At 45.3% G+C, this 57671-nt stretch carries 57 protein-coding genes (2 of these 57 only partly in view); 40 read left to right on the top strand and 17 right to left on the bottom strand.

The window, feature by feature from the left end; genetic code table 11:
• The 8 genes from MHI52_RS18710 to MHI52_RS18675 all read left to right on the top strand — a co-directional run.
• On the top strand, positions 1 to 1517 hold the 3' end of the coding sequence (locus tag MHI52_RS18710) for a glycosyl hydrolase 53 family protein (protein WP_405157448.1). Its footprint begins 2863 nt before the window's first position; the window shows 1517 of its 4380 coding nt (coding positions 2864-4380); the start codon falls outside the window, past its left edge; it ends in the stop codon at positions 1515 to 1517.
• 266 nt (positions 1518 to 1783) lie between these two features.
• Positions 1784 to 2827 carry an SPFH domain-containing protein gene (locus tag MHI52_RS18705; RefSeq protein ID WP_100527281.1) on the top strand — a complete coding sequence of 348 codons (1044 nt, stop codon included), beginning with the start codon at positions 1784 to 1786 and terminating at the stop codon, positions 2825 to 2827.
• 71 nt (positions 2828 to 2898) lie between these two features.
• Positions 2899 to 3873: a sugar kinase gene (locus MHI52_RS18700; protein ID WP_340984809.1), complete on the top strand. Its 975-nt coding sequence runs from the start codon at positions 2899 to 2901 to the stop codon at positions 3871 to 3873.
• An 83-nt stretch (positions 3874 to 3956) separates the two neighbouring features.
• On the top strand, positions 3957 to 4670 hold the full coding sequence (locus tag MHI52_RS18695; protein ID WP_340982222.1) for a response regulator transcription factor: 714 nt from the start codon (positions 3957 to 3959) through the stop codon (positions 4668 to 4670).
• Positions 4667 to 5665: a sensor histidine kinase gene (locus tag MHI52_RS18690; RefSeq protein WP_340982223.1), complete on the top strand. Its 999-nt coding sequence runs from the start codon at positions 4667 to 4669 to the stop codon at positions 5663 to 5665. Before MHI52_RS18695 ends, MHI52_RS18690 begins: the two co-directional genes overlap by 4 nt.
• Positions 5666 to 5853: 188 nt before the next feature.
• The gene (locus tag MHI52_RS18685; protein WP_036613332.1) at positions 5854 to 6624 is read left to right on the top strand and encodes an ABC transporter ATP-binding protein; all 771 of its coding nucleotides are present in this window, start codon (positions 5854 to 5856) and stop codon (positions 6622 to 6624) included.
• Positions 6599 to 8557 carry an ABC transporter permease gene (locus MHI52_RS18680; RefSeq protein ID WP_405157447.1) on the top strand — a complete coding sequence of 653 codons (1959 nt, stop codon included), beginning with the start codon at positions 6599 to 6601 and terminating at the stop codon, positions 8555 to 8557. The genes MHI52_RS18685 and MHI52_RS18680 overlap by 26 nt, the downstream gene beginning before the upstream one ends.
• Positions 8558 to 8698: 141 nt before the next feature.
• Positions 8699 to 9043 (top strand): cupin domain-containing protein, encoded by a 345-nt coding sequence (locus MHI52_RS18675; RefSeq protein ID WP_345774787.1) that lies wholly within the window; start codon positions 8699 to 8701, stop codon positions 9041 to 9043.
• A gap of 228 nt (positions 9044 to 9271) precedes the next feature.
• On the opposite strand, the gene MHI52_RS18670 is transcribed toward MHI52_RS18675, so the two are convergent.
• Genes MHI52_RS18670 through MHI52_RS18650 form a run of 5 tightly spaced genes read right to left on the bottom strand, consistent with a single transcriptional unit; the run spans position 9272 to position 12066 of the window.
• The gene (locus MHI52_RS18670) at positions 9272 to 9571 is read right to left on the bottom strand and encodes a metal-sulfur cluster assembly factor (protein ID WP_282322146.1); all 300 of its coding nucleotides are present in this window, start codon (positions 9569 to 9571) and stop codon (positions 9272 to 9274) included.
• A gap of 31 nt (positions 9572 to 9602) precedes the next feature.
• Entirely contained in the window at positions 9603 to 10835 is a 1233-nt protein-coding gene (locus MHI52_RS18665) for a hypothetical protein (RefSeq protein WP_282320961.1), read from the bottom strand.
• A 13-nt stretch (positions 10836 to 10848) separates the two neighbouring features.
• Positions 10849 to 11454: a DUF2249 domain-containing protein gene (locus tag MHI52_RS18660; RefSeq protein WP_282320962.1), complete on the bottom strand. Its 606-nt coding sequence runs from the start codon at positions 11452 to 11454 to the stop codon at positions 10849 to 10851.
• Positions 11441 to 11815 carry a hypothetical protein gene (locus tag MHI52_RS18655; RefSeq protein ID WP_282320963.1) on the bottom strand — a complete coding sequence of 125 codons (375 nt, stop codon included), beginning with the start codon at positions 11813 to 11815 and terminating at the stop codon, positions 11441 to 11443. The genes MHI52_RS18660 and MHI52_RS18655 overlap by 14 nt, the downstream gene beginning before the upstream one ends.
• Positions 11816 to 11832: 17 nt before the next feature.
• The gene (locus MHI52_RS18650; protein ID WP_036613358.1) at positions 11833 to 12066 is read right to left on the bottom strand and encodes a DUF2249 domain-containing protein; all 234 of its coding nucleotides are present in this window, start codon (positions 12064 to 12066) and stop codon (positions 11833 to 11835) included.
• Positions 12067 to 12386: 320 nt separating this feature from the next.
• Here MHI52_RS18650 and moaA point away from each other — a divergent pair, with 320 nt between their 5' ends.
• The 6 genes from moaA to MHI52_RS18620 are packed head-to-tail and all read left to right on the top strand — an operon-like array spanning position 12387 to position 21568.
• Positions 12387 to 13388, top strand: coding sequence for a GTP 3',8-cyclase MoaA (gene moaA / locus MHI52_RS18645; RefSeq protein ID WP_282320964.1), 1002 nt, complete (start codon positions 12387 to 12389; stop codon positions 13386 to 13388).
• 57 nt (positions 13389 to 13445) lie between these two features.
• Positions 13446 to 17198: a nitrate reductase subunit alpha gene (locus tag MHI52_RS18640; protein WP_282320965.1), complete on the top strand. Its 3753-nt coding sequence runs from the start codon at positions 13446 to 13448 to the stop codon at positions 17196 to 17198.
• A complete protein-coding gene (gene narH / locus MHI52_RS18635) occupies positions 17188 to 18657 on the top strand; it encodes a nitrate reductase subunit beta (RefSeq protein ID WP_253501249.1) in 1470 nt (489 codons plus the stop codon). The genes MHI52_RS18640 and narH overlap by 11 nt, the downstream gene beginning before the upstream one ends.
• Positions 18642 to 19334, top strand: a complete 693-nt coding sequence (gene narJ, locus MHI52_RS18630; RefSeq protein WP_282320966.1) for a nitrate reductase molybdenum cofactor assembly chaperone — start codon at positions 18642 to 18644, stop codon at positions 19332 to 19334. The genes narH and narJ overlap by 16 nt, the downstream gene beginning before the upstream one ends.
• On the top strand, positions 19331 to 20056 hold the full coding sequence (gene narI / locus MHI52_RS18625; RefSeq protein ID WP_310336437.1) for a respiratory nitrate reductase subunit gamma: 726 nt from the start codon (positions 19331 to 19333) through the stop codon (positions 20054 to 20056). Before narJ ends, narI begins: the two co-directional genes overlap by 4 nt.
• The gene (locus MHI52_RS18620) at positions 20057 to 21568 is read left to right on the top strand and encodes a nitrate/nitrite transporter (RefSeq protein WP_253501243.1); all 1512 of its coding nucleotides are present in this window, start codon (positions 20057 to 20059) and stop codon (positions 21566 to 21568) included.
• Between the two features lie 125 nt (positions 21569 to 21693).
• On the opposite strand, the gene MHI52_RS18615 is transcribed toward MHI52_RS18620, so the two are convergent.
• Entirely contained in the window at positions 21694 to 22395 is a 702-nt protein-coding gene (locus MHI52_RS18615) for a Crp/Fnr family transcriptional regulator (protein WP_253501240.1), read from the bottom strand.
• A gap of 71 nt (positions 22396 to 22466) precedes the next feature.
• On the opposite strand from MHI52_RS18615, the gene MHI52_RS18610 reads away from it, so the two are divergent.
• Both MHI52_RS18610 and MHI52_RS18605 read left to right on the top strand, forming a co-directional pair.
• A complete protein-coding gene (locus MHI52_RS18610; protein ID WP_340982226.1) occupies positions 22467 to 23195 on the top strand; it encodes a YwiC-like family protein in 729 nt (242 codons plus the stop codon).
• Positions 23196 to 23333: 138 nt separating this feature from the next.
• Positions 23334 to 24056, top strand: a complete 723-nt coding sequence (locus MHI52_RS18605; protein WP_253501237.1) for a ZIP family metal transporter — start codon at positions 23334 to 23336, stop codon at positions 24054 to 24056.
• Positions 24057 to 24232: 176 nt separating this feature from the next.
• Here MHI52_RS18605 and MHI52_RS18600 read toward each other — a convergent pair whose 3' ends face one another.
• The 3 genes from MHI52_RS18600 to MHI52_RS18590 all read right to left on the bottom strand — a co-directional run bounded on the left by MHI52_RS18600 (position 24233) and on the right by MHI52_RS18590 (position 26587).
• Positions 24233 to 24658 carry a YlbF family regulator gene (locus tag MHI52_RS18600; RefSeq protein ID WP_405157446.1) on the bottom strand — a complete coding sequence of 142 codons (426 nt, stop codon included), beginning with the start codon at positions 24656 to 24658 and terminating at the stop codon, positions 24233 to 24235.
• Positions 24659 to 24848: 190 nt separating this feature from the next.
• The gene (locus MHI52_RS18595; RefSeq protein ID WP_253501231.1) at positions 24849 to 25535 is read right to left on the bottom strand and encodes a Crp/Fnr family transcriptional regulator; all 687 of its coding nucleotides are present in this window, start codon (positions 25533 to 25535) and stop codon (positions 24849 to 24851) included.
• Positions 25536 to 25591: 56 nt separating this feature from the next.
• Positions 25592 to 26587 carry a multicopper oxidase domain-containing protein gene (locus MHI52_RS18590; RefSeq protein ID WP_405157445.1) on the bottom strand — a complete coding sequence of 332 codons (996 nt, stop codon included), beginning with the start codon at positions 26585 to 26587 and terminating at the stop codon, positions 25592 to 25594.
• Positions 26588 to 26866: 279 nt separating this feature from the next.
• On the opposite strand from MHI52_RS18590, the gene MHI52_RS18585 reads away from it, so the two are divergent.
• Genes MHI52_RS18585 through MHI52_RS18555 form a run of 7 tightly spaced genes read left to right on the top strand, consistent with a single transcriptional unit; the run spans position 26867 to position 31913 of the window.
• Entirely contained in the window at positions 26867 to 27475 is a 609-nt protein-coding gene (locus tag MHI52_RS18585; RefSeq protein ID WP_282320967.1) for a hypothetical protein, read from the top strand.
• 45 nt (positions 27476 to 27520) lie between these two features.
• The gene (locus tag MHI52_RS18580; RefSeq protein WP_036672890.1) at positions 27521 to 28171 is read left to right on the top strand and encodes a hypothetical protein; all 651 of its coding nucleotides are present in this window, start codon (positions 27521 to 27523) and stop codon (positions 28169 to 28171) included.
• Positions 28168 to 28728, top strand: coding sequence for a hypothetical protein (locus MHI52_RS18575; protein ID WP_405157444.1), 561 nt, complete (start codon positions 28168 to 28170; stop codon positions 28726 to 28728). The genes MHI52_RS18580 and MHI52_RS18575 overlap by 4 nt, the downstream gene beginning before the upstream one ends.
• A gap of 45 nt (positions 28729 to 28773) precedes the next feature.
• On the top strand, positions 28774 to 29508 hold the full coding sequence (locus MHI52_RS18570; RefSeq protein WP_339283143.1) for an SMI1/KNR4 family protein: 735 nt from the start codon (positions 28774 to 28776) through the stop codon (positions 29506 to 29508).
• A 21-nt stretch (positions 29509 to 29529) separates the two neighbouring features.
• Entirely contained in the window at positions 29530 to 30831 is a 1302-nt protein-coding gene (locus MHI52_RS18565) for a hypothetical protein (protein WP_340982228.1), read from the top strand.
• A 32-nt stretch (positions 30832 to 30863) separates the two neighbouring features.
• Positions 30864 to 31286 (top strand): hypothetical protein, encoded by a 423-nt coding sequence (locus tag MHI52_RS18560; RefSeq protein WP_340982229.1) that lies wholly within the window; start codon positions 30864 to 30866, stop codon positions 31284 to 31286.
• A gap of 21 nt (positions 31287 to 31307) precedes the next feature.
• Entirely contained in the window at positions 31308 to 31913 is a 606-nt protein-coding gene (locus MHI52_RS18555; protein ID WP_340982230.1) for an SMI1/KNR4 family protein, read from the top strand.
• Between the two features lie 91 nt (positions 31914 to 32004).
• Here MHI52_RS18555 and MHI52_RS18550 read toward each other — a convergent pair whose 3' ends face one another.
• Complete coding sequence (locus tag MHI52_RS18550; protein ID WP_405157443.1) at positions 32005 to 32322, bottom strand: hypothetical protein; 318 nt, start codon at positions 32320 to 32322, stop codon at positions 32005 to 32007.
• Positions 32323 to 32409: 87 nt separating this feature from the next.
• On the opposite strand from MHI52_RS18550, the gene MHI52_RS18545 reads away from it, so the two are divergent.
• The gene (locus tag MHI52_RS18545) at positions 32410 to 33480 is read left to right on the top strand and encodes a leucine-rich repeat domain-containing protein (protein ID WP_340982231.1); all 1071 of its coding nucleotides are present in this window, start codon (positions 32410 to 32412) and stop codon (positions 33478 to 33480) included.
• Between the two features lie 168 nt (positions 33481 to 33648).
• On the top strand, positions 33649 to 34431 hold the full coding sequence (locus tag MHI52_RS18540; RefSeq protein ID WP_405157442.1) for a cupin domain-containing protein: 783 nt from the start codon (positions 33649 to 33651) through the stop codon (positions 34429 to 34431).
• A 695-nt stretch (positions 34432 to 35126) separates the two neighbouring features.
• On the opposite strand, the gene MHI52_RS18535 is transcribed toward MHI52_RS18540, so the two are convergent.
• Entirely contained in the window at positions 35127 to 36173 is a 1047-nt protein-coding gene (locus tag MHI52_RS18535; protein WP_405157441.1) for a Rieske 2Fe-2S domain-containing protein, read from the bottom strand.
• Positions 36174 to 36582: 409 nt separating this feature from the next.
• On the opposite strand from MHI52_RS18535, the gene MHI52_RS18530 reads away from it, so the two are divergent.
• Together MHI52_RS18530 and MHI52_RS18525 are read left to right on the top strand one after the other, a co-directional pair.
• Positions 36583 to 37029 (top strand): carboxymuconolactone decarboxylase family protein, encoded by a 447-nt coding sequence (locus MHI52_RS18530; protein WP_036613386.1) that lies wholly within the window; start codon positions 36583 to 36585, stop codon positions 37027 to 37029.
• A 32-nt stretch (positions 37030 to 37061) separates the two neighbouring features.
• Complete coding sequence (locus tag MHI52_RS18525; protein ID WP_340982234.1) at positions 37062 to 37997, top strand: sigma-70 family RNA polymerase sigma factor; 936 nt, start codon at positions 37062 to 37064, stop codon at positions 37995 to 37997.
• Positions 37998 to 38096: 99 nt separating this feature from the next.
• Here the strand turns inward: MHI52_RS18525 and MHI52_RS18520 are convergent, their stop codons facing one another.
• A complete protein-coding gene (locus tag MHI52_RS18520) occupies positions 38097 to 39050 on the bottom strand; it encodes a hypothetical protein (RefSeq protein WP_340982235.1) in 954 nt (317 codons plus the stop codon).
• A 240-nt stretch (positions 39051 to 39290) separates the two neighbouring features.
• Positions 39291 to 39932 carry a spore coat protein gene (locus MHI52_RS18515; protein WP_405159401.1) on the bottom strand — a complete coding sequence of 214 codons (642 nt, stop codon included), beginning with the start codon at positions 39930 to 39932 and terminating at the stop codon, positions 39291 to 39293.
• Between the two features lie 359 nt (positions 39933 to 40291).
• Here MHI52_RS18515 and MHI52_RS18510 point away from each other — a divergent pair, with 359 nt between their 5' ends.
• Together MHI52_RS18510 and MHI52_RS18505 are read left to right on the top strand one after the other, a co-directional pair.
• Positions 40292 to 40828: a hypothetical protein gene (locus MHI52_RS18510; RefSeq protein WP_076250069.1), complete on the top strand. Its 537-nt coding sequence runs from the start codon at positions 40292 to 40294 to the stop codon at positions 40826 to 40828.
• A 29-nt stretch (positions 40829 to 40857) separates the two neighbouring features.
• On the top strand, positions 40858 to 41586 hold the full coding sequence (locus MHI52_RS18505) for a DUF1361 domain-containing protein (RefSeq protein ID WP_315372723.1): 729 nt from the start codon (positions 40858 to 40860) through the stop codon (positions 41584 to 41586).
• Positions 41587 to 41728: 142 nt separating this feature from the next.
• Here the strand turns inward: MHI52_RS18505 and MHI52_RS18500 are convergent, their stop codons facing one another.
• Positions 41729 to 42667: an alpha/beta hydrolase gene (locus MHI52_RS18500; protein ID WP_315372724.1), complete on the bottom strand. Its 939-nt coding sequence runs from the start codon at positions 42665 to 42667 to the stop codon at positions 41729 to 41731.
• Positions 42668 to 42851: 184 nt separating this feature from the next.
• Between MHI52_RS18500 and MHI52_RS18495 the strand changes: the two genes are divergently transcribed.
• Both MHI52_RS18495 and MHI52_RS18490 read left to right on the top strand, forming a co-directional pair.
• A complete protein-coding gene (locus MHI52_RS18495) occupies positions 42852 to 43445 on the top strand; it encodes a TetR/AcrR family transcriptional regulator (protein WP_340982236.1) in 594 nt (197 codons plus the stop codon).
• Positions 43446 to 43588: 143 nt separating this feature from the next.
• Positions 43589 to 44611, top strand: coding sequence for a serine hydrolase (locus MHI52_RS18490; protein WP_340984811.1), 1023 nt, complete (start codon positions 43589 to 43591; stop codon positions 44609 to 44611).
• 84 nt (positions 44612 to 44695) lie between these two features.
• Here the strand turns inward: MHI52_RS18490 and MHI52_RS18485 are convergent, their stop codons facing one another.
• The gene (locus MHI52_RS18485) at positions 44696 to 45676 is read right to left on the bottom strand and encodes a serine hydrolase domain-containing protein (RefSeq protein WP_405157440.1); all 981 of its coding nucleotides are present in this window, start codon (positions 45674 to 45676) and stop codon (positions 44696 to 44698) included.
• A gap of 253 nt (positions 45677 to 45929) precedes the next feature.
• Between MHI52_RS18485 and MHI52_RS18480 the strand changes: the two genes are divergently transcribed.
• The 5 genes from MHI52_RS18480 to MHI52_RS18460 all read left to right on the top strand — a co-directional run bounded on the left by MHI52_RS18480 (position 45930) and on the right by MHI52_RS18460 (position 50987).
• Entirely contained in the window at positions 45930 to 46199 is a 270-nt protein-coding gene (locus tag MHI52_RS18480; protein ID WP_405157439.1) for a DUF6809 family protein, read from the top strand.
• Between the two features lie 195 nt (positions 46200 to 46394).
• A complete protein-coding gene (locus tag MHI52_RS18475; protein WP_405157438.1) occupies positions 46395 to 47702 on the top strand; it encodes an SPFH domain-containing protein in 1308 nt (435 codons plus the stop codon).
• Positions 47703 to 47755: 53 nt separating this feature from the next.
• The gene (locus tag MHI52_RS18470; RefSeq protein ID WP_405157437.1) at positions 47756 to 48445 is read left to right on the top strand and encodes a hypothetical protein; all 690 of its coding nucleotides are present in this window, start codon (positions 47756 to 47758) and stop codon (positions 48443 to 48445) included.
• Between the two features lie 18 nt (positions 48446 to 48463).
• Positions 48464 to 48844, top strand: coding sequence for a hypothetical protein (locus MHI52_RS18465; RefSeq protein WP_405157436.1), 381 nt, complete (start codon positions 48464 to 48466; stop codon positions 48842 to 48844).
• A gap of 790 nt (positions 48845 to 49634) precedes the next feature.
• Positions 49635 to 50987 carry a glucoamylase family protein gene (locus MHI52_RS18460; RefSeq protein ID WP_405157435.1) on the top strand — a complete coding sequence of 451 codons (1353 nt, stop codon included), beginning with the start codon at positions 49635 to 49637 and terminating at the stop codon, positions 50985 to 50987.
• A gap of 184 nt (positions 50988 to 51171) precedes the next feature.
• On the opposite strand, the gene MHI52_RS18455 is transcribed toward MHI52_RS18460, so the two are convergent.
• A complete protein-coding gene (locus MHI52_RS18455) occupies positions 51172 to 51810 on the bottom strand; it encodes a TetR/AcrR family transcriptional regulator (protein WP_405157434.1) in 639 nt (212 codons plus the stop codon).
• Between the two features lie 125 nt (positions 51811 to 51935).
• Here MHI52_RS18455 and MHI52_RS18450 point away from each other — a divergent pair, with 125 nt between their 5' ends.
• Complete coding sequence (locus tag MHI52_RS18450; protein ID WP_405157433.1) at positions 51936 to 53498, top strand: FAD-dependent monooxygenase; 1563 nt, start codon at positions 51936 to 51938, stop codon at positions 53496 to 53498.
• A gap of 120 nt (positions 53499 to 53618) precedes the next feature.
• Here the strand turns inward: MHI52_RS18450 and MHI52_RS18445 are convergent, their stop codons facing one another.
• Positions 53619 to 55157 (bottom strand): hypothetical protein, encoded by a 1539-nt coding sequence (locus MHI52_RS18445; RefSeq protein WP_405157432.1) that lies wholly within the window; start codon positions 55155 to 55157, stop codon positions 53619 to 53621.
• 155 nt (positions 55158 to 55312) lie between these two features.
• Here MHI52_RS18445 and MHI52_RS18440 point away from each other — a divergent pair, with 155 nt between their 5' ends.
• The 3 genes from MHI52_RS18440 to MHI52_RS18430 form a co-directional block, all read left to right on the top strand.
• Complete coding sequence (locus MHI52_RS18440; protein ID WP_405157431.1) at positions 55313 to 56125, top strand: helix-turn-helix transcriptional regulator; 813 nt, start codon at positions 55313 to 55315, stop codon at positions 56123 to 56125.
• A 135-nt stretch (positions 56126 to 56260) separates the two neighbouring features.
• The gene (locus tag MHI52_RS18435) at positions 56261 to 57217 is read left to right on the top strand and encodes an aldo/keto reductase (RefSeq protein WP_405157430.1); all 957 of its coding nucleotides are present in this window, start codon (positions 56261 to 56263) and stop codon (positions 57215 to 57217) included.
• A 138-nt stretch (positions 57218 to 57355) separates the two neighbouring features.
• On the top strand, positions 57356 to 57671 hold the 5' portion of the coding sequence (locus MHI52_RS18430; RefSeq protein ID WP_036613444.1) for a cupin domain-containing protein. It continues 281 nt past the right edge of the window; only the first 316 of its 597 coding nucleotides appear in the window; its start codon is at positions 57356 to 57358; its stop codon lies beyond the right edge, outside the window.

The raw sequence follows: 57671 nt of genomic DNA, 5'->3' as shown, positions 1-57671 counted from the left end.
ACGGTACGTTCCCAGCGGACAAATCTGCACTGCAAACTACTGTAGATACCGCTGAGAAATTAAAACAAACCGAATACACGACATCAAGCTGGAATGTGTTCAGTAAGGCACTTTCTGAAGCGAAGGCATTCATTCTGGATGTTGAATCTTCAACGCAAGATGTAAGCAATGCGGATCGTGCGTTACAAGATGCTGTGAGTAAGCTTGTACGTCAAGATGTAACACCTGGCCCTGGCCAGCCATCACAACCAAGTGTACCATCATCACAACCTTCCAACCCGGGAACAGCTCCTTCAACGGGGAATCCGGCTGTAACACCACCGGTTGAACCTGGTGATCCGCCAGTTAAGGGTCTAATAACGGTAAAAGGAACAGCAACCGGGAATGACAAGTATTCGATTCGTCCAGATGTATCTCAATTAACCCAGGCACTGCAATCCATGGATGCAGGAAATCGTACGTTGAAACTGCTTGCAGATGTACCCGACACAGCCAAGACAGTCACATTCCAGTTGGCTGCAAGTCAACTGGCGGCATGGATTCGTTCCGAGGAAGTGAAATCCCTGGATGTAGTTGTAGGACAGACTACCGTTCGTGTTCCTCTGAGATCACTCCCGCTAACCATTGCGGAGACTGAGGGAACGTTCGACATCGTAGTGGCAAAAGGATCGACAGATACATTGTCCACATCTCAAAAAGCAGCGATCAGTAATCATGCGATTGTTGATGTGAATCTGTTAATGAACAATAAGCCATTGCAATGGACAAACAGAGCAGTTGAAGTTGCTCTATCCAATGTGGAGCAACCTAAGAAGAGTGATGTAGTTATGATTGTACATTCCATATCTCCAAGTGGAGAAATGAAACCTGTTACGTATTCCAAGTACGATGATAAGACCAAAACGATGGCGTTCAAACCACTGGAATCCGGCAGTTATGTCATTGAAGAAGTTGAAGTGCCATTACATGATTTGCAAAATCACAATTGGGCAATCCGAGAGGTACAGAACCTCTACGGTAAAGGGATTATTTCGGGGATGAGCGCAACTCGTTTTGCCCCGCAAGGTGAACTGACCAGAGCACAATTTTTGCAAATGATTATTAAAGGTATTGGTGATGCACGCCAGCCGGATCCATCTATTTCAACACCAACGGATGTGAAGGAAGGGCAGTGGTATACCGATTCAGTACGACTTGGAATGGAAATGGAAATAATTCAAGGCCGAGCAGATGGAAGCTTTGGAGCGAATGAACGCATTTCACGAGAAGAAATGGCCGTTATGCTGAACAGAGCACTGAAGGTTGTGCAGCGTGAGGGTGCGACCAATTCTGTACAAGGAAATATGGTGTTTGTAGACAACGCCGAGATCGCAGCATACGCCAAAGAAGCTGTAGCCTCAATGCAACAACTTGGGCTGCTAAATGGCATGCCTGATGGCACGTTTGCTCCGAAAGAAACAGCGAACCGTGCACAGGGAGCTGTTGCAGTCGCCAGACTGATGGAACAACTGTATTAGAGGTAGTTCAAAACGTCCGTTTTTATTATGAAGGATGATGCTTGGTGGCATTATCAACACTCATGAATAGAAAATAACAAAGCAGGTAAAGAGATCGGATCATATGATTCGGTCTCTTTATTTTTTGTGAAAAGAGATTATAACGGACCCGCTTTCTCTAAATAGGCATATAAACAATTTGTTAATGTCGTATTGACAATATCGAATTCATTTGTTATCATTTCGATAATATCAAAACGACAATATTAAGAAATGGGGAATGAGCTATGTTTGGATTCCGATTTGCGAAATTTCAACCCAGTGAATATGTCATGAAGGTGAAAAATGGTGAGGTACAGCGTCAAGGTGTAGGATTGTCTTTCTATTATTATGAGCCGACCACATCGGTAGTGGTTCTACCCGTATCCTCGGTGGATGTACCGTTCATGTTTGAAGAGATTACGGCGGATTATCAGACGGTTACTGTGCAGGGGCAATTAAGTTATCGCATTGTGGATTATTTGAAAATAACCCAGAGCCTGAATTACACGTACAATTTGCGCAAAAATCGGTATATCTCCGACGACCCCGGCAAGCTGGATCAACGGGTGATCACCACAGCGAAAGTACTAACCAAGAAACATCTGGAGCAAATGCCGCTGAAAGAAGCTATTCAATCCAGTGAACGGCTGGCAAGCAGCATGAAACGCGAGGTTGTACAAAGTGAAGAGTTGGAGAAATTGGGCGTTGAGTTGATGAGTCTATCGATTCTGGCCATTCTGCCTAATAAAGAGACGATGCGTGCATTGGAAGCACAGGCGCGGGAAGAGATTTTGCGTCAGGCAGATGAAGCGCTCTATGTACGTCGGAATGCATCGATTGAACAGGAAAGACGAGTGAAAGAGAACGAACTGAACACCGAAATTGCCGTAGAGACGAAGAAACAGCAAATTCGTGAGACCCAATTGCAGACAGAACGCTCGGTGAAACAGAAACAAAACGAGATGGAGCAGGAGCAGCTTCAGTTTAATACAGCGATGGAGGAACGTAAGCAGCAACTGATTGAGTTAACTATTGCTAATCACAATGCCGAGGCAGACGCCAAAGCGTATGAGATTGCTGCCGTGATGAACTCATTGCAAAATGTACAGCCCAATGTACTACAAGCAATGGCGAATATGGGCATGAATTCTGATAAGCTGATCGCACTCGCGTTCCAGGAACTGGCTGAAAATGCAGGCAAGATTGGGCAACTAAATATCTCGCCGGATCTGTTACAGGGATTAATGTCTCCTGCGCCAGGCAGAGATCAGGGAGGTCGAGCGAGATGAGATTAGGAAGAAGAGAGCAAGCAGAGCAGGCAGGGAAATCAGTACGTCAGCAGGCCACGGCAGATGATCGGATGAGTGAACACAAGCTGATTCTGGTGAAACGCCGGACCCGACTGGAAGAGTTGGTGGTTCGATATAACACGGTGCAGCAAGCTCAGTTCTATATTGAACGTCTGGGCGCAGACTTCAGTGATTATATGGAGGAAGACCGTCGTTATCGGCTATCTGTGCAGCAGGCCCAGCAGCAACTGGGTCAATTGGGACGGGTTCAGACGATTGATCGGGAACATGTGCCCAATTTTATCTTTGGAGATCAGGATATCGTGGTCGTGGTTGGACAGGATGGGCTTGTAGCCAACACCCTCAAATACGTAACCGAGCAGCCGCTCATCGGTGTGAATCCGGACCCGATGCGTTGGGATGGCGTGTTATTACCTTTTACCGTGAAGGATCTGAGCTTCATTGTTCCTGATGTCATTCGAAAGCAACGAACCTTGAAAGAAGTCACTCTCGCCAAAGTGGAACTCAATGATGGACAGTATCTATATGGTGTGAATGATCTGTTCATTGGTCGGAAGACACATGTATCGGCTCGTTATGAAGTGCGTTTGGGTACATCCGCAGAACAACAATCTTCCAGTGGCATCATTGTATCCACAGGCATGGGATCGACAGGCTGGTTCAAAAGTGTGCTGGCGGGAGCCACCGGCATTGTTGGATCGGCTGCATGGCAGAACATGAATTCCGAAGCGGAGGTCGCTACAGCATCCGCATCCATTCATGGAAGCAGGCAAGAGCTGAATCATTTTAACTGGGATGCGCCTTATTTATATTTTTCAGTACGTGAACCGTTCCCGAGCCGGACGACAGCGGCCAATCTCGTGTTTGGACAGATTCATTCAAAGCAGCCATTGCACATTGTATCCCAGATGCCGGAGGACGGTGTTATTTTCAGCGATGGGGTCGAGCAGGATTTTCTTGAGTTTAATTCAGGGGTAGAAGCCATCATTGGTTTGGCAGAGAAGAGGGGACGTCTCGTGGTCTAAACCTTTATTTTCAAGCCGTTTCCGACTAGAATGGGTAACTAGATGTGATACACTGACGTCAGGAAACGGAAAGAGGGTTAACGATGCAGTCGATATTGTTGGTTGAAGATGATGCCAAGTTAGCAGGATTACTGGCGGCTTATCTGACCCGAAATGGATTCCAGGTACAGGTCACAGATGATTTTCGTCATGTACTGGATGAATTTGTGGAAGTGAAGCCGGACCTTGTGCTGATGGATGTGAATTTGCCTCAATATGATGGATACTACTGGTGCAGGCAGATACGCACACATTCCATATGTCCCATTTTATTCATATCGGCTCGTGATAGTGGTATGGATCAGATTATGGCGTTGGAACATGGAGCGGATGATTATATTACAAAACCTTTTCAATATGAAGTTGTTCTTGCCAAAGTCCGTAGTCAGCTGCGCAGAGCCTATGGTTCTTACGCTGCTGTTCAACAGGAAGTGAAGGTGAAGAACGGTCCCATGATCCTTTATCCTGAGCGATTTGTATTGAAATATGATGAGCGTTCTACCGAGCTGACACAGAAGGAAGCGATACTGGTGGAAGCGCTGATGGCGAAGGCAGGGCGAGTTATCAGCCGAGAAAAATTGTTAGAACAGATGTGGGAAGATCAGCATTTTATTGATGATAATACGTTGAATGTCTATATTACACGTGTTCGCCGGAAGTTGAAGGAGCTGGGTGCAGAAGAGATTTTGGAGACGGTTCGCGGAGCGGGTTATCGTGTGTTGGATCTGGATTCATCCTCACAGGGGAAAGGGAAATGAGACTGTTCCTGAAAGACCACCAGATGTTAGTTGGATTTTATGTGTTACAGATGCTGCTGGTTCCGTGTGTGTACTGGCTCTCTGGTGAGGGCCGTCCGATGAAGATTGTTCTCTATGGCATGCTGATCAGTACTGTTGTGCTGTTGGTCTATCTGATCATACGTTACTTCCAGCTGCGAGCGTATTATCGTCTGCTTGAACAACCACGAAAACTGGTAAACGGACCTTTCCAAACGCTTGGAAATTCGGTCGTGGCGGAAGCCATCCAGCAATTGTTACATGAACTGGAGCGTAATCGGCAGAACGAGATGGGGCTGTTACGTACTAGCAAGGAACAGCAGGTGGTATTCATGAATCGCTGGGTTCATCAGATGAAGACCCCGTTGTCCATTATCCAACTGACCTTGGAAGATGTGGACGATGAGACGGCTGGCAGTATTCAGGATGAGCTGGATAAGCTACGCAAAGGACTTGAAATGGTCTTGCATTCATCAAGGCTTGAACAGTTCGAAGGGGATTTTCGTGTGGAGCTGTTGTCTTTGCAAGATGTGCTTCGAAGTAGCATTGCAGAGAACCGACGTTTGTTTATTCGCAGAGGCATTACGCCGGATATCCGTATGGAGGGCGACCTCCAGATATATAGTGACTCCAAGTGGCTGCGGTTCATGTTCACCCAGATTTTGACCAATGCCGTGAACTATTCTGATAGCAAATCAGGCAAAAAAGTGATCATTACAGGCTATAAGCAGGAAGAGCGTACAATCCTGGACATTCAGGATGAGGGAATCGGCATCTCGTCCGAAGATATTCATCGCGTGTTTAATCCCTATTTTACAGGCGAACGGGGCAGACAATACCACGAATCTACGGGAATGGGATTATATCTGGTCCGTGAGATCAGTGCCCGCCTGGATAATCGTGTCGAGTTGTTTTCGGAGCCGAATGAGGGAACGTTGGTTAGATTCAGCTGGATTCATTCGAAATATCCGAAGTGAAAAGTGCTTTGCCCATGGGCGAGGTGCTTTTTTAATGGACAGAAGTGTCATAGAGAAGGCAGGGGAACAGAACCTTAAACGCATTGTAAGGGAAGTTTAAGGTAATTCGATAGCACCGTTACGGGAGGTCAGTTAGGATAAGAATAGAATTAACGTATAAAGAATGACGGATTAGGAGGGAATTACGCATGGAAATGTTACAGGTATCAGGACTGAACAAAGTATATCAGGGCAAAGTGCAGACTCAAGCCCTTAGTGATATTCATCTGACAATCAAACAAGGTGAATTTGTGGGTATTATGGGCCCGTCGGGCAGTGGAAAAACTACATTGTTAAACATGGTCTCCACCATTGATGAACCCAGCTCAGGCAAGGTGCTGATTAATGGCATGAACCCGTTTGATATGAAAAAGAAAGAACTTGCCATGTTCCGGCGTCGGGAACTCGGATTTGTCTTTCAGGATTTCAATCTGTTGGACACGCTGACTGTTGCTGAGAATATTGTACTTCCATTGACACTGGACAAGGTCAAACTGAAGGAGATGGAGAGCAGACTACATCGCATTACAGCGAAGCTCGGGATTGATCATATTCTGGATAAACGAGTCTACGAAATTTCGGGTGGACAGCGACAACGAACAGCCATTGCGAGATCCATGATCAATATGCCTTCGATTGTTTTGGCGGATGAACCCACCGGTGCCCTGGATTCTACGTCATCCCAAGCGGTCATGGAGTCACTTGAACAGATGAACCAGCAGGAGAAAACAACTATTATGTTGGTCACACATGACCCGCTTGCGGCAAGTTATTGCAACCGCATCGTGTTCATTAAGGACGGAAAGCTGGCAGCCGAGGTACACCGTGGAGATAATCGACAGACGTTTTTCCAGCGGATCATTGATACTTTATCCTTCTGGGGAGGGAATTCACATGAGCTTTCCTCAGTTCGCGTTTAACAATATTCGCCGGAATGGGCGAGCGTATATTGCTTTTTTTTTAAGTAGTGTATTTATGGTCATGATATTCTTCGCTTATGCGGTATTTATCTATCATCCATATGTGACAGAGTTGCCAATGGGTGACACAACCGCTACGGGGATGCAGATCGCTTCGATTATCGTATATGTGTTTGCATTTTTCTTTGTTATGTATTCCATCAGTGCTTTTCTCAAATCACGGAACAAAGAGTTTGGCATTCTGACCATACTTGGTGCCGAGCCCAGGCAGATTCGGAGATTGGTCATTCTGGAAAACATGTTGATCGGCTCCCTGTCCATTATTGCCGGTATCGGCGGAGGTATGTTGTTGTCCAAGCTGTTCCTGATGTTAACCACTCGTTTTATCGGGATGGATGATCTGCCCTTTTATTTTCCCGTGAAAGCGATTCTGATTACGATTGGAGCCTTTCTGTTATTATTTTTCTGCATTTCACTCTTCACATTGTTTTTTATCGGAAATAAACGGACGTTAGAACTTCTAACGGGAACCAACAAACCTAAAAAAGAGCCCAAAGCTTCATGGTTCTTCTCACTTCTGGGTTTTGCATTACTTACAGTAGGTTTTGTGGTACTCCGTAACGGGTTAAATGGCGGAACAATCATGCTTGCAGCAATAACAGGGATAGCCGGGACGTATTTTTTCTATTCACAACTTTCCGTGCTCATCATCCGTTTATTGAAGCGTAATCGTAAAACCGTATGGCATGGTACACGTCTGTTGTGGATCTCAGAGATGAGCTATAAAATGAAGGATAATGCCCGCATGCTCTTTATGGTGACCGTGGTGATTGCGATTGCTTCAATGAGTGCGGTTGTAATTTTGTCACTGGATCAAGAGAACCGGGAGCAGTTTACAAACAACGATTTTCCAGTCAAATACAATGTGTACACTCCTTCGGATCAAATGGATATGAGCTATATTGATTCGACACTTGAAGCAGCAGGCTTGAGTTATCAGCAAGTGTATCTGGAGTACTTCTGGTCTGATGCGGATCAGAGTGCTGTCTCGGTTATGCCGCTCAGTCATTACAACCGATTCAATGCGATCCAAGGAAAAAAGACGTTCCAATTGGATTCAGCATCAGCATTGTTCGTAGATTCACGTAATGAGAAGGATCAGGATCAGATCGATCGAAACAGGTTTCGCAATTATGCGGAAGGAGAAACCTTGACTCTGAATCTGGAGGATGGCTCATTGCAAGCAAGAGTTACAGCTACGGATGTAGAGCCACGTTTCGCAACCTTGATCTATTCTACAGGTGTAGTCGTTCTCCCAGATGAGAAGTTTGAAGAGATCACACAACAGTTCAATGCAAATAGGTTATCAGGCAAAGTTCTGTACCAGATTCCGGCATGGGGTCATGCTGTACCTGACCGGCACTCCTCGGAAGCCATGGTTAGCGATCAGCTACTGTCGTCCGCAGATACCATTCGAAGCGATAATGCTTCGGATGAGAATTACTCCGGATTTCTGACCACTCGATATGGAGATTTTGAGAGATACAGACAGGGTACAGCACTCTTTACCTTTCTGGGCATATTTATCGGATTAATCTTCTCGATCTCTTCTGCAAGCTTTCTGTATTTCAGACTGCATACCGATCTTGAAGCGGATGGAAAGATGGTGCATTCTCTTTCGAAAATGGGTCTCAGTTTCCAGGAGATGAAACGATCATCCACCGTTCAGATTGCCATTTTGTTCTTTTTACCGATCGGGGTAGCTATCATTGAAACTTTGGTCGTAGTTAAGCCATTCCTGACTGAATTCGGTATTACCAATTATACGATGCCGGTGTTGACTGTATTTGGTGCCTTTGTACTTGCACAGACGTTTTATTTCATCATTATACGTTCGAGATATATCGCTTCTCTGCGCAAAATGATGGTGTAACCATCTTATAAACAAACGACCATAAGGGACCGACTATGATCTGTTCATTTGCCCGTATTTCTTGATTCAGATCAAGGAAATGCGGGCTTTCTTGCGATAAGATGAATGCATTCACAGATTACATTATCGAGGAGGACGATTATGATGACTATCACGTCATTGCAAGAAGTTAAAACATTTAGTGAAGACCGTTTTACGAAACGAGTTTTATTCCAACAGGGTGGTGGAGTGACCTTTGTCCTTCATTTTCTGCCAGGTCAGCAACTTCCCGTTCATAAACATCCGGGCACAGACGTTATTTTGCTGGTGGTCGAAGGCACAGGTACACTTATTCTGGATGGAAAAGAACAAGTGGTGAAACAAGAGGATGTGATCCATTGCGGCGGTGAGGTCGAGTTCGCATTTCATAATACAGGAGATCAGGAAGTTCGTTTGTTCGTGGTTTTAAACAAAGTGCCAGCAGCATCCTATGCAAAGGACATCTAACATCTAATATCAAGGAATCGATAGAATGATTCACTGACCGGTACCAATATAAGGGGAACTCTATTCTGGAGTTTCCTTATTTATTTTTTATTCAAAAATACCTTGATCAAGTGTGGTTCCCATCGCAAAACAAAAAGCATACCTGGGTCTGAGAACATCAGATCTTAAGTACGCTTTTTCGTATTCCGGCAGCAATTTGTTCATTCATCCGCTCACTGTTCATTCTGCCTAGAAGTATCCCAGCATTTCCTTGGCTTCAATCGACATCAGCTGTGGAGACCATTGTGGCTCCCATACGACTTGAACATCAATATCGGTCTTATTCGTATTTTCCTGCAAAACCCATTTCACCGCACCGACAATTGTATCGTGCAGCGGGCAACCTGGTGTAGTCAGCGTCATTCGTACATGAACCCGTTCAGGCTCTTCCCTTACTTCATACACCAGACCCAGGTCAACGATATTGACACCTAATTCAGGGTCATACACTTCCTTGAGACATTCTAGCAAATGCGTGGTTTGTTCCATCATGTTCACTCTCCAGTCCACCTTATTTATGTTAACGTCTGAATACCAAAGCAATATTTGTTATATAAACGATGGAGACAAGAGACAAAATCGTCCCTCCAACCATCATGACCTCAGCCAGATTAATCAGAATTCCACTGACAAGCAAAAGGCTTCCAGCGACCATGGCGAGCATACCCCAATTGACATACCGTTCACTCAGCATACCTGCCATCAGCGGTGTTCCGGGTCTGCCTGCCTGCTTGCCATATTTGTGGGTCCACCATAGAAAAGGCACGATTTTGGAGGCATAACCAAGTATGGTGAGAGACACCCAACCCCCGAGATATACCCATCCAGACAGCAGAACAACACGTGGATGGAGAAGCAGTTCAGTCCCTTGCGAGGAATAGATCAGTAGGGCAACAGCATATACAGCAAACGCACGGCTTACATACACAGACCAGCGGATACCCGGACCTGGGTTACTTTTGTGCCGTTTCTCCTGAATTTGCTCCAAGTGATACACATAGAAGAGCAGGGCTGAGGTTAGAAGTAGGAGCGCGAGCCAGAGCAGGCCTCCCTTAATACCTGTCAGAAATGCGACAACACCTGTAACTACAGCTGCATTCCACAGAACCAGGACCACTTTTTGCAGTCGAATGGAATAATCGTGGGACAGGTAGAACATCGGAAGCATTTTGTAACTGAATCCGGTAATTAACATGCCAAACCAGCCAAGTGTTCCCATCCAGATATGTGCGCCGAACAAGCGTCCGTGCAGACCATTCCAATCACCAAATGCAAAATTCAAACCCATCAGCATACCGGAAAGCCCGGTTAGAACCAGATAAAGACAGGAACAAGCTGCACTGATCGTTACCGGATTCCACTGTGAGGCACGGAAGAGGGTAACGCCCATATTCCATCCGAACAACAGAATGCCAGAGAGCGCGAGTGTAGCAGAACCCGCAATCCAGATGACATCTGCACGGATGAAGCCGAATAACATGCCCACGATTCCGATACTGAACAAGAAATAATGACAATAACCGAGGAACAGACTATAGATATTGGATTGCAAAATAACGTGTATCAACTGATAAACGGCACCCATAGCCAGCATGGTTGCCCACCCGAGCACAAACTGATGGGCATGAAACCAGCCTTCGGGTCCTCTGAGTTCATCACCAAGCCAGCCTGTCAGCGAGAGCAGGGAGAATGCGTGATACATTACAAATCCAAAGATGCCCGTGATGATAAAAAGAAACGGCAACCTGGACATGGTCTTTGCCTCCTTACCCTTTTTCAATTCTCAATTTGGCCGTACCATCGGCTTGATCCTCAACCGTGAAGGGGCAACCGAGATTATTTAACTCTTCAATCAAGAAGACTGGCACACGGTCATTGTGAATCAGTACGACTTCCCCAGGTTTGCAACGCTCCAGTGCGGCAAGGGTTCGCATCATGGGTTGTGGCGGTTCCAATCCGCGATTGTCCAGTATAACGGTGGGCGCCTGTAGGGATTCAAAGTTTTCAATCGCAACAGCTTGCTCCTCTGGATGGCCTTTGCATGAAGCTGATTCTTCGTCTGAACAGGGCTCAGAAACGACTTCCGATCCAGATAAAACCATTGCAGATAATGCTTTGTCACCGGTTTTATTTTTTTTGTGCACAAACGTGGTAACCCAGTGATCTGAACCTTTTCGTTCCGATGTGCTGGAGTATCCTTTCATCTTGAGAATACCGAGCAGGGGCGTTGGTTTGAATGGAGCGTGTAGTACAAATACATCTTCATGCTGAAGGCCTTTGACCGTGTCCATGATCAGCTGAAACGGCTCCAGCTTTTTACTCAGATGAGGACGCACATCCAATTCAACAATATGGACATCAGATGGAGACATGTGCGTTCACATCCGATCCTGCACTAGCTACATCCGCCTGCTGTACCAACTGTAGAGAAGGTTCATACAGGGCGGCCATTCCACCGTACAGCGCATAGAAGAATGACTCCGGCGCATCGAGGGAGAAGGACAGATAGGCTTTGGGGTCCATCCCGAGTACACGCTCAAAAAGTCTTGCACTGTCATAGGCGTAAAAACAGAAATGAGTATATTCGAACACAGGCATTTTTTCGTAAATGGTAATAATCTCTTGCGCATACTCGGCCTGCTCACGCTGTGCTATCTGCACCATGGTTGTGGCATCTTCCAACCTCAGCGTGATGCGAAGTGTAGTATCGTCAATGATTTCAACGTGGGCCATAGCGGTTCAGCTCCAATCTATAATTTGCTGATTTTGACTTGGAAGGTTGTAGGACCCTGCTCAATATACTCCCAGTTGAAGCCATCAGGATGTGTGGACTGGAATTGGAATCGAAGTGGCTTAGGATCGTGATCGTTAATGAGCAGCATGGATTCCTGTGGTTGCAACTGATCAAACGTTTCAAAAATAACTTTATGTTTCAAATGCGGTGGATACTCCGTAGCATTAATGGTTGCTGCGTATGTGTTCAAGTGTCATTCCTCCAAATAGGGATAGTGTGGTGTTGCAATTTGATTATAGAAAACGTGAGGAGGTGGCTGTGTGAGCCTGCTCACACTTTTTCTTTTGCCATAATTTTGCCTTATTTAGACCAGAATCCTGTTTGGTAAAGGATTACAGAGCATATATAAATGTGCAACTGTGCGCTATGTTTCACTTCTTGTGATATTTTGCACAGTTCGCCGAGCGAGACATCCTTATATTTAGCGTCAAGATGACAAGCGATGAGAGGAAGAAAGTTCCCTCCTTCAGCCGATGTTAAGACAGCACCCTAGAGAAGGGAGGTACGTGTATGGAATCAAAATTAATGGACCCGTTTGGAAGAGTGCATGATTATTTGAGAATTTCGGTTACGGATCGTTGTAATCTCCGCTGTGTGTATTGCATGCCGGAGGAAGGAATGCAGTTTGAACCGACAGAACGCATCCTGTCCTATGAAGAAATCACGTCCATCGTTAATGCGCTTGCTCCACTGGGCATTCGGAAATTGCGTTTGACCGGAGGAGAGCCTCTTGTTCGTAAGGGGCTGGATCAACTGATTGCGATGTTATCCGCTATTCCGGGAATTGAGGACATCGCATTGACAACCAATGGCATCTATTTGGCAGCTTATGCGGATATGCTGAAGGCTGCGGGACTAACTAGGGTGAACATAAGCCTGGATTCTTTGAAGCCAGAACGATTTGCAAGCATTACTCGAGGCGGCAAGGTGCAACGTGTGCTGGAAGGCATTAAGGCCAGCCAAAAGGCCGGATTTCATCCGATCAAGCTGAACGTGGTGCTGATGAAAGGCGTGAACGACGATGAGGTGGAAGATTTTCTGCTGATGACTCGGGATGAACCAATTCATATTCGGTTTATTGAGTACATGCCTATTGGTGAAAGTGGAGAAGGATGGAGATCAGGATATATGCCCCTCGAACATGTACTGGAAACATGTGGAGCGCGATGGGATTACGAAAGATGTGGAGAGATATACGGGAATGGACCTGCGGACAGTTATCGCATAGTGGGGGCTGCTGGAACCTTTGGTCTGATTCACCCGGTGAGTAGCCATTTCTGCGGGAATTGCAATCGGCTGAGACTGACGGCAGACGGTAATATCAAACCTTGTCTCTACTGGTCGGATGAATTCAATGTTCGTCCACTCGTAGGTGATGACAAGGCGGTGCAGGATTTATTTTACAAGGCGCTCGGAGCCAAACCCGAAACACATGACATGTTAAAAGACTTAAACGGGCAACAGATCGACGGCAAGCCAACGTTGCGACATATGTCGCAAATCGGAGGTTAGCAACAGTAGTTCAGGATTCAATTTGCGTCAACAGGTCATATATGTGGGAGGACAACAATGAGTAACAAAAGCATGCCCTGGATGGGCAAACTCAAATATTTTGCCAAACGTGAAAAAAGTGCGGAGGGCTGGAGTGAAATGTCCCCGGTCAACCGGGATTGGGAAGATGTCTACCGCCGCCGCTGGCAGCATGACAAAGTGGTGCGTTCCACACACGGAGTCAATTGTACAGGATCATGCAGCTGGCAGATCTATGTGAAAGACGGCATTGTCACTTGGGAAACGCAGGCTACCGACTATCCTTCAACCGGACCGGATATGCCGGAATTTGAACCCCGTGGATGTCCACGCGGAGCGAGTTTTTCATGGTATCTGTACAGCCCGCTACGTGTCAAACATCCTTACGTACGTGGTGCATTACTGGACATGTGGCGTGATGCGCTTCAGACGCATGGTGACCCGGTTCAAGCATGGTCCAGCATTGCGGATGATCCGGCCAAAGTGAAAAGATACAAATCGGTCCGTGGTAAAGGGGGATTAATTCGCGCGTCATGGGGTGAAGTGACACAGATTATCGCCGCTTCGCTGATTCATACGATCAAAGAATACGGGCCAGACCGGATTATTGGTTTCTCTCCTATTCCTGCAATGTCGATGGTCAGTTATGCAGCAGGATCACGCTTCTTATCTCTGATGGGATCACCATTGCTTAGTTTTTACGACTGGTATGCCGATCTCCCACCGGCTTCACCTCAGATCTGGGGCGATCAAACGGATGTGCCGGAGAGCAGCGACTGGTACAATTCTGGATACATTCTGGTATGGGGCTCCAATCTGCCAATGACGCGGACACCGGATGCCCACTTCCTGGCTGAGGCACGTTATCGGGGAACAAAAGTGGTGTCGATCAGCCCGGATTATGCGGAGTATGTGAAATTCGCAGATACGTGGATGTCGGTAAAACAAGGAACGGACGGCGCTTTGGCGATGGCTATGGGCCATGTCATTCTAAAAGAGTTTTATATTGAAAAACCTACGGACTATTTCATGCAATATGCCAAACAGTATACGGACTTTCCAAATCTGCTGATTGTGGAAGAAAAGGACGGCGTACACACAGCAGGCAGATTTCTAGTTGGGGAAGATCTGGGCATCACAGGTAATAACATGGCTTGGAAAACGCTCGTTTACGATGAAAACAGTGGAACCTATGCGATGCCGAAAGGAAGTTTGGGCTTCCGTTGGGGTGAAGAAGGCACATGGAATCTCAAAATGGAACAGGTGGAGAACGGTGAGCCGATTGATCCAAGACTATCCATGCTCGGCGTCCATCATGAACTTGTAACGATTCAACTGCCGTACTTTGATGATGAGGGAAAACATGTCATGGAGCGGCAGATTCCTGTACGTCAGATATGGTTAGGAGAAAGGTGGATTACAGTAACAGCCGTATACGATCTGGTGCTTGCCAAATACGGAATTGAACGTGAAATGACGCGTTCTGCGGATTCAGCAGAAGTAGTCAATGGTGTGGAACAGTTGAGTGTACGTGTTAACCATGGAGATGAAATCTTGCATGCACCACAGGTAAAACCATTCACTCCAGAGTGGCAAGAGAAAATCACTGGTGTGGACCAAGAGACTGTCGTACAGATTGCACGTGAGTTCGCACAGAATGCGATCGATACCAAAGGTCGTTCCATGATCATCATGGGAGCCGGTATTAATCACTGGTACAACTCCGACGTTATCTATCGCGCCATTATTAACTTAATTCTGATGACAGGTTGTCAGGGTGTGAATGGTGGAGGCTGGGCCCATTATGTTGGTCAAGAAAAATTGCGTCCGGCTGAAGGATGGCAGACGATTGCCTTTGCTCGTGACTGGACCGGACCTGCACGTCTGCAGAACGGAACATCCTTCTTCTACTTTGCAACAGATCAATGGAGATACGAGGAGACCCAAGTGGGAGAGTTGACTTCGGCGCTTGAAGGTGAACCGCGGTTCCAGCATGTGGCTGATTATAATGTGATGGCTGCGCGTATGGGCTGGCTTCCATCCTATCCACAATTCAATCGTAACTCGATTGATCTGCATCAGGATGCGCTACAGGCCGGAGCAACGACGAAGGAAGAGATTGGCGCTTATGTTGCTTCCGAGCTACAGAACAAAAATCTGAAGTTCTCGATCGAGCAACCGGATGATCCGGCGAACTTCCCGCGTGTACTATTTGTCTGGAGAGCGAATCTGATCTCAAGTTCTGGCAAAGGGCATGAGTATTTCCTGAAACATCTGCTCGGTGCAACGAACGGATTGCTGAACGATGACGATCATGGACTGCGCCCAGAGCATGTGGAGTGGGTGGATGAAGCACCGGAAGGCAAGCTTGACCTGATGATCAACATGGATTTCCGTATGGCAGGTACAGCGATGTATTCCGATATTGTGCTGCCAGCAGCGACCTGGTATGAGAAAAGCGATCTGAGCAGTACGGATATGCATCCGTTCGTTCATCCATTCAACCCGGCGGTAGCCACGCAGTGGGAATCCCGTTCTGACTGGGATACCTTCAAGGAAATCGCACGTGTATTCTCCGAGATGGCTGCGCAGCAATTCGATGGGCCGCAGAAGGAGATCATCGCTACACCACTCTTGCATGATTCACCGGATGAGCTTGCTCAACCGTACGGAGAGATCAAAGACTGGAGCGCGGGAGAATGTGAAGCGATCCCGGGGAAAACGATGCCGCATATTCAGGTCGTGGAACGTGATTATGCTGCCGTATATAACAAAATGATCAGTCTAGGACCTGTGGTGAAGGATAAACCAATCGGTACCAAAGGCATATCCTGGTCTGCCAGTGAAGAGTATGAAAAACTCAAGGGTATTCTGGGCGTGCATCGTAAAGATGGCGTTGGACAAGGGTGTCCGGATCTGAGCACCGACCGCAATGTTGCGGAGGCCATTCTGACCTTGTCCAGTACAACGAACGGCAAGATGGCTGTACGTGCGTGGGAAGCGCTTGAACAGAAAACGGCATTGCATCTGAAAGATTTGGCTGAGGAACGATCTGAGGAATGTTTTACATTTGACGAGATCACTTCCAAACCGAAAACGGTCATTACTTCACCTGCATTCAGCGGATCGGAAAAAGGCGGACGCCGATATTCGCCATTCACCACCAATGTGGAGCGCCTGATTCCATGGCGTACATTGACCGGCAGACAGCAGTTCTATATTGATCATGCGATGCTCCGTGAGTTCGGAGAGACATTAGCGACATTTAAACCTGTGCTGAAGCATACGCCGTTCCATCCGAACAGCAAACGTCCGATCGAAGGTGGCAAAGAAATTGTCCTAAATTACCTGACACCGCATAACAAGTGGTCAATCCACAGTATGTACTATGATGCGTTGCCGATGCTGACGTTGTTCCGAGGTGGCCCGACAATCTGGATGAACTACGAAGATGCAGAAGAAGCGGGACTGGTCGACAACGACTGGATCGAATGTTTCAACCGTAACGGGGTAGTCGTTGCCAGAGCCGTAGTAACACACCGTATTCCTCGCGGCATGGCTTTCATGTATCACGCCCAGGACCGTCACATTAACGTTCCGGGTACCAAAATATCACAGACACGTGGGGGGACACATAACAGTCCGACACGTATTCATGTGAAGCCAACGCATATGATCGGTGGTTATGCCCAGTTAAGTTATGGCTTCAACTACTATGGCCCGACAGGCAACCAGCGTGACCTCAATGTCATCATAAGAAAACTGCAGGAGGTGGATTGGCTTGAAGATTAAAGCACAAGTCAGTATGGTCATGAATCTGGACAAATGCATAGGGTGCCATACATGTAGTGTAACATGCAAAAACACCTGGACTAATCGTCCAGGTGCAGAATATATGTACTGGAACAATGTGGAGACCAAGCCAGGGGTCGGTTATCCAAAACAATGGGAGGACCAGGAGCGTTATCGCGGTGGCTGGGAGATGAAGAATGGCAAACTGGAATTGAAGTCCGGCACACGGGCAAGACGCTTGCTTAACATTTTCCATAACCCGGATCAGCCTACCATTGACGATTATTACGAGCCATGGACATACGAGTATGAGAAACTGACGAACAGTCCGGAGAAAAAACATCAGCCTGTAGCACGACCAAAATCCCAGATCACTGGTGAATATATTAATCTGGAGTGGGGGCCGAACTGGGAAGATGATCTGGCAGGTGCCCATGTAACCGGGATGGAAGATCCCAATATGAAGGGTGTCGAGGACTCGATCAAAATGGATTTTGAACAGGTATTTATGATGTACCTGCCACGAATCTGTGAACACTGCCTTAATCCGGCCTGTGTGTCCTCTTGCCCTTCCGGAGCGATGTACAAACGGGAAGAAGACGGAATTGTACTGGTTGACCAAAATGCCTGCCGCGCATGGAGATTCTGTGTATCGAGCTGCCCATACAAAAAGGTCTATTTCAACTGGCAGACGAACAAAGCCGAGAAATGTACCCTTTGTTTCCCGCGGATTGAAGCGGGCCTGCCAACGATCTGTGCCGAAACCTGTGTGGGACGTATCCGTTATATCGGCCTGATGCTGTATGATGCAGACCGTGTTGAAGCCGCTGCTTCCGTTGAAAATGATCAGGATCTCTATGAATCCCAGATGGATATTTTCCTTGATCCGAATGACCCTGAGGTGATTCGCGAAGCGCGCGAGGCCGGAATTCCAGAGGATTGGATTATTGCAGCGCAGCAGTCCCCTATTTATAAAATGGTTATCGACTGGAAAATTGCGCTCCCGCTTCACCCAGAATACCGCACCATGCCAATGGTATGGTATATTCCACCGCTTAGCCCGATAACCAATCGGGTAGAGGGACAGGGAAGTTCGCTGGAGGCCAATGATATTTTCCCGGCGATTGATAACATGCGTATTCCCGTGGAATATCTGGCCAATCTGCTTACGGCAGGAGATACAGATCAAATCCGTGAAGTACTGCGGAAAATGGCAGTTATGCGCATTCACATGCGTAACCAGCAGACGGGCAAGACCAGTGAATCGGAATTACTGGAAAGAGTAGGCATGGATGCTCAGGAAGTGGAGGACATGTACCGACTGCTCGCGATTGCGAAATACAATGACCGTTTTGTCATCCCGCCAGCTCACCGTGAGGAAGTGGAAGATCTCTTCAGCGAACAGGGCAGCTGCGGACTTGATTTTGCAGGGGGTCCAGGTTCTTGCGGAGTATTCTGATGGGAGAGGAGACAACGACAACGATGACGATCGAACCCAATGAAGGAACAGGTCAGGCTCTGGTTTACGATACGAATACGAGAAGAATGGTCTGTAAACTGATCTCCTATCTGTTGCAATATCCCGATACAGCGTGGAGAGAAGGGTTGCAGGGATTGAAGGAAGCTATACAGTCCATTTCCGATGAGACGGTGAACCAGATCTTGCTGACATTTGTAGATAAAGCACAGGCAGTAAACTCGATTGAGTGGCAGGATTCGTATGTTCGAACATTCGATTTTGATAAAAAGTGTAACCTCTATCTCACGTATGCTCTTCATGGAGATGAACGGGATCGGGGCCCGGCTCTGATTGAATTGAAACGCAGATATGAAGCTGCGGGATTTTATATGGAAGTGAGTGAGTTGCCGGATTATCTGCCTATGGTGCTTGAATTTGTAGCTGAGGCGCCCGAGGAAGATGCCTTGGGTGTGCTCTCCAGCTGCCATAAGGCTCTGGTCACGATGACCGAAAGCATTACGGGACAGAACAGCCCATATGGACCATTGCTCAGTCTGATGTTACAGGTCATTCCTGAGCCCCCAGCTCCTGATGTACCCAAACAGGAAGAAGCAGCTAACCAACAACCTGAAGATCTCATGCAGATTGCGGCTCAGATGAGGAGGGGGAATCGGTGAGTACACTGGAACTTTTGTTATGGGGCGCTCTTCCCTATATGGTCATTGTTTTCTGTATTACGGCAACGATCTGGAGATATGTGACGAATCCCTTCAGTTGGACGTCCAAGTCGAGTGAGATGCTGGAGAAACGAATGCTAAAATGGGGAAGTTTACTCTTTCATATCGGAATATTCGCCGTAATCTGTGGACATATTGCCGGTTTACTTGTTCCGGTGGAGTTCTATCGCTGGATCGGACTGAGTGATGAAGGATATCACTTGATGGCTATCGCAGGAGGACTGCCTGCGGGGATCATTGCATTTGCAGGTGCAGTCATTCTGCTGGTTCGCCGTTATGTTGCTCGCCGGGTCCGGGCGACGAGCAGCATCGGGGATTGGCTGGCCCTTGTCATGTTGATCATTGTCATTGTCACCGGAATACTGGCGACCTCGGCCAATGCGGTGAATCACACAGGTTTCGACTATCGAACAACGATTAATCCATGGTTGCGCGGTCTGATCGTATTCCAGCCTGATCCGGTTCTGATGCAGACGGTACCTCTGAACTTCAAAGTACACATTCTGCTCACTTTTGTACTGTACTGCGTGTTTCCATTTACTCGTCTGGTTCACATGCTAAGTATGCCACTGGGTTATCTGAAACGCAGTTATGTGTTATATCGCAGGAGAGATGGAGCTGTGTATCCGAATCAGGAACAAAAAAAGGAAAGGGCGATGTAAATGCAACATAAAGGAAAGGTTCAACTGCCCTTGCAAACCGCAAGTCTGGTTCTTGGTTTCATGGTATGGGTTATCCTGTCATCTCTGATGCCATTTATTAAAGAGGATATTGCGCTTACATCTTCCCAGCTTGCATGGGCAACAGCGATTCCTGTATTGATCGGATCGATTGCCCGTATTCCGATTGGTTATTGGACGAATCGATATGGAGCACGTAATATTTTTATGATTAGCTTTGTCCTGTTGCTGGCTCCTGTATGGTGGATTAGCCGTGCGACATCGTTCAGTGATCTGGTGATAGGTGGACTGTTCCTCGGTATTGGGGGAGCTGTCTTCTCCGTCGGTGTAACTTCACTGCCCAAATATTATCCGAAAGAGCGACATGGGTTTGTTAACGGGATCTACGGAATTGGTAACCTGGGGACAGCACTGTCTGCATTCGGAGCCCCGCTGATTGCTGATCGTATGGGGTGGTCTACGACGGTTCTGCTCTACAGTATTCTGCTACTAGGAATGGCAGCGCTGAATTTTGCTTTGGGAGACAAAAAGGAAACTCGTGTTAATGTTCCGCTTATGCAGCAACTGAAGGCCATATCACGCAACAATAAACTATGGTTGCTCTGTTTATTCTATTTTCTGACATTTGGTTCGTTCGTGGCATTTACGGTATATTTGCCAAATTTCTTAGTCAGTCACTTCCAGATGGACAAAGTCGATGCAGGTATTCGTACAGCGGGATTCATTCTCGTTGCTACCATCATGCGACCTATTGGAGGCTGGCTTGGAGATCGATTTAATCCGTTCAAAATATTAATGTTTGTCTTCGGCGGATTAACGATTGCAGCGATTGTATTATCTTTCGCGCCGTCATTCTATATCTACACCATTGGATGCCTGACTGTGGCCTTATGCGCAGGGACAGGTAACGGAACTATTTTCAAATTAGTGCCAATGTATTTCGTTAAACAACCAGGTGTGGCAAATGGGATGATCTCGGCTATGGGTGGTCTGGGCGGATTCTTCCCTCCGTTGATGTTGACTTTGTTGTACAGCATGACGGGACATTATGCCATTGGTTTCATGGCTTTGTCACAGATCGCGCTGGTCAGCCTGATACTTGTGATCTGGATGTTCTACCAAGAGAAGCTTCAGTTATCTGCCAGCATTCTGGAGAATACAATTGAAGCGATTCTGATCACGGATACGAATAGTGTCATTACTTCCGTGAACCCGGCCTTCACTGCGGTCACTGGTTATAGCGCTGAAGAGGCGGTTGGACAGAGGCCAAGTCTGCTGAAATCTGGCAAGCAAGATAAACGATTCTATGACCAATTATGGTTGGAATTACGTGAAAAAGGATATTGGCAGGGCGAGATATGGAATCGGAAGAAAAACGGAGAGATCTATCAGGAATGGCTGAGTATAACGGCGATCCGTAATGAAGCTGGCGAAGTTAAATATTATGCGGGCATGTTCAGTGACATGGGCAGGCCAGAGCTCACAATCGCCTGATACATGTATCGGTAATTGTGCATACAGCAAGAGACCTTAACATCGATTGCAGGCGTTAAGGTCTCTTTTTGCACACATAGATTGGTGTAGGGGGTGTGGGTGAAAACCACAGTGGAGCTGAGTGGTCACGCATCCCTTTGTTGCTTCAATGCTTGTAAATCAAGAATGATGATCCGGCTACGATCCACTTCGAGCAAATGCTCTTTTGTAAGCTGGTTCAGAAGCCGATTCGCTGTTTCCCTTGTAGTTCCGATGGAATTGGCAAACTCCTGGTGTGTCATGGGCAGGTTGATGATAATTTGTTCGCCATGTGTCTGCCCGTGCTGCTCTGCGAGCATGAGAAGGAAGGAGAGCACACGGTTGCGTACATCCTGACCAGAGAGCACCTGCAATTTGTCCTGTAGTTCACGTATTTTGTCTCCGAGTACGCGCATAATTTTGATTGCAATCGATGGGGTACTCAGCATTAATCGTTCGAACAATCTGACAGGTATGGCCAGTAGTTCGGTAGGCGTAATCGCTTCAGCGGTAGCCGGGTAGGGGTGCGCGTTAAAAAAGCCGGTGTGTGGGAACATATCTCCTGTTTTGAGGAAAGAGACAATCTGTTCATGTCCATTCTCATCCGTTTTATAAGCTTTTACAATTCCGGTACGAATGAAAAAAACAGCTTCTTTTTCGCTACCTTCGCTAAAAATGACCGTTTTCTTGTGAATACTTCTGGAAATGGCGATATCTTCGACCTGCTTCAATTCTTCGGGGCTAAGGTCCTGGAAGATGGGGAACTGTTGTAGAAACTCCGCTGCTGAATCTTTGTTTACCCTGCTCATGAGAATCTTTCCTCTCTGTGTTCATATTTCTGAACTTCGACATCATTCAATCCTAGGAGGTTAACTGTGAAGTGAAAACCAATACGCATTCAATCGTTATCCCTCATGAACATGGCGGCTGGGCCATGGTTAGTGTACCTTTTCTGGTAGGTATGATTGCAAGTGGGCCGCAGTGGCTGCATGTGCCCTTATTTGTAGCCTGGCTTGGACTATATCTAACCGCGTATCCGTTACTGCAGTCTTTGAAAAGAAATGCCAATCGACATCGCTTATACAAGTGGTCTGCAATCTACGGTACAGTGGCGCTAATCTGTCTAATCCCACCTGTTCTGGGTCAGACCTCACTACTATTCTTTGGCCCGGTTCTGGGCGGATTGTTGCTCGTAAACATCTGGCATGTAATACACAAAGCAGAACGCTCGCTTACCAATGATCTGTGTGCCATGCTGATGTTCTCTCTAGGGGGAGCAGCTGCTTATCTCATTGGAAGCGGGCACTGGGACTTTAGAATGGCAATCGTAGTTTTGTTTTCTTTCTTACATTTTACAGGAAGTACGTTCTTTGTGAAATCGGTCTTTCGAGAGCGAACGAATAAGAGTTGGCTGATGCTAACTCGACTAGTACATATCCTTCTAATTCTCATACCGATCGTGATCGGATATCCTTGGATGTCTTTGGCATATGTCTATTCCGCCGTACGCACCTTCATATATGCAGGCAGAACACTGCGCCCTATGAAGGTTGGTATGATCGAAATTATTGGAGCCGTGCAGTTCCTGCTCTGGTCTATTCTGTTGTAATCCGCATCATTTCATCATAGCGTGATTTTTGAACACAACAGGTGATATAGATCACAACGTCACAGGATTGTTTTTGATTGCTCTGCCAAGGTTAATGGAATGATAGAACATAATTGAACTTGAGAGGGGTCGGCCCAGATGTGGACTGCATTCATGTGGGGCGGCATCTCTGCCTCAGCGGTTGTCATAGGCGCACTCGCAGCATTGTTTCTGAAGATTCCCAAACGAGTCATTGGCTGGATTATGGCTTTTGGGACAGGTACATTAATCGGGGCAGCTACCTTTGAACTACTCGGAGATGCGCTGAATGATGGAGGTATTATCCCTACAGCCATTGGATTTACGGCGGGTGCTGTCGTATATACGCTTTTTGACTTGCTCGTTTCTGCAAAGGGAGGGGCAGGGCGTAAACGCTCGGCAAAGTCGGGAGACTCGAACCAAAGCGGCCTGGGTATCTTTGCAGGCACGGTAATGGACGCTATCCCGGAATCCATCATGCTTGGAGCCAGCTTACTGGCTGGCAACGGTGTCAGTGTGGTGCTGGTGGTATCGATCTTTGTCAGCAACATTCCTGAAGGTCTGTCCAGTACGGTTGGACTACAGGGCAAGTACAGTCGTGGCAAAATCATATTAATGTGGCTGAGTGTACTATTGATCTCCGCGCTTGCAGCTCTGGGTGGGTATCTGTTTCTCGAGCAGCTACCTGAGGAGATGAGTGCAGCAATTGGTGCATTTGCAGGTGGTGGAATCATTGCCATGATCTGCTCGACGATGATGCCGGAAGCCTTTGAAGAGGGTGGGCCAATTGTGGGTTTGATTGCATCCATGGGATTGCTCGCATCGCTGTTGCTGGATCTGTAGATAAAAGAATAAGCTTCCGATGCAGCAAAGCTTTAAGGTGCACACTTCGCTTCTTCAGCTTATTTTGTCTTCTCCGTTTTTGTGTAAATATTAGTTGAATTTATATAAAAAGAGTATCCGAACAGCGTGATTTCTGATCGGATACTCTTTTTGATTATTTAACCAAAAGGAAGATATTAATGGTTGCTGGAACAGCTGCCTCCGCATCCGCAAGCTTCCTTACCTAGTTCATTGGATTCGGGCAGGCGGTTCAACTCCACCGATTTCGTGAAAAAGTGACTGATCTGCTGATGTAGCTGACTGAACTCCCGTTGAGCATAGATAAACCGACGAATGAGGCGATGATCATAGAGTGCGCGTTCTTCCTCTTCATACACCTGGATTTCAGATGCAAGCAATTCGATATTTTGCCGTTCTTTCTCCTCCAGTGCCTGATGTTTCTCCATAAATTTCTCATACTGAGTCGTAGCTTGCTCATCTGCAGAAAACTGATCAATCATGTCCCGCATCTCTTTGTAGCCTTCATCCTGTAGCAGCAGTGAACAGAGCTCCTGCATTTTGTGCATAATGATCTGTTTGTCCAATTTAACAACCGTATTCATCGCATAAACCTCCTGAAGATCTTTTCTTAACTGTATACTGTAACGCTAGGCTGCACTGTGACGATACTCACATCCAATGTGAAATATAATACTTGTCCCAAAGCTATATGAGTTGAACTAATCATTCACACGTTAGCAGCGATGGGAAGGTTATACTGTCATCGTAGTATTAGTGTAAATAATATTTAGTTCAGAACGGAACCATTTCCCTAAGCTGCTCCAATTGCAGAATAAGGATGCAGTTTCCTGTAACCTGAAGCAGTCCCTGAGTTTGCATCATGGCAAGTTTACGACTAAGTGTTTCGGGTGTGATCCCGAGTAACAGAGCCATATCTTTTTTGAAAACAGGCAAGCGGATCTCATGTTTTGCATGATTTCGGGTATGGAAATACAAAAGCAACTTGGCAATCTTCTGTTCCGTTGTCATCGCACTTAGCGAGCTGTTCCATTCATCTGTTTCACGGAGCAGCTTGGTAATGGCAAGCAGGAAATGATAAGCAAGCTTTGGATCATGTTCAAGTAATTGGTCAAAGTCATGCTTGCTGATAGAGCAGATGGCCGAAGGCTCCAGAACTTCGGCGTTCGCGACATGTGGTTTTTGGTGTAACAGGGAATCTTGTCCGAAGAAATCACCGGGAAACAGAAACCGAATAATATGTTCCTTGCCATTTTCATTGTATTTGGATAACTTCACACATCCCTGATGAACCACATAAAGCGTATCTGAGCGTTCTCCCTCCTGGACGACAACTTCGCTTTTGTTATATTTGCGGGTATGCAGAAGGGAGATCAACAAGGCAGCTTCGGATGGATCAAGATGCTGGAACAGAGATACTTTGGAGAAACAGGCATCCTTCGCTTCGTGTGTACAGATCATCGTTTAATCACCTCGAATGGTTCAGGATAGGTATAGCCATTATCTATTGTCATGTCTCAGTGAGACATCGCGGGTCCACCATGATCAGCACCATCCTTGGTCACACGCAAAACAGCGGCAGCGCCTTTGGCTACATGGTTGAACTGATGGGTTACAATCGCATAATCGCCTTCTTCGGTCACGGTGAACTCTACGACAGCTCCACCACTTGCGGGAAGCATAACCGTCTGTATTCCATACTGGATGTTGCGTGGATTTCCATCCGTATACACACGGTCCATAATGGTACCCACAACGTGGAAGGATGAGACTTCATTGGGTCCGGCATTACTGACATAGATTCGCACCGTATCTCCTACTTTGGCTAACAGGGGATGTTTTATTAATCCATAATCATTGCCGTTAAATACGACATAATCCGGTTCCCCGTTCAAAAAAGCTTCATAATCATGCTCTTTATACCATTCACTCTGGACAAGGGTATACTCATGATCAACCAAGTGATCGGAAGGGTATCCTGCTTTGGGTTCCACAATAATCATGCCGTACATCCCGTTGGCGATATGGGCAAGGACCGGTTTGGTTCCACAGTGATACATGAATACACCGGGTGAGGAGGTGGGATAAGTGAACGTGCCTTCCTCGCCTGGCATCACATCAATAAATTTGCTGCTGGGAGCAGCATGTACAGCGTGAAAATCCATGGAGTGAGGAAGGCTGGAATCTTTATTTTTCAACGTGAACACCAAGGTATCTCCCTCTGTCACTCGTAGGACGGGTCCGGGGACGGTACCATTAAATGTCCAAGCGTTGTATATCACTCCTTTGGAGATTTCGACATCTGTAACCTGGGCCGTCATTTCAATATATACCGTAGTACCTTCTCTGCGAATGATCGGGTCCACCGGGGGTTGACTGATCGCAGAGGAGGAGGAGGAGACTTCATCGTGGTGAACAGGTTTAACTGTATCGGTTGAACTACAGTGAGAGAGAGTTGCTGTGAATATAGCGAATACGAGTGACCATTTATATACATTCAGTAAGGAGAACATAGTTGCACAACCTTTACTCAAGTGATGTTTTTCACAATATAAAAAGCGGGTTTTCTTTCATTTCAGTAGTTATTTAGTTATAGATTACGTTATTGAGGTGGAGACGGGTGTGATGAGGCACACACTTGGGTATGTCGTAATAGAGGCATTTCCAACAATCTGTCTTCAATTGTTGTGCTGAGCAACGGAGTTTCATATAATTTTAGAGAGATGGATTGGTAAATGTTGAGTATTTTGACGCTGTGTATGTCGTAGTTTCAGAAGAAAGGTGGATACAGGATGAAACGTTTCGAAGATGAAGGTGCGTATAAGTATAGTTTCTATTCGGTTCTTCGACGGGGAGAGCGGATTGATGTGAAATGTCCCAAATGCGGTGGGCACGCTTCGATTGATCAACGGAATGGTCAACTCGGATGGAAGTGTTACGAATGTTACGCTCAAGCTTTTGAAGAACCAGTATATCAATATAAAGCCAAGGGGAATTGTGCTGTATGTGAACGTTGGTTTAACGTGGAAGTCACAGACGAGAAGAAGACGTCTCACCGATCGACGCATGTGGAATGTCCGCATTGTAGTTCTGTTAATCAGGTTGAATTACACGCCAAGCCGACATACCAAAGGTGTTTTTCCGAGATTTGTGCTGGGAAAGATCCTGTATTCGGGCTGGAATTATACTTCCTGGATAATTTCAGAGGAAAAATAATATGGGCTGTGAATCGGGAGCATCTGAATTATCTCATCGCTTATGTCTCCGCAGACCTGCGTGTAAAATACGGAAATATGCCTATACGAACGGCTTCACATAGTATTCCGGCTTATATCAAGGATGCGAAGAATAGGGATGTGGTTGTTCGTACACTGTCGAAGCTTCAGCACAAGACTGGATAAGACTGAAAGCGAAGATAAAACGTTAAAGCCGCAAGGAGAGAAGAAATGAAACTACGAGTTAAACTTACTATTTTTGCAGTCATTCTGGGTATGTTGATGATTCCGGCTTATTTTATTTTACAGACATTTGGTGTATTTCAAAAAGAGACAGTATTATCTGACTATGCTCTGGCCGTTGATGTTAATGGGAAGTCCTATGGGGCTTGGCCGCTGATTAACAGTTTTGCAGCGATGGACAAAGAGGAAGATAACCGTCAGTTTTATTACCGGATTGATATGAATCATATCCAATACCTGTTTAATCTGGCTTATAAGGAGTATGATGTGAAGCCAGGCGGGGACAATCCGTATCTGGCTGGTACTGTAAACTATCAACGTACAGATCACAACTATGTACAGACCGAGAGACAGTATGAGAACGCCAATGATTTCACAACGGTTTTGAATCTGTATGATCAGGATGGGCAGGTGATCTACACCTACAATAACACCGGCAAGGGAGATAAACAGCTGGTAGAATCCATCATTCATCAGGGAATGAGCCGTAATAGTGGCGGTAGTAGCGAAGCTGCCCGCGATCCGTATATCAATATTACGGCGTTATTCCGTGACAAGCTGAACATCGATGTGAAACTGACGGTGGATGAGGAACACAAAGTGGTTACCATTCGAATGAACAAATCGGAGGCGAGATGATGAATGAGTATGGTGTACAACACGGACCTGTTTATCTGGAAGGATTAATTAGGAAGGAAGAGAACATAAAGTCCGATGAAGTGGAGTGGAAAGGCAAACTTCAAATGAGTGATGGTCATGATAAATTCCATATTTTTTATTATGGTGACTTGACTGAAGATGATCTGATTACCTGGCATGATTCGACACCTCTTCTTGTACATGCGGAGCATACGGTCACGGGTGAGCGCTATCTGCTCATTGATACCGCCAAGCACGGCTATGATGCTATGTTATGTGAGACCTATTCGGAAGACGCACTACATGACAGACCCCTTCGTCCTTACCTGGATGTTGAAGGTGAGGACATATTTGAAGTAGAGTTGACGGCTTACTACAATGTGCCTTGGGATGAAGAGTTTGGCGAAGATGTAGATGAAAATGGTGCATATGAACTGATTACGGGAGAGCGCATGCATTTTGATCAGGTCAAGCGAGATGGATATGATGCCTTTGCAATTCGCATTCTGAATCGTAAAGGAGTATGGACTGAAATTGTACAGGAAGAACTGGCTTAGATCCTGAAAACGAATGAACCAAACTGAGATGGGAGATGTCGACAAATGTATATTGTATCCCGTGTACTTAAGCCGGTTCCAGCGGAGGAACTGGATCACTTTGAACAACAGCACGCCATCTCGCTACCTTTATCATACCGTACCTGGATTGAACAATATGGGGAAGGTACATACACGGGATGGATGAATGTGCAGAGGCCAGACCCGGAAGTGTTGAAGCCTTTTGTGGATTATGATTTTTGGATACATACGGATGATTCGCCTATAAGTCAGCAGCAACTTGAGCAGTGCATCTCCATCGGCAGTTCTGTAGATGGAGATTTCCTTGCTGTTCATCCGGAAGTTGAGGGGCTGTTGTGGCTACCGCGTCATGATGAAAATATCACCTTATGGACATGCTCGGAGACTGAATTTGGCGAAACGCTGGACCGGATCTATTGTGGGTATTACCATCAGGATAAACCAATAACGCCACTTTACTTTGAGCCGTGGAATGAGCTGCGGAAACATACGTTTTACCATTTTTCAGGGACGGAACAGGGAAGCTCCATGAAGGAACTCGCCGATACATGCAAAACAGAATTTAAGTGGGATGCTGTGTTGGAGAATGAGTACATGTGCAAGATGTTCATGGTGTCGATGGGAGGATATTTACGATTTAACTATGCAGCTGGGAGAGAAGTTGCCCTGTTCTATGAAGAAAAGAATGGTGCGGAGGAGGCGACGGATAACGAAATCAGTATGTTCTTGCAGGCACATCATTGTACGGCATATGAATAGGGCTTGAGTGGAGGGAAACCTATGAGTTGGTTAAAGGAAGACATTGCGGAACAATGGCGCAATGAAGGCAAGCGTTATGCAAGGGATGTTAATGCATTTGTCCGGAGAAGTATGCAGGGAGAGCAACCGGATGAATCCGAGTTGGAGGGAGACTCCAGAAGCGGAATGAGTACTGAAGTATTCCATATGGTGAGACAGGCCAATCTCCACGGTGACTTGGAGATGCTCCGACGTGAGCTGCCAGCAGCGACGTGGCCATTGAGCGAGGCATTTCAGGCTTCCATGCAGGCTGTCAAAGTTGTAGGTTATCTGAACGAGGAAACTGTTGTATGTCATACGGGGATTTTCACGGAGAATAGTCAGATATATACGATGGATCAGCAGGGGTGGCAGTTGATCTCTCCATATACTTTTGCAGGTTGCTCATCGGTTGGACTTGACTATGCGCTTGCAGGACCGGATGGGATTCATATCATTCGTCAGCCAGATCGCAAGTTGGAAGGACAGGAGATAGCGACATATCGATGGGAAGATATTCAAGCCCGGATACAATCGGCATTACCTCGGATTGAATCACTTGCGGACTGTGAGCATCCCGAACGGACACTTGAAGGACTTATACCTATGGATGAAGGCAGAGCACTACTTATTCATTCAAGATACGGGATATATCTTGTAACGCAAGATCAGGTGACCTTGCTTCATCCCGATCTGGCAGAGATCGAAGAGTATGAGCTAGAGGATACACAGATAGATATGGGGCATGCAGCGGTATCTCGGGATGGTCGATGGATTGCCTATGGCAGCCAAGGGAGCAATCATATGGTGATGGAGCGTCGGCTGAACAAGACATACTCCCTCTATCCAGAATCGAGCTACCCTCATTATGCAGCATTCACCAGTGATAACCAGAACGTCTGGTTTAACGCATGTCATTTCTATAACGGGGTCACGATACAGGTCCCGCTGGAATCAATCGCAGGCAACGAAACGAAGGAAGATTGGCCAGTGATGGATGAGAATGCACGTGTGTATGCAGCAGCGGAAATAGAGGCGGGCATGGTGCTTGGGGATGCATATGGTTATCTGTATTGTGTGAATAACAAGGGAGAGGAAGTATGGCGCCATTTTGTAGGTAGTACGATCTATTCTCTCGCCGTATCACCAGAGCAGTCCAAGCTGGCAGTTGGTACATATGGTGGCATGCTGCATGTGCTTGATCTTCGTTCCAAAGAAATGGACGAGTACGGGATCGGTACAGGCACTCTTCGTGAGTTGGAGCGGTATGTGTTGTGGCGTGGAGAAGAACCTCTTCGCTGGTAAGGTCGTATTACAACCTGCAAAGGGGTGAAGGGATGGAACGTGAAGAGGCTGTAACGTTATTAAAATGTCACTCCTTTTCTTATGATGATCTGAGTCATCCCAAGATGGAGAACGGTTTTATTGGCAGTCTGCGGCCTTTCCGTGGACATTTGATTAAGGAGAATTTTCATGAGTTGATTGAGATACTGCGTGTTCTGGCGTCCGAACTTGCACGGCCTTCACTGGATCGGGAAGTCATGGCATGTCTATGGGGAATTACTCATATGGCCCGTGCTTGGGCCGTTGAACCCGAAGGCATGCTTCGCAGCAACAACCTCATTTCCGACGAACAGGTGACATTGATGGAACAATGGCTTAATTTGTTATCTTACGCAGTCATGATTCTAATTGAAGGCGGCGGAGAGGAAGAAGCGTTTTGGGAATATCATCAGTATCTACAAGAAGAGAAGAACTGAGTTAGGGGAGGTGTGGTGAGATTGGAGCCGAATGTATCATTAAACGTGCTAATGGACGAGCTGAATCACTTGTTAGATGAGAGAATACAGGATCAAGAGATTCGGCAATTGTTTGAAGAATATCAACAGCGGGAAGGTGCATCCGAGGAAAGTCTGGATCTATTCGAAAAGGAGTATGGCGTCCGGCTGCCTGGCGATTTTCGTGCCTTTTACCAAAGGAAAGACGGCAGTGGCTACGGGTTGCATGTGCTGTACTCGGGTGATGCCGAGACGGGCAGATGTACACCCTTTTATCTGATGTCATTGGAAGAGATTCGAGAGACCAAACAATACTTCTGTGAAGTGGATGAGAAGCTTGAAGAGTATTATTCTGCCGAAGAGATCAGCCAGCTGGACCCGGAGATCAAACCATACCTTTTCCATAAACCATGGATTCCTTTTGCAACAATTGCAGGTGGTTCACTGTATCTGATGCTCGATTTTGATCCAACGGCGGAAGGCACGTATGGGCAGATTATTATGTACGTGCACGATCCGGACTTTGTTTATTACCTTACACCTACCTTCACGGATCTCCTCAGCATGTCGAACCGTAATCTGAAGATGATGGATGAGATCACCTATTAAAATCCTGCACGATTAGACAATTCCTTCAATAATAAAGAAGCTGCCGAAGCAGCTCCTTTATCTGAACAAGTACTTTGAATGAGTCTAATGATTACCACTGGAAGAAACGATGTCCGTGAAATCCTCCGCCTGGAGGTCCTCCGTGTCCACTTGGACCACCCGGCCCGCCTCCATGAGGTCCGCCTGGATAGCCACCTCCTGGGAAATGACCAGGGTGTCCACCGGGGTAACCACCGCCGGGATATCCACCATGCCACCAAGGACCACCGATCGGATATGGTAGTGGAACAGGAACGATGGGCGGGTATGGATAGGGATAAGGGTAAGGATACGGTGGGGGTGACGGATAATAAGGGTAAGGATAACCCGCAGATTGCGGGGATGAAACTGAACCAGGGCCGTATGCCATGTAATAAGCCTCCAATGACTGGATTGATGATATCAGCCTATGCCACAGTGGTTTCAGATGATACAGCAGATTGAAGATTGATGAATAATGAGTAATGAGGGGGAACATATGGTAGCCGTAGCTTTTCACACTGATCCAAGAGGAACGGCCTATGAACTGTTGATTGACGAATTGATCGAGAAGACAGACCGGTTTATGCTGGTTGATAGAAAGTATGTTGAGGAAGCTACACCTGAAAGAGTTACTACAGTGTTACGGAGATTGGATCCGTATTTGATTGAGAGCAGTACGATGGAAGAAATGATGATGAAAAGTGGCGCCATGTATTCAGAGGGGATTTATTACATATATCGTTGCACGCCGGAATCAGGGCAGATCCTCAAGGAGGAAGCCAACCGCTTTCATGACTGGTTATATCCCTCAATGCCAGATGATCTTTGTTTTTTGAACGAGGATGGAAGTGACTACTTCTACACTGTTGCTCATGAGAATATGTATGGCATGCATATTACACAAGAAGAAGCAATTGAGCTAATGGAGCGAATCACTGGGTTATTTTTTAGATTAGATCTGCATCAGGACATTCATTGTTTACTGGACGACGCGATTAGACATCAGACGGATGTGCTGAATATTAGTTCACATTACTTGAAAGAGATTCCGGAACGTATTCGGGAATTAAAGCACTTGAAACGTTTGACAATTTTTGAGCAGGATGTTTATACGCTTCCTCCAGCCCTTTTCGAACTGACATCATTGGAAGAATTGGAGATCATGACGGCGGATTTGGAAGGTATTCACCAAGACATTGGAAAATTGAAACAACTTCGAGAGCTTAGAATTTATTGCGGCAGTTCTTATCATGTTCCGACCGGATGGAAGCCAAAGGAGAAGTCGGATCTTGGTCTGAAACATATTCCAGCCGAGATTGGTGAATTGAGCGAACTCGTAACTCTGGATATAGGGTACTCGGGTATTTGTGAGCTTCCGCCTGAACTGGAGAAATTAAAGAAACTACGTTATTTGAGTGTAACTGATGGTTTGATCGAGGGAATGCCAGAGATGGTCAAGCGAATGAGTTGGCTTCAGAGTGTAAATTTGAACAGTACTCCATTAGGGATTAGTTGTGATGACATCTCCGACGAAGCAGAACTTTAATAGCCAATGAGCCCTGCTCTCGGGATGTCCGAGTCAGGGATATTTGTTATGCGATGAGAACTTGGCGGAAATGGGCTCACGTATCTGGGCGCTGGGCATAAGCTGGCATATAGGTTATGACCTAAACCGAGAGCGAAGGGCAGGCGTTTTATTTTGGCAACCTCATACATGGATTACACTTTACCAACCACCGAATTTACTTACGATTTGAGCAATAACCCGTTATTCAAGAAGGATGAGAACAACTATATTAACGCTCTTTCCATCAAGCAGTTAAACACACTGGGCAATGTTTCTTTACTGGATATTTTCCTCAACACGGGCAATGTGGTTGAACCACATACGCATCAGAATGCAACGGAGTTGGTATACTGCATCAGCGGTGCGGCAGTTGTTTCCCTCATTAATCCATTTACCAACGAGCTTCTTCATTTCCCGATTACTCCGGGGCAGGTGGCTAACGTTCCTCAAGGCTGGTGGCACTATGAAGTGGCCACTGCAGATCACACGCACTTACTCGCAATCTTTGATGCACCGGTTCCTGAAGCGATATTTGGCTCAGACACCTTACGTCTTACACCTGCAAAACTTTTGGCTTATACGTACTGTCTGGATGAGAAAAAAGTTCAAGAAGCACTTGCTCCCATTCAAAAAACAGTGATTATTGGCCCGCCGGCAGATTGCCAGCCTTCAACTGCTCCTGCCTCTAACGGTGCTCCAAATGTGAATCATCAGCCTTACGTAATGCCTAATGTACAGCCAAACATACAACCCAATGTACAACCAAACATGCAACCCAACTCACAGCCGAACAACCAACCAAACATGCAACCTTACGTAAACCGTCTTCCGTACTGGGGCACTTGGGTTGATCCACGTATTATTCATGAGCCGGGCTGTCCGTATTATAGAGAGCTCCCTGTGAATACGAATAATCAAGAGGAAAGATGACGGTCATGAGGCGAGGTTTATCTAATACACATAAGTATTTCAGTTAAATTAGGTATAACAAAAGAAGCGTCCGCAAAGGAACGCTTCTTTTGTTGATTAAAGGTGTCTTCAAACCTGCTGAAAGCCGATGCATACCTGAACGTGTCCGGAGCATGGAGTGCTAACGAATCGTAGGCGTCTTAATCAAGGATTTAAGGCGTGCCCAAAAATCTAAAGAATCTGAGACACGTTATATCAGAATAAACAGCCGTATGAAGTGTTTTTATCGGGGATTTTGGGAAATAACGAGTCTGAGGTTCCTTACAATTTTAACTGAGGACCTAGAGGCCAAATAAGATGTCCTGAGTTCCTAAGAAAATTTTCAACCCATTCCCCAGAGACCGCAGGATAGTACTTCAAGACTTTTTAGGCGCGACATCCATCATCGATAGCTTGCCTGAGATTGAAGAAAACCTACATAAGTTCAACTAAACATTTACACGATAGCGGAGAGGGCAGAAATAACTTGAAGAAGCGGAGCGTTCGCCTAAAAGCTTTCTAAAAGAAAGCTACATCGAAAGCATACGCTATCACCGGATTTTCTCTATGAAAAAATGGAATAAAAAAATCTGGGGATAACAGCGAACGTAAAGTTATTCTGCCATCGGAGTGCCAGTGTAAATATATTCATTAGTTGAACTTATATATGATTTAATTTACGATGTGTAATTTCGTCCCAAGCCAAGCTCCGTTAATAATTGACGATAAGCAATCGAAGTACGGTCTGCGGGAATATGGGCCTCGGCATGCAGATCTAGGGGCAGATCCTCCGGTTTCTGTGACTCGACCATCTCGCGGTCTTCTTCAAATACCTGCAAGTTGAACTTGATAGTGTCTTCAATCGGAGCGTCTTTGTCAAAGTTGCGTGTAATTGGACAGAATAGACGTGTATAACGGGCAGAGATCGGCGAAGCACAATTTAGAATGTTCAGCTTGTCGTCTCCTGGGAAATGTACCGTAAGAGAAGCCGCAAAAGGTGGGAACACTCGAAACTCGCGCAGCCATTGGAAACCTTCAGGTGCAACAAGATCTTGTTCTTTGCCATAGTTACTTACCGTACTCCAATACTCGGCCAGTAACTCATTACCTTCGCGTTTCACTTTGTATTGGGGGACTTCTGTGTTGTTTCGGTCACCAAACGTCTCGGTATGCACATAGGCAAAATGGGATACATCCAGGAATCCCTCCATTTGTCGTCCAGAGGAACCAGCAATGTCAAAGTTGGGTGGCAAAATATTGATATAATCCGGATCATCCCATCCAGGGAAGGAGGGGATCTGTTCTTCTGCTCCTGCCAGTGTAGTCCATATTAAGCCATAACGTTCGACTGCCGGGTACACGATAAGTTTGAGCTTAGGCGAGATCTTGGAGCTTGGGTGCGCAGGTACTGCGGTACATTTACCTTCACAATTATAACGGAAACCGTGATAAGGGCAGACAATCTCGCCATTTTCTACCCAGCCTTTGCTCAGTGGAGCCCCGCGGTGAAAACAAAGATCCTTGGCTACCACAACTTGATCATTACTGCGGTAGAGAACCAGCTTCACATCGAGTAATTGAGCAGCCAGGGGTTTGTCTGTTACTTCGGTTGCTTGGGCTACCGGGTACCAATATTGGGATAATACATGCCAGTCTTCAGCAGTGAACGTACACCCTCTAGGTAATTCAGAAGTCATTGTATGGTTTGCGTTGGAAGTTATCATAGGAAACACTCCTTGCTGATATGGATAAACGATTCTCTTTTTTAATGTCAGAAAAGTTAACTTCATTAGCCGTATGTTACTACTCTTTTGGTCAAAATATCAATATATCCAACCTGCTTTTGGTTAAAATCACAAACACTACAGCAAAAAACGTACATGAACACGGAAAAACGTGGATTTTTCTTACGTTAGATGTTAATTGTAGAAAAGAGAACAACCTTTCAGTATGTTTTTCCATTACTGATTATTGACTCCATGGAGGTTGTCCTGCCATCAGAATCTCAGTGTGAATATCCGTTTGTTGAGCAACCATTCTTGTGGGCTTAAAAAGATTTTCGCAAAGAATGTCACAGATCTCGGCCGTCATTTGTCTACAGTATGTAAACCAAATGACGGAGGCGAATGAAAAATGAATTTAAGAACGAATTACAGAGTAGCGAATCCAGGCGCATTTAAAGCGATGATGGCAATGGAGCAATATATTTCTGGGCAATTTGAAAATAAAGTATTGTATGAGCTGTTAAAAATCCGAGTGTCCCAAATTAATGGCTGCGCCTTTTGTCTTGATATGCATGCCAAAGATCTGATGAAACTGGGAGATTATGCGGATCATATTTTATTGCTGAGTGTATGGCGTGAAGTGCCTTTCTTCACGGATCAAGAACGTGTTATGCTGGAGCTGGCTGAGGCGGTGACCCGAATCTCGGAACATGGTGTACCCCTTGCGTTGTACGATAAGGTCCGTGAACATTTCAGTGAATCCGAACTGGTGGATCTGATCCTAGCCATTAACACGATTAATAACTGGAACCGGATTGCGATCACAACTGGGATGTATCCGGGTTGCTTTAACTAAAACTACACGCACCATGCCAGAGGAGGCTTCTTATGAATTCTAATTTCCACGCCAATGAGCCAGAAGTGTCTTCTCTGGATGTTGGTGAGTTGTATATTCGTTATAAAAAATATGCATTTTCAATAGCTTACCGCATGCTGGGCAGTGTGGCAGAAGCTGAAGATATTGTGCAGGATTGTTTTGCGGGGATTCAGAGCACGTCTGCTCAGGATATTCGTAATCCCAAATCCTACATCGCCAAATTGGTTGTGAATCGAAGTTTGAATCTGCTAAATTCCGCCCGTAATCAGCGGGAAAGTTATGTTGGTGAGTGGCTGCCAGAGCCGATGGGTGACAGTGAAGAGGCGAACATGCCAGAGGAAACGATGGAGAAAAAAGAGTTGATCTCCTACGCCTATCTGGTCATGTTGGAGCGTCTATCGCCCATGGAGAGGGCTGTTTTTGTCCTTCGTGAAGCGTTCCGATATGATTATTCCGAAATAGCGGATTGGCTGGGCAAAACGGAGAGTAACTGCCGTCAAATCTTTAGCCGCGCCAGACGAAATCTGCCCGAAAGACTTCCGCCGATCGAGCAGAGTGATGCGGATATGATAGCCAAAGGTGAATTGCTGAGCCGTTTTACAACGGCATTCCTTCGTTATGACGTCTCTGCCATGCTGGAGTTACTGGCAGATCAGCCTGTATTTACAGCAGATGGCGGTGGCGTTGTGCATACGGTTATGAGAACAATGAACGTTCACAAAGGTGTGCTTGCACTCCTGACCTCACGGCGAGTCCTTACGCGCTTGCGTGAAAGGGAATGGGTACCGATGTGGATCAATGGCGAACTTCAACTCGCGTTGATGAAAGAAGGGCAGTTGTCCGAGGTACTATGTTTGGAGTTGGACGCTTCTGGAGAGCGGATTGAGGGCGTGTATCTCATCGTAAATCCGAATAAACTTACATCAATAGACACTTCAACTCTTTGATCCAAACGTAAGGACTTGATATGTAAACTTCAAAGCGGCACCCTCTGTCTCGAGGACTGCCGCTTTTTTGGCGTTCACATTTTGTTATTCAGCATCCGATTATTCACGGGCAAATTGTTGTTGAACAGGTTCAATGATTGCTCTGACTTCAGGTGTAAGCTCATTATTGTTCTGATTGAGAACCAGTAAAATCTTTTCCATAGTGTCCAGAAGAACACTCTCCGTATTGGGCTCCCGCTTAGCCAAAGCTTTCTCGTAAGCCTTTTTCACCTCAGGGTCCATGGTGCGGATTTCTTCATCCGTGTACCAATCATAAGCAGGCGTGTTGTCACTTCCGTAAAACAGATAATCCACAAATAACCCTTGCTTCACTGCTGATGTGCGATTGGAATTCGGGAAGTTGTTCAAAAAGGCTTCTTTCTCCAATGCACGCTGGATTAATTCGTTCCAAGAGATGATAATGCCACCATCTGAAGTTGTCATTTGGTTGGACTCGGTAGCCATAATATTAATGTACGCAGCAATATCAGCCTTAACAAAAGGTTTGAACTTTTGATATATCTCATAATTGATGATGGGGTAATACAAGCCTTCACTGGTTTCCAGTTTGAACCCGAGATCAGATGCTTCCTGCAGAAGTTTCTTCGCTGTCGGATCTTTAATTTCTTTGAGCAGACGACTATATGTAAGCTTCTGTTCGTAACCAAGTTGTTCATGGGCTTGAGATATGGCCTGTTGAAATTGTTCCGTATACATTTGGTAGTCCATATTAGCCAATTTCACGTTCTGCATGTTCTCCAGTTGCAACGTCATTAGTGTGGCCTGCCAAGGGTCGACTTTATCGATATGATTCATCAGGTATTTACGCGCTTTAACCAGACTTTCTGTGGACTTCACTGCTTCTGTTCGATAGGTTTGGAACTGATGATACACCGCTTTGGAAGCGGGGACAGGTGCAGCTAGTGTTGTTGAAGGTGTGAGTGTTGTGCCAATGGCAGTACAGCCGAGAGCCATAGCCAGTAAACCAAGTTTAGCAGGTTGCTTCCATCTCATTTGTATACCTCCCCATAATGAAGAAAAAGCCATTTGAATTCTCGTATAACGCATTTCACCCTATTTTATATGTATGATCCGTAAGTTGAATATGTACGGGTTTGTCTTTGATTAAACCAGTTTCTGGTAAGCGAATCAAGTGTCTTCAGTAGGAAAATGATTACAAATAATGAAAGAACAGCCCCTATAACCCGAAAGGGTTGAAGAGACTGTTCTGGGGAATCGGACTTTATTTTCTAATTAATGAAGTGGTTTATTGTTAATAGGCATCTGAGGTGCTCCGTTTGCTGGAATGTATGCCTGAAGCATCTGTTGTGTATCACTTGGAGTGAGTTGAGGTACTTGATAATAGGCGTTTTTATTCTGGAACATGAAAATTTCATAGGCCATCTCGATAAAATGCTGGATCTGTGAAGCGATGACTCGGCGAACCGTCCCATTTGTGATCTCGCTACAGGACATGCCGAGCAGACTCGCATGTGACTTGATCAGTCCCAGCATATGACCGCTAATCCCGGCATCCTTTACATCGGCCAAGCTCTGGTTTGGCTTTTTCGGTGCTGATGGCTTAAGGCCATATACCGGTGGTACCATGTTGGGGATCATATAGGTAGCTGTCTCTTGATGAGGCTTCTGTCCGGATGCAAAACACTCTGCTGTCAGATTGTACTGGGATAATATGAAATTGTACTGCCGGTCGAGAATGCCAATCAGTTCCTGGCTCTGCACAAATGTACGAAAGATCATATATTGATCCAGGACGTTAATGGTGGAGGACAGAATCTCATGTACATCGAACATCTCATGGCCGCCATGATTCATGTTAGGGGTGACATTTGGATTGGTGTTCAATGTAGGTTGTACTACATTCTGAGGGTTCATGGAATTTGGATTCATTGTAAATTTGATTCTCCTTTGGTAAATGGTATGATTCTATATAAGTTGAACGAAAGAATATTTACACTTGCCACTCCGATGACAGAACAACCTTCCGATCGCTGTTTTCCCCAGATTTTTAATTCAATTTTACAAAGGTGAAAATCCGGTGATAAGCTTATGCTTCCGAAGTAGCTTTCTTGTAGAAAGCTTTTAGCGAACGCTTCACTTCTTCAGGTTCTTTCTGTCCTCTACGTTCTCGTGCAAATGTATAGTTCAACTTCTATAGTATGCTTGGAAAGTAGTAAACTTATGTAAAGTGTTAGGAGTATATGCACAAATAGGAACAGGTATGGTGGTTAAGGATGGAAGAGACCGATTGGGGTGTAGCAAAGGATTTGTTCGTCAAACATTACGGGAGCGCTATACAGATGCATCGAGAAGGCGTGTATGCCGACTATAAGCGATGGGACGTACCCCAAGAGTTAGAGGAACAATGGATAGGGGAGCGAATTCAACAATTAAGTTCCGAGCTGTCTATCATGAATTGGGATGCGGTGGATGAACTTGCGTTGATTGCCAAACATCGAACAGAACCAAGTATAATTAAGGCTATTACAGCATTTGCTTCAAGACAATTGAAGAGTGCGGACAGTATGGTTCGTCTCGTGTATGCTGAACGTCTGATTGAGCTGATCAAACGGTATGAATCCTCTCTGCCGATGGACAAGTTACGGGAAACCTATCAACTGACGATGGATTTGCTGGTTGATGTGGCGACTAAACCGCTGGTGCTTGATCCGGGGCATGAATTACAGCAGTATGGATTAAAGGATAAGCGAGGATTGAATTTGCGAGTTGAAAAGAATAAGGAAGAAATCATCCGATATTTTCGAAACTAATTGAATTTTACCAAGTGAGGTCAGAATCATTGAGAAAACTGAATTATATTCGCATATTTATTTTCCTTAGTGTGGTCACAATAGTAACGCTTGGCTTGTACTATGTAGCCGCAGATTGGCTGGATCAGCGTTATTTCCGCTTCCTGATCTGGAATCTGTTCTTGGGCTGGATTCCTTTTGTGTTCTCTTATGCAGCCTATCTTCTAAGTGATGTGAAATGGAAAGGTGCCGCATGGCTTGCAGTTGCAAGTGGTCTGCTGTGGTTGTTATTTTTCCCGAACTCTTCTTACATTGTTACGGATCTGGTTCATCTGACAGCGAGAAGTTCCCGGTATTATGGTGGGAACGGGGTGGACTACACGTATTGGTACGACTTAAGTGTTCTATTAATGTTTGTCTGGACTGGTCTTCTGCTTGGATTCCTGTCGATGTATCAGCTTCAGGAAGTGATCTATCACCGAATTGGACGCTGGGCATCCTGGATCTTTGTACTGGTTGGCAGTGCTTTGGGAAGTTACGGGGTATTGCTTGGACGTGTATATCGACTGAATAGCTGGGATGCACTGACGAATCGCGAGACGCTAATTGAACTGATGCACGAAAGTGTAAGCCGTCCGTCTCTGGCGTTTTGCCTGTTTTTTGGCACGTTTATCACTACAATCTATGCCACATTGTATTATCTGATCAATACGAGGGCTCCCCGTGAAAAGAAGAAGAGTGCAGGAAGTCCCAACTCGGACCTGCAAGCGTTACGCTAACTCATGTTTTTCTTAAGGCCGAACTCATTAGATCTAATCTTAATGTATATTACTTAAAGGGCTGTTCCAGGTCATACACATGGCTATTGGAACAGCCCTTTAACATTGGATCGAGCGGAGGATGTTCTGAAGAAAAATACCTCTACTTATCAAAGATTAGCTCAAGGATTGTTTTCACAACCAGTTCAGGTTCATCGTGAATAATCATATGACCACTGCGGGTGGCCACAATGAGCTGACTATCCTTCGATATATTCAACATGTTCCGTTGCCCCGATTGCCATATGGATTCGAGCTTCTGCGCAATGTCAACCGGAATCCCTGCACTAACATAGTCTTGAGGACGTCCGCGTGCAATGATACGTACAGGGATTGATCCAAGACTTTGGCCACGAATGGCATCTTCTGTTGAATGGGCGTGGAGGGCTTCTTCTTCTTTGGCGTGAAAATATGAAGGGGTAGCAATCACATTAACAAAAGTATCCCGATCTTGCTTGGCAACCAGACCATCAAGCATAAAGTCTGGAAATAATCTGAAAGCTCCAGATACCTTCAGTAAAGATAACAAGGACGCAGACGGGTTTCCCTGAAACTGAGCCTGTTCCAACAAAGCCTTTGTGTTCCGTTCATCATCCTCAGGTCGCGCATCAATGAGGACAAGGCTCTGAACCTCATTTGAATAGGTCTGTGCAAAGAGTCTAGCATACATACCCCCAAGAGAATGACCTACCATAACGTAAGGGCCGCGTATGTTCTCCTTCTCCAGAGCAGCATGTAAATCTTTGACGATATTTGCACCTGTACGTTCTGTAGGTGCAGATTCACTCCAGGCATATCCTGCGCGATCATACGTGACCACCGTTGCATGCTGGGCTAGTTCCACAGGAATGTCTCTCCACGACAAACTGGTTTCACCACTTCCAGCCTCCATAAGTATGGTCGGTGAACCATTGCCTTGTTTATGAATGTGTAGTTGGTAACCGCCGACTTGAACGAGTGTACCTGGAGGTGGAAAGTCCTTTTTGGCCTGCGACGAAGCAAACCGCTCATAGAGGAATGCGGCACCTATCAGTAGTAGCATTGTGCAGAATAACCTTACTATGAAGGTGAAAACTCTGAAATTCTTTCGTGTTGAGGCTGGGGTAGTTGTATGCATGATCTTATGAATTCCTCTCCTACAGCTGTTTTTATATTTTAGTACAATGTATTAAAAAGATTATAGCACAGTGTATTACAAAAAGAGAGGTTTGTTGTATAATGTTGTCATGCCAAAAATCGTAGATCATGAAGCTCAAAGGAAAATCGTTGCTGATGCAGCCATCCGGGTCATTCAAGAGCATGGACTTGAGCATGCTACCGTTCGGAATATAGCAAAGGAAGCGGGACTATCTGTAGGTTCCATGCGTCATTATTTTGCCACACAGGCCGAATTATTCACCTTTTGCATGAATCTTTTTGCAGAACGGGTACAGAAAAGGGTGGAGGCGTTACAGATGAGTGGATCTGTACTGCAGGATATGAAGAATCTGCTCTTGCAATTTCTCCCGTTGGACGAAGATAGAATGATGGAAATGGAGGTCTGGTTTTCGTTTACAGCCAAATTATTGGTGTACCCCGAATTAAAAAAGTTAAGTGATCAGATGCATCAAGGGATGTATCGATCGGTTCAATGGGTAATACAGGAGTTGCACAAGCGGGGGATGACACATCCTGAACTGGATGCCGAGATGGAGATAGAGAAGTTATATGCTCTGGTGGATGGGCTCGCAATACATATGTTAATGCAGCCAGATAGACTTACGGTAAAACGAGTGGAACAAGTGATTGAACAGCACTTTAGCATGCTTTGTCAAACTTAATCTTACGTTGTCTGAAGAAGGGTTATTTCCTTTTATAAGGGAGTAATCCTTCTTTTTATGAAAATATGGCAGGTATGCAGGATATGACGAAGAATTAAGAATGAGAATGTAATGAATACATAGACAAGTAGGTGAACAACAAAATGTTGAATGCAGTAGAGCTGACAACAAAAGTAGAAGAAGTCATGGAACGCGTGAATTTTTCGGGTGTTGTATTACTCCAGCAAGCCGGGAAAACCCTTTTGAATATGAAACGTGGTTATGCAAATCGTAGCGAAGAGCTAGCCAATCAGGTGGACACACGCTTTGGGATTGCATCAGGATGTAAGATTTTCACGGCAGTGAGTATATGCCAACTAATTGAAGCGGGCAAGTTGTCTGCGGATTCCAAGCTTACGGATGTATTGGATGTGGAGTTTCCACTGTGGGACAAAGGGATCACCATCCAGCAGTTGTTAACACACACGTCAGGCATTCCTGATTATTTCGATGAAGAAGTGATGGATGACTTTTCAGAATTATGGAAAGACAGACCCGTCTACGCGATGCGGCGTTTAAGTGACTTTCTGCCCATGTTTCAGCATCTGCCAATGAAGTCTGCTCCGGGTGAACGTTTTCATTATAACAATGCGGGTTTTATTGTGCTGGGACTTATCGTGGAACAACATTCAGGATTGTCGTTTACAGATTATGTGGAAGAGCACATTTTCAAAAGGTGTGGCATGAAGGACTCCGGTTATTTCGTAACAGATCAGCTCCCGCGTAACACAGCTTTAGGGTATATCGATCATGAAGATGGCTCCTGGAATACCAATATGTTCTCCATTCCTATCAAAGGTGGATCAGATGGTGGAGCCTATGTTACGGCACCGGATATGATTCGGTTTTGGGATGCTTTGCTGGGTCACCAATTGTTGAATGAAGAAACGGCACAGCAGTTATTAACCCCACATGCTCATCAAGAGGATGAAGAGTATTATGGGCATGGTATCTGGATTGACCGCAAGGGAGAAGCGATTTTCAAATTTCATGTCATGGGGTTTGATCCAGGAGTGTCGTTCATGTCTTCCGTGTATCGGGACTATGATCTACAACTGGTTGTGGTCTCTAATCAAGAGTCTGGTCCTTATCCAATAACAATTGCTATCGAAGAAGCTTTGGCATGACAAATAAACCCTCAACCAATGGTCAGGTTATGGCCAAAAGGTTGGGGGTTCATTGTTGAACAGGATAGAAGGATTGTTCTCCGTTTATAACATTTTCCATAGCTCAGGGGCGATTAATCGAGGGAAAACATCCAGCGGAGGTTTCTCTTTCTTTCGTTTGTCATTGGTTAACACGGTAACGAGCTCTAGCTCAGGGACAATATATACATACTGACCACCAAATCCTCGTGCGTAATAATAATGGAGATTGGGTTGGTCGTCTTCAGCAGCAATACCTTCGGAGTCAGACCTTTCGTTCGGATAGACATCCACCCACCAATGCCAAGCATAGCTGCCGTGATTCGGTGGAGTGACTGTAATAAAAGGCTGCGTCGAACGAGATACGAGATCACTTGAAATGAGAGACTCACCCTCCCACATACCTTGCTGTAGAAACAGCTGACCGAATTTGAGCAGATCTACGGGTAACATCTTAAGACCGAATCCGCCTGTATGAACACCTTGAGGGTCACTTTCCCATTCGTAATGCTTAATTCCGAGCGGGTCAAAAAGATAACGCTCTGCGAACTCGGCTACGTTCATACCTGCATTTTGCATCAGGATGGCGGATAGGATCTGTGATACTCCTGAGTTGTACTCCATATATGTACCCGGTACATGGCTTAAGCGTTGTTCCAACGCAAAATCCACCCAATGATCGGTGCGGGTCATGCGAGGGAATGAATTCTGCCCGCCGAACTCGTCCCAGTTGAATCCGGCTGTCATCGTGAGCAGTTGTTCCAGTGTGATCGCTGGTTTGCGCGGGTCAGGATCGGATGTCAACTGTGGGAAAAAAGTAGAGATTGGGGCTGATGCCTCTGGCAACAAGCCTTTATCCATCGCTATACAGATGAGGGCGGATAGCACACTCTTGGTACATGAATTGATTTTTGCAATATCAGTCGCAGCCTCTTGGTTGCGGTAGTGTTCGTACATAATCTCACCGCGTACGCTGACGAGGCAGCTTCGCAGATCCAGCTGCGGAACGATCTGTTGTAATTTGGATGACAGTGATGAAGGATTCATAGTGTCCTTTCTGTACGGTTGATTTGTTATAGGATTTTGTAGAAATAGGTGTCCATTATCTTAGCATACTCCCGAGGTAGGGCTCAACAAGCGCTACATTATTATGTCAAAGCAAGCATGTAAAATGCGATATCCTATGAAAGCTATAAGAATCACATGCGAATATCGCATAAATTCCCAGCATTGTCTGTCAATCTTATATAATTGTCATGAGAAGAGTACCAGACATGTATAAGAGAAAGGGGTCTGTGATGTGGGAAATATAATAGAAGAATTATATTACGGTAACCTGAGACCAGAGGAGAATATTGTTCCTAAAGATTCGGAGTATCGTTCTATTAATAAGGAGATTACAGCTTATATCGAAAAATTTCAGAGCAAGCTTTCGGAGGATGACTTTAAACAGTTGGAGAAACTATTAGATATGACGGATCAAGTTCACTCTATGCATTCAAAAGAGGCTTTTGCGAGTGGTTTCAAAATTGGGACGTTGATTATGATCGAGAGTGGTTTCACAAGCTAATATAGGAAAAATATCATATGAAAAATGAACTATGTTAGTGCGTATTAAGGTTAGAAATGGTAAAATATCAATGCCTAAACATGGAACAAGTAGATGAAAGATAATTAAATATAGGAAATAATGTAGAATCAGTGTTTTAGCAAAAAAACTTTTTAGTAAATTATAGTAATCTAATACTGAATTGAGGAATTAAACATGGCGATTATTGACGTAATTAAGTATGATGGCTCACCTGATGTGTTTGCTTGGAAACATCCCGAGACTGAACTGGGAACATGGACTCAGTTAATTGTTAATCAATCTCAACAAGCAATTCTTTTCAAGGATGGAAGAGCGCTTGATATGTTTGGACCCGGAAGGCATACGTTGAGTACTGCGAATATCCCAATCTTGAACCGACTCGTTAACCTTCCGTTCGGAGGGAAGTCACCTTTTGCAGCAGAAGTATGGTATGTCAATCAAGTAAGTGCATTGGACGTTAAATGGGGAACGGCGAATCCGATTCAGATCCAGGATCCCAAGTATAATATTATTGTTCCCGTAAGAACATTCGGACAAATGGGAATTAAAATTTCGGATTCACGAAAATTTTTGGTCAAGCTTGTGGGAACACTGCCTGAGTTTAACCAAGCTAATATGATTAATTACTTCCGTGGGTTGATTATCATGAATATTAACTCCATGTTGTCATCATATCTAATACATAGAAAAGTAAGTGTTTTGGAGATCAATGCATATATCGCCGAGATATCACGACATTTTGCAGATACGGTAGCTTCTACTTTTGAAGATTTTGGTATTGAGTTAATCAACCTGTATATTCACAATGTCAATCTGCCCGAAGAAGACCCTTCAGTCATTCGATTAAGAGAAGCGTTGGCACGCAAAGCTGAGATGGATATCATTGGGTACACATACCAGCAAGAACGTTCGTTTGATACGCTTGAAGGTGCAGCGAAAAATGAAGGAAGCATGCAGTCAGACATCATGGGCGCAGGGCTTGGTATGGGCATGGGGGTTGGTCTGGGGGGTTCTTTCAGTGGCGAGATGTCCCAGATGTCTAAAGTGATGTCTACGAAGGAAACGCCTGCAGTAAGTATATGTAAGCAGTGTCATCATCCGAACCAAGAGAACAGCGCATTTTGCAGCAAATGTGGCAATTCATTAGCCGAAAAATCGGTAGCAACAACAGATTGCAACAATTGTGGACATGCCTTGCCAAAGGGAACCAAATTCTGTCCTAACTGTGGTGACAAATACCATGCATGTCCTTCATGTGGGGCGGATAATGCGGAGAACGCATTGGAATGTATCCAATGTCATCAACCGATGCCTAGCCCATGCCCGAAGTGTAACCATATGAATTCCGGTCATACAAAATTCTGTGGCAACTGTGGCACAAGTTTAAGCTTGAAATGTAGTCGGTGCCAACATGAAGTAAAACCCGGCCAGAAGTTCTGTCTCGATTGCGGAAACAATCTGCAAGAAGGAGGACAGGCATAGTGGTGGTAAAACGGAGCAATCTCTTGATTTTAGATGTCGTCTATTTAATATGCATGTTAGTATCGTCAATCGTTTCTTTTACGGTATTTAATCATGCGCTTCTGTCGTTTTCTTTTTGGATGAATCTCGTTGCTTCTTATGTAGCGATTACGGCTATTTGGATCTACGCGCGGTTCATCATGCAAAATATGGATCGGTTTAAACGGTTTGTTCCAGGTTACACAGCTTTAGGTGTAGTATTAGGTATTTATCTGATTTGTGTGATGATCTACACGTTGTTAACAGGTTCAGCAGATCATGCGCTTCGCTGGTTCGTATTGTTACACACGGTAACGATTGCGATCGCAATTATTTTGTGCGGAATCATTATGATCTATATTCAGAGTGCGCGCCGTCATGAAACAGATGAACATACAAAAATCGCAAACTTACAATTAATCGAAAAAGCCTTACAGCAATTGCTTCATACCATGGTGCAACATTCCGTCCTAACTGTGGAAGAAGAGCGCAAAACCGTTCAATCATTAATTGAACTTGTAAAGTATAGTGACCCAATCACTCCGGATTCCCTTGAGAAAAATGACCGCCAGATCTTGCTGGACATTGAATTGATGAACAGTGAGCTTACAAATCAGTACGAAGCAGGGGAATTGGTAAATAGTGAACGTTTTGCTTCGCAACTATCCCAGTTAAAGTTCCGTTTGAAAGAGCGCAATCAACAGATCATGACAAGCAAATCATAAATTGCAGGAGGAAATGCCGTGAAAAGATTTTTTGGAATTATATTAATTATCATTTCGTGTCTGACGATCCTGTTCTCTTTAATCATGCTGTCTGAAGGAACGGAGATGGCCATTTTTAGTACAATTGTGTTTTTTATACCAGGGGTTATCGTACTTGTTACAGGAATTAAAATGTGTGGTCGGCCTAAATCTCGTTCTAACACTAATGAATACCATCATTACGATTCTAATGATAATCAATATTACGAAGATCAGCATAATGAGAAATATGAAGATAGAGAAGATGAACCTCAAGAATCTGTATCCGTGAATTGTTCAGGGTGTGGGGCCAAGGTAAAGGTATATCCTACTTTGTCTGCGGATTGTGAGTATTGTGGAACGACAATGAGGATCTCTTAAACTGCATAGGAGGAATCGTGTTGTTAAGGAAGTTATTTGGACTCTTTTTTATGTTTTATGCCATTGCGATCCCGATGGCCGTGTTTAATGCAAATAATTTCAGAGGTACTAAAAATCTCATTGCTATGGCTGGATTTATGATCGTTGAATTTTTGTTTTTATATTTTGGTATTAAATTGCTTAGGAAAAAAACGTGTCCCGGAACGAAAGTTTTATGGGGGAGACTATGGAGGTCATCTTGATCGCGAAAATGTGAATCCGCATACTTATTCAAGTTACAATAGCAACACCGTGAGTTACAGTAGTCATAATACAATTAACTATACAGAGATCAATTTTTCAGATAAGGAAAACACTGAAGAGAAAGTCGAAGAAAAAGTTGAAGAGCCACAAAGGCCTGTTTCAGTGAGTTGCTCGGGGTGTGGGGCGAAGGCAAAAGTACTTCCTAAACAATCAACGGATTGTGAGTATTGCGGAACAACAGTTGTAGCAAATTAGAACGGTTCAGAATGGATACGAGAAAGGATTAAGCCTGATTCCTATGGAGTCAGACTTTTAATCTCCTCAATTTAGAATCTCTAAAAGACCCTCAAACGATCAAATACGTCATATAATTCCACGTGAGTTACCTTAATGTGGTCCCTTTAATGAAACGTTTCGAATTCAAATTTATAATTAAGCCACATTATATTCAGTATCTGTAAGCGTTTTATTTTATTGTTTACGGAAATGGGAAATTTATGATAACATATACACGAAACGTTTCGAATTCATTTGAAGGGAGAAAATCATGAAAAAAGTAAAACAATTCAGCTTCATTTTAACTTTTTGTTTGTTAGCTAATCTAGCTTTAACTCCTATGGCTTCAGCAGGTGACTCAAGCAATTTAATTGGATTTCGAGCAGAATTGAAAGCGATTGCATATAAGACCTATACGTTTTTTGAGGACTATACGGATCAAAATACTGGCTTGACTTACGATGAAGTACGGCACACTGAAAACGGGATAGAAGAAGCTAAACGTACCTCGCCCACAAACATCGCAATGTATATGATGAGTACGGTTTCAGCGCAACAATTGGGCATTATTTCAAAGAAAGAAGCTGTACATCGCCTTCAAACAACTATAAATTCCCTCGAGAAGTTAGAAAAGTGGAACGGCCTATTTTATAACTGGTATAACACGGATGACGGATCAGTGAAGAAAGATTGGGGCCAATTTATTTCCCAAGTTGATAATGGCTGGTTATCCGCTGGTTTAATTGTTGTTGGGCAAGCCTATGAAGAACTTCATGGGGAAACAAGCAAGTTGGTTAAAAATATGAATTATACTCCGCTATATGATCCTGAAGTCGGCCAATTCCGCGGCGGTTATGATGTGGCTAAAGGCGCGCTGACGGACCACCATTATGGGATGTTTTATACGGAACCACGTGTAGGCAGCTATATTGCTATTGGGAAAGGTGACGTTCCTCAAGATCATTGGTGGAAGATGTATCGCACATTACCTCAAGAATGGGATTGGCAAGCTCAGATTCCTCAAGGCAAATCCGTTAAGTACGATGGAGTGGATGTGTTTGAAGGAAGTTATGTATACAAGGATAAAAAGTTCGTACCAAGCTGGGGAGGTAGTATGTTTGAAGCTCTTATGCCCGGTATGGTCATAAAGGAAAAAGACCTGGGTACTCAAGCTTTGGGATTGAACAACCAGCGTCATGTCGAATTGCAAATCGAATATGCCAAAGAAAAAGGGTATGCCGCATGGGGCTTCTCACCTTCTGCCACTCCGACAGGTTACACTGAGTTTGCAGCAACGCCGTTAGGTACCTCAGGTTACAAAGATGGAGCAACGGTAACAGCACACGCAACATTCCTTGCTCTGGATTATGCCCCTGAAGCAGTTCGAAAGAACATTAAAGTTTTAAAGAACTTCAAAATGTTTGGCAAATATGGGTTCTATGACTCAGTCAATGTTGAAACGGGAGAACTTGCAAAAGCTTATCTGGCACTGGATCAAGGGATGATTATGGTGTCGATCGCCAACTATCTTCAAGATGGCGTTATCCGCGATTATTTTCACAGTGATGTGATAGGGCAGACGCCAGAAGAATTATTGAAAAAAGAAGTGTTTTCCATTCAATGAAGGGCTGCTTTAGATTAGAGCAAGATCACTAACGAAATGGGACGAAGATTAAAAGATGGACGGAACGAAGCAGGGTATCAGCATGCTTCGTTCCGTTTTTGCGTTTACCACTGATAATGAAGTCGCAGATCGATTAGATTATTGAATTTATCCGGAAAAAGACAAGGCATTTACAATGGCGATTTTAAGACTTACGTTGTGGGGCATAAGCGCAAAGAAAGACGCGTACGCCTTCAGTGATGATATGTTTATTTTGTTCCTCATCTAATGTCCCGATTTTTCCCGGTTGATTGAATACCAATAAAAACGTTAATGCAGCGAAGTGCTTTGCAGCCATTTTAGGATCAATCACATGGAGCAGTCCGTTTTGTCCAAACGCTGTAAACCTCCTGATAATCCCCTCTTCAGTTGCGTTATCCAGCCTTTCAAAAAACGAGTCTGGCAGGTTGGCAGCTTCCACCATAACCAGACGGATCAAAGCCTTGTAATCTGCCGAACCGTTTGCAGAAGCTACGATTTGTTCACAAAATAAAATGAGCGCCTGCTCAAGATCTTCGAATTTCAAGAGGTGGTCTGAAATCCCTTGCTCAATCATGACCAGAACCGCTGAACTGGATTCTTCCACAACGGCAAGCAGTAGGTTCTGTTTGTCGCCATAATAATCATAAACTGTCCGTTTGGAAACTCCCGCTTTAGTTGCGACCGCATCGACGCTGGAACGATCAAACCCGTCTGAAAGAAACAGATCTCGTGCCGCCGCAATAATTTTAGCTCGTTTGTCTGAAGAGCCTTTGCGGATTTTCTTGTTTTGCGTATGATCCATTCTTACGTTTTCCCCCTTATATGTGTATTTCAGAAATGGATTATGTCCTGCTTTACAAACTACACTGTACGGTGTAGTGTAACAAATGTAGCGTATCAAATCAATGATCAAGGAGGTTTTTATTCATGAATACCATACCGTCTGTTGTTGATGTTCTCATTGTCGGGGCCGGACCCACAGGGCTTACACTTGCCTGCGACCTTGCCCGTCGAAACGTCAACCATCGTATTATTGAACGAAGCACCGTGTATAACGTTGCATCTCGCGCCAAAGGAATCCAGCCTCGCTCGCTTGAAGTCATCGATGAATTGGAAGCCGTTCACTACATTGTTGATACAGGTGTTGTGGACTTGCCTGTTCGTTATTATACCGCAGATGGCAGAAGTGTGGACAAGCCGACTATTACTGTTGCAGCCAGCGCCGAACTTGAGACACCCTATCGTGATCCGGTCTGGATTGCTCAATTTGATGTGGAAAAAGCGTTGCGCGACCGATATGCAGTGCTTGGCGGTCAAGTTGAGTTGGACATGGAAGCTGTAGGGCTTGTTCAGGATGTGGATGGTGTATCGGTAACGTTGAATACAGCACAAGGAGAAGAGCAAATTCGTGCTCGTTATGTAGTCGGCGCTGACGGGGGCAAAAGCAATATCCGCAAATTTATACACTTACCGTTGGTTGGGGAAACACATGATCATGAGCGATGGTATCTTGGCGATGTACGATTGGAAGGGTTAGATCGTGACCATATCCATATCTGGACTTCTTCGGAGGGGATGATCGGGGTGACGCCGCTGCCAAAATCCGATATTTGGCAACTGCAGGCTACAATTCCGGCAGCCATCGATGAACCAGAGCAGCCGTCGCTAGAGGCGTATCAAGCCATGTTTGACCGTCGTGCCGGGTCCGGACGTGTTCGGCTTACGGATGCTTCTTGGTTGTCCATCTACCGGGTCAACGTTCGTATGGTTGAATGTTACCGAAACAACCGGGTTTTCCTTGCCGGTGATGCGGCTCATGTTCATTCGCCGGCCGGTGGTCAAGGCATGAATACGGGAATACAGGACGCATACAACCTCGGCTGGAAGCTGGCGGCTGTCATACGCGGAGCAGACACCGCCTTACTCGATACCTACGATGAGGAGCGCCGCCCAGTGGCACAGGCCGTGCTCAAAGACAGCACAAAGAAAATGGGAGGCGTTATAAGAACGGCGACTGAAGGCGGAGGGTTGTCCCAATCCTTGAGCACCATATCCGACGATCTGACGAGCGGGCTTCTCATTTCCTATCGTTCAAGTTCGCTTACCCGTCCGTCTGCTCGAACAAATGCTACCCGTTTACTTCCTGGAGATCGTGCTCCTAATGCTACTGGACTACAAGGCACCGGGTTTGCAGGAAGTGTCTTTGACCTCTTGCGCGGCCCACACTGGACGCTTTTGGCTTTTGCAAACTACATCGATCCTTCTCTGAAGAACTTCACCAACGATGCACTCCATTTGCATTATATCTTTCCATCGAAGGTGGAGGAGGCGGAAGGCATAATAGACACTGCCGGGAATGCTTATCGAATTTACGATGTCGCAATTAAAGAACTTGTATTGATTCGTCCTGACGGTTACATCGCCTTGCGCACCTCCATTGATGATACCGCATCGATCCTGAATTACTTGAATTTGTGTGGCTTATCATAGGATCGAGCGACCCAAGGTTCTGCCCGAGTCACATCGTCTTATTGAAAATAGAGTGCAAGAAATTCTATTCATGCAAAAAAGGGTCCTGCCATTTTCATAACAGGACCCTTTTTGCGTAAACTAAAAATCCCTCAAACGATCAAATACCTCATATAATTCCTCGTGATTAACCTTAATCAAATCATCTTGACGCAGTTCCAAATGCTGCTGTAATTGATCCAGCAACTCCGTTAGAACAACATAAATCTCTTCCCGCTCAACAGTTTCAATAAAGCCGGTCTTGGCATCCATCTTGTTGAAGGTCTGTGTGTAGTTCTCAACCAGGGAGACGAGCCGTTTGTGCATAGCTTCCTGATTATTAAAATCTTGACTTAACTGACGTATTTCCTTCAAACACTGCTTGTACAATTGAGCTGCTTTTTTGGCGTGTGCTGCCTTGATGTGGTCCCGCCCATCCCAATCCCGAAACGGATTGTTCAGGTTCTCCGCAAGCCATTCCGGTTTGCGTGCTTTGGTGATTTCCATATCAAGTCCGGCAGCAGCGGTTTTTTTATATCTTGTTTTGATTGATTTGGCTGCATCGGCAGGAAGGCTGGTTAGCCACAGCGTAGCCAATTGTGGAAGTTGCTCTGGATCAGGGAATTCGTCACCATTGAAGCCGAACAGGTCATATGTAGTGAAGGTTTGCATATTTGCCAAATGCTGAATCGACTCTATATGGGATACATTGCCGGGTTTACCCCACAGTCGCAACTCTGAAAGCTCAGGATAATACTGCACAAGTGGCTTCAGATTGAGCTCCGTGATATCTCTGATATACAGACCTTCAAGTCGTGAGATACCCGTAACCTGTGGCAGGCCCGATGGAACATTGAGAGTGATGCATCTACCGTCTTCATAAGCCAAGATACGCAGATCAGGAGACAACTCTCCTGTGAAATTCAGACTTTTCATCTTTGTGTTCAAAATTAATTCCTTCAACCCACTGACACTCACAATAAGTTTGGTCAGGTGACTCCTGCTGATATCGAGCATCGTTTGACCATGATGTATGATATGAAGTTCATTAATGAACGGGTTGTCCTCTATAAATGGAAAGATTGATTCCGTATATCCATCCATTTCAATATGTGTCAGACAAGGTAGCTTTGCGAGTTCGGCTACATCTTCAGAAGATGTAGGGCTGAAATCGCGGAGTGTACTCGTACTGCGCCGCATTACACGATCGCCAATCATCACTTCTTCGTCATCATCCGCAGCTTGTTTGAACTGCGCTCTTCGGATCGCATCGATACCTTCCCATTCACGCTGGAGATAGAGACTTTCTCCGATCGGCCAGCCTCCGCCATACGTATTTGTTTCCTCGGTGTAGAGAGGAGGGATGTTGCCTGCAAGCACATACTGTGAAGGAACATTAGCACTCACGAAACTATGGGCAAGTCGGTCATTCCAGAAATAGAAATTACAGATCAGCGGTTTCATCTGATGAAGATGCATTTCATTAGGCAGTTGATCACCAGTCCAATCCAACTGAAGGACGGAGGCAAGCGTGTCAGAAGTTTTACCCTCTGTTTCTTTCAGTCCAGTTACCTGGCAGGCTGTATATTGTTGTAATTTTTCGACGTACACGCAGTACACATCTCCAACATTGGGGATCATGTTATGCTCCTTTCGTTCTGCATCAATCGATGCTAAGCTACTTGTAAACCAAGTACTCTGTAGAACTAATAATAGATGAATTATATCAAAGTCATTCAGAGACTACCATTTTGGATAGAGTCGAATAGGCTTGAATACTTTTATAAAAAGGAACGATGTCTATGGATACAAGTATGAGCCGCAACAAAAAACTGGGTGAGTTTTTGAAATCACGGAGAAGCCGCATTCAACCGGAACAAGTTGGATTGTCAGGATCTCATGGACAGCGAAGAACACCCGGTCTACGGCGGGAAGAAGTGGCAGTATTGGCTGGTGTCAGTGCAACGTATTACACGTGGCTCGAACAGGGTAGAGAGTTGGCGGCTTCACGAGAAGTGATGCAGAGTATAGCGGATGCGCTCCGTTTAAACCTTGAAGAGAAGAGTCATCTGTTTGACTTATGGGACCCTAATACGGAACATGAATTCCTTGCTTCGTATTCGCAACTGGAGCCAGGGTGGCAGAGCATTATTAGCCAGTTGACTCATCCTTCCTTTATTACCAATGAACGCTCTGAGGTACTTGCCTGGAATGAAGCTGCAGATACGAACCTCTTCAACTTCTCGTCGATGAATGTGAATGAGCGTTTAATGATGCGGATTTTATTTCTGGATACAGCGCTCAGGGAGCGTATGCACAACTGGGAGGAATTCGCGCGGCACTCGGTAGCCGTATTCCGTACGTATTATGACAAGTATCCGAGTGACCCCGAATTTAGCAGAATCGTGAAACAATTGAGTGAAGAAAGTGTAGACTTCCGAACGATCTGGAACCTGCACCAAGTTGAATTCAAACAAGTCAATCGTGTCCTGCTTGAAACGACGGATCGGGCAGATGGCGTTGTGCATGCATACGATATCTTTTCCATGAATAATCTGAACAGCCAATCAGGCATTCATTGTTGTATTTACGTTCCTGTTGCCATATAGAAAGTTAATCAAACTGGTAATTTCTTTACTAGCATAAACAGAGTGTGGTTGAGGTCTCGGAAGTGAAATAGAATGAACTCAAGTTCGTACGTATCTAGTTAACGTTTCTATTTCAAGATGAAAAGAGGGAGCCACATGCTCAAAACAAGAACACTGGGAAATGATAAATTACGAATATCTGCGCTCGGCCTGGGTGTGATGATGATGCCGGATAATGACGAATCTGTACATACCATTCAGGGTGCGCTGGATGCAGGAGTCACCATGTTTGATACGGCGGATCTGTACGGAGAGTATGAAAAACAGCGATTTGGTGGGAATGAAAAACTGCTTGGACGCGCGCTTCAAGGTCGAAGATCCAAAGCAATCGTTGCCACCAAATTTGGTATAACACACACGCAGGGCCCCAAGGGAGATCCGGCCTACATCAAAAAATCAGTAGATGCGAGTCTCTACAACCTGGGAATGGATTATATCGATCTGTATTATCAACATCGTCCTGATCCGAATACACCCATTGAAGAGACCGTAGGCACACTTGCCGATCTGGTTCAACAGGGGAAGATTCGATATATTGGTTTGTCCGAAGCGCCAGTGGAGATCATTCGGCGTGCACATGCTGTTCATCCGATTACAGCGTTGCAGACCGAATATTCATTATGGAGTCGAGAGCTTGAGGATGAGATTATGCCTGTCCTGCATGAATTGAACATTGGCTTGGTTCCATACAGCCCTTTGGGGCGGGGCTTCCTGACAGGTCAGATCCGTTCTATAGACGATCTGCCGGAAGATGATTATCGTCGTCACTATCCGCGTTTCCAAGGTGAGAACTTTCAGAAAAATCTGGAGGTTGTTGGATTGATCCAAGAGATGGCTAAGCAAAAAGGGTGTACGGTCTCTCAACTTGCTCTGGCTTGGTTGCTTGGAAAGGGAGAACATATCGTTCCGATCCCGGGGACTCGCAATCTGGAAAGAGTTTACGAGAACTTAGGGGCGCTACAGGTTTCGCTTACGGATGATGAGATGAACCAGATAGATCACATATCTCCCCAAGGCATTGCAGCCGGAGGCAGATTCCCTGGTCAAGTCTAGTTTGTTTATACAAGATTCTAAGAAACCTAAAGTTCAGGATTAAAAACAATATATAACATGTGTCAACGGTATTATCTTTCTATTCTCCGGCATACAGTACAACAATGAGATGTATGCCCAAGGAGGAGAAATGATCGTATGATGAATCCGATTTTACAAGCCCCGAATGTTCCGCTGGCAGCCGATTCCAATGCGGTTGTCAATTATCAGAGGGATTCACGCAACTATGTAACCCAGTTGTTTGGAGAACAGCTGCCGACCATTGCAAATGGGTTCTTCAACGTGTACTTAAGCAAAGGAATCATTGTGCAGCCACACTGGCACACCAATGTCACGGAGATGGTTGTGGTCATCACCGGTGAAATTACAGCGTCAGTCTTTAATCCGTTTACGCGTGAACGATTGACATATCGTCTGAAACCAGGTCAGGTTGTGGTATTTCCGAAAGGCTGGT

The organism is Paenibacillus sp. FSL H8-0283 (genome assembly GCF_045040675.1).
Taxonomy (GTDB): Bacteria; Bacillota; Bacilli; order Paenibacillales; family Paenibacillaceae; genus Paenibacillus; species Paenibacillus amylolyticus.
Note: the sequence above shows the minus strand (reverse complement) of the source record. Positions and strands in the feature narration are given on the sequence as shown.

Coding starts and splice junctions, on each gene's coding strand:
- MHI52_RS18705 (WP_100527281.1), top strand. CDS start 1,784: ATGTTTGGATTCCGATTTGCGAAATTTCAACCCAGTGAATATGTCATG.
- MHI52_RS18700 (WP_340984809.1), top strand. CDS start 2,899: ATGAGTGAACACAAGCTGATTCTGGTGAAACGCCGGACCCGACTGGAA.
- MHI52_RS18695 (WP_340982222.1), top strand. CDS start 3,957: ATGCAGTCGATATTGTTGGTTGAAGATGATGCCAAGTTAGCAGGATTA.
- MHI52_RS18690 (WP_340982223.1), top strand. CDS start 4,667: ATGAGACTGTTCCTGAAAGACCACCAGATGTTAGTTGGATTTTATGTG.
- MHI52_RS18685 (WP_036613332.1), top strand. CDS start 5,854: ATGGAAATGTTACAGGTATCAGGACTGAACAAAGTATATCAGGGCAAA.
- MHI52_RS18680 (WP_405157447.1), top strand. CDS start 6,599: ATGAGCTTTCCTCAGTTCGCGTTTAACAATATTCGCCGGAATGGGCGA.
- MHI52_RS18675 (WP_345774787.1), top strand. CDS start 8,699: ATGATGACTATCACGTCATTGCAAGAAGTTAAAACATTTAGTGAAGAC.
- MHI52_RS18670 (WP_282322146.1), bottom strand. CDS start 9,571: ATGGAACAAACCACGCATTTGCTAGAATGTCTCAAGGAAGTGTATGAC.
- MHI52_RS18665 (WP_282320961.1), bottom strand. CDS start 10,835: ATGTCCAGGTTGCCGTTTCTTTTTATCATCACGGGCATCTTTGGATTT.
- MHI52_RS18660 (WP_282320962.1), bottom strand. CDS start 11,454: ATGTCTCCATCTGATGTCCATATTGTTGAATTGGATGTGCGTCCTCAT.
- MHI52_RS18655 (WP_282320963.1), bottom strand. CDS start 11,815: ATGGCCCACGTTGAAATCATTGACGATACTACACTTCGCATCACGCTG.
- moaA (WP_282320964.1), top strand. CDS start 12,387: ATGGAATCAAAATTAATGGACCCGTTTGGAAGAGTGCATGATTATTTG.
- MHI52_RS18640 (WP_282320965.1), top strand. CDS start 13,446: ATGAGTAACAAAAGCATGCCCTGGATGGGCAAACTCAAATATTTTGCC.
- MHI52_RS18620 (WP_253501243.1), top strand. CDS start 20,057: ATGCAACATAAAGGAAAGGTTCAACTGCCCTTGCAAACCGCAAGTCTG.
- MHI52_RS18615 (WP_253501240.1), bottom strand. CDS start 22,395: ATGAGCAGGGTAAACAAAGATTCAGCAGCGGAGTTTCTACAACAGTTC.
- MHI52_RS18605 (WP_253501237.1), top strand. CDS start 23,334: ATGTGGACTGCATTCATGTGGGGCGGCATCTCTGCCTCAGCGGTTGTC.
- MHI52_RS18600 (WP_405157446.1), bottom strand. CDS start 24,658: ATGAATACGGTTGTTAAATTGGACAAACAGATCATTATGCACAAAATG.
- MHI52_RS18595 (WP_253501231.1), bottom strand. CDS start 25,535: ATGATCTGTACACACGAAGCGAAGGATGCCTGTTTCTCCAAAGTATCT.
- MHI52_RS18590 (WP_405157445.1), bottom strand. CDS start 26,587: ATGTTCTCCTTACTGAATGTATATAAATGGTCACTCGTATTCGCTATA.
- MHI52_RS18585 (WP_282320967.1), top strand. CDS start 26,867: ATGAAACGTTTCGAAGATGAAGGTGCGTATAAGTATAGTTTCTATTCG.
- MHI52_RS18580 (WP_036672890.1), top strand. CDS start 27,521: ATGAAACTACGAGTTAAACTTACTATTTTTGCAGTCATTCTGGGTATG.
- MHI52_RS18575 (WP_405157444.1), top strand. CDS start 28,168: ATGATGAATGAGTATGGTGTACAACACGGACCTGTTTATCTGGAAGGA.
- MHI52_RS18570 (WP_339283143.1), top strand. CDS start 28,774: ATGTATATTGTATCCCGTGTACTTAAGCCGGTTCCAGCGGAGGAACTG.
- MHI52_RS18565 (WP_340982228.1), top strand. CDS start 29,530: ATGAGTTGGTTAAAGGAAGACATTGCGGAACAATGGCGCAATGAAGGC.
- MHI52_RS18560 (WP_340982229.1), top strand. CDS start 30,864: ATGGAACGTGAAGAGGCTGTAACGTTATTAAAATGTCACTCCTTTTCT.
- MHI52_RS18550 (WP_405157443.1), bottom strand. CDS start 32,322: ATGGCATACGGCCCTGGTTCAGTTTCATCCCCGCAATCTGCGGGTTAT.
- MHI52_RS18545 (WP_340982231.1), top strand. CDS start 32,410: ATGAGTAATGAGGGGGAACATATGGTAGCCGTAGCTTTTCACACTGAT.
- MHI52_RS18540 (WP_405157442.1), top strand. CDS start 33,649: ATGGATTACACTTTACCAACCACCGAATTTACTTACGATTTGAGCAAT.
- MHI52_RS18535 (WP_405157441.1), bottom strand. CDS start 36,173: ATGATAACTTCCAACGCAAACCATACAATGACTTCTGAATTACCTAGA.
- MHI52_RS18530 (WP_036613386.1), top strand. CDS start 36,583: ATGAATTTAAGAACGAATTACAGAGTAGCGAATCCAGGCGCATTTAAA.
- MHI52_RS18525 (WP_340982234.1), top strand. CDS start 37,062: ATGAATTCTAATTTCCACGCCAATGAGCCAGAAGTGTCTTCTCTGGAT.
- MHI52_RS18520 (WP_340982235.1), bottom strand. CDS start 39,050: ATGAGATGGAAGCAACCTGCTAAACTTGGTTTACTGGCTATGGCTCTC.
- MHI52_RS18515 (WP_405159401.1), bottom strand. CDS start 39,932: ATGAACCCTCAGAATGTAGTACAACCTACATTGAACACCAATCCAAAT.
- MHI52_RS18510 (WP_076250069.1), top strand. CDS start 40,292: ATGGAAGAGACCGATTGGGGTGTAGCAAAGGATTTGTTCGTCAAACAT.
- MHI52_RS18500 (WP_315372724.1), bottom strand. CDS start 42,667: ATGCTACTACTGATAGGTGCCGCATTCCTCTATGAGCGGTTTGCTTCG.
- MHI52_RS18495 (WP_340982236.1), top strand. CDS start 42,852: ATGCCAAAAATCGTAGATCATGAAGCTCAAAGGAAAATCGTTGCTGAT.
- MHI52_RS18490 (WP_340984811.1), top strand. CDS start 43,589: ATGTTGAATGCAGTAGAGCTGACAACAAAAGTAGAAGAAGTCATGGAA.
- MHI52_RS18485 (WP_405157440.1), bottom strand. CDS start 45,676: ATGAATCCTTCATCACTGTCATCCAAATTACAACAGATCGTTCCGCAG.
- MHI52_RS18475 (WP_405157438.1), top strand. CDS start 46,395: ATGGCGATTATTGACGTAATTAAGTATGATGGCTCACCTGATGTGTTT.
- MHI52_RS18470 (WP_405157437.1), top strand. CDS start 47,756: ATGTTAGTATCGTCAATCGTTTCTTTTACGGTATTTAATCATGCGCTT.
- MHI52_RS18460 (WP_405157435.1), top strand. CDS start 49,635: ATGAAAAAAGTAAAACAATTCAGCTTCATTTTAACTTTTTGTTTGTTA.
- MHI52_RS18455 (WP_405157434.1), bottom strand. CDS start 51,810: ATGGATCATACGCAAAACAAGAAAATCCGCAAAGGCTCTTCAGACAAA.
- MHI52_RS18450 (WP_405157433.1), top strand. CDS start 51,936: ATGAATACCATACCGTCTGTTGTTGATGTTCTCATTGTCGGGGCCGGA.
- MHI52_RS18445 (WP_405157432.1), bottom strand. CDS start 55,157: ATGATCCCCAATGTTGGAGATGTGTACTGCGTGTACGTCGAAAAATTA.
- MHI52_RS18440 (WP_405157431.1), top strand. CDS start 55,313: ATGTCTATGGATACAAGTATGAGCCGCAACAAAAAACTGGGTGAGTTT.
- MHI52_RS18435 (WP_405157430.1), top strand. CDS start 56,261: ATGCTCAAAACAAGAACACTGGGAAATGATAAATTACGAATATCTGCG.